Consider the following 52,420-nt stretch of genomic DNA (forward strand, 5'->3'; position numbering starts at 1 on the left):
CATTTTTCCCCATCCCCCCAATAACCCCCCCTGGCCCCCGTCCCCCGCGGGGCCCCCGCGCCCCCCCCCCCGGGGGGGGGGGGGGGTGTTGGGTGGGGGGGGGGGGGGGGGGGGGGGGCCCCCACGGCCCCGCCCCGGCGCTCCCATAGCACCGTCACCCCCACGACCGTCCCCCCACGGAGGTGCACCACCGTGTCCGGAACGAACACCCCACCCGCGACCACCGCCACCCGCAGACGGCGCCCGCGCCGCGCACTGACCACCGTGCTGACCGCCGCCGGCGCGGCCGCCGCGCTCTGCGCGGCGCTGCTCGGCACCGCCACGGCCGCCGTCCCGCCCGCGCCCGCCGGCTGGACCACCGTCTGGAGCGACGACTTCGGCGGCGCCGCCGACACCCTGCCGGCGGCCGCCGACTGGATCGTCGACACCGGCACCAGCTACCCCGGCGGCGCCGCCAACTGGGGCACCGGCGAGGTCCAGAGCTACACCGCGAACACCGCCAACCTCCGCCAGGACGGCGCCGGGAACCTGCGCATCACCCCGATCCGGGACGCCGCCGGCAACTGGACCTCCGGCCGGATCGAGACCAGGCGCAGCGACTTCGAACCGCCCGCCGGCGGGAAGCTGCGGATCGAGTCCCGGATCCAGATGCCGAACGTGACCGGCCCGGCCGCCGACGGCTACTGGCCGGCCTTCTGGACGCTGGGCGCGCCGTACCGCGGCAACTACTGGAACTGGCCGACCATCGGCGAGTTCGACCTGATGGAGAACGTCAACGGCGTCAACCAGGTCTGGGGAACCCTGCACTGCGGCGGCAACCCGGGTGGCCCGTGCAACGAGACCACCGGCCTCGGCGCCGTGCACGCCTGCCCGGGCTCGGCCTGCCAGGGCAACTTCCACACCTACGCGCTGGAGTGGGACCGCAGCGTCAGCCCGCAGCAGCTGCGCTGGTACGTCGACGGCGTGCAGTTCCACTCCGTCACCTCGGCCCAGATGGACGCCGCCACCTGGGACGCGGCCACCGCGCACGGGCACTTCATCCTGCTGAACGTCGCGATGGGCGGGGCCTTCCCCGACCCGGTGGCGGGTCACCGGACGCCCACCGCCGCGACCGCCTCCGGCGTGCCGATGCTGGTCGACTACGTCGCGGTCTACCGCTCGGGCGGCGGCACCACGCCGCCGACCACGCCCCCGCCGACCACCGCGCCGCCGACCACCACACCGCCGACCCAACCGCCGACCACGCCGCCCCCCGGCGGCACCGGGAGCGCGTACGGCACCATCCAGGCCGAGGCCTACGGCGGGCAGTCGGGGACGGCCCGGGAGGCCACCACCGACAGCGGCGGCGGCCAGAACCTCGCCGCGCTCGCCAACGGCGACTGGGCGCTATACCCGGGCGTCGACTTCGGGACGGCCCAGGCCCGGCAGTTCAAGGCGCGGGTGGCCTCGGGTGCGGCGGGCGGCGTCAGCGGACTGGTCGAGGTCCGCCTCGACAGCCGGACCGCCGCGCCGATCGGCTCCTTCGCCGTGGCCAACACGGGTGGCTGGCAGAGCTGGACGACCGTCCCGGCGAACATCGCCGCGACCACCGGCAGGCACGACGTCTACCTGACCTTCACCAGCGGGCAGCCGGCCGACTTCGTCAACGTCAACTGGTTCACGTTCAGCACCACCTGACCCGGGGCGCCGGGCGGTGGCGGACGGCAGTCGCCCGCCACCGCTCCGGCGTGCCCGCCCGGGTGTTCTGGGAGCGCTCTCAGCGACGGCCGGCCGACCCGCTAGGCTCTGGGGACGAAGCGTTCACGCGCGAGAGGAGCCCACGGTGCCGGAGCAGTCGCCGCGTCCGACGCTGGAGTCGGTCGCCGAACGGGCCGGGGTCTCCCGGGCCACGGCGTCGCGGGTGGTGAACGGTGGGGAGGGCGTCCGCGAGGCCCTGCGGGAGAAGGTCCGACGGGCCGTCGACGAGCTCGGCTACGTCCCGAACCCGGCCGCCCGGACGCTGGTCACCCGGCACAACCGGGCGGTCGCCGTGGTGGTGGCCGAGCCCGGCAGCCGGCTCTTCTCCGACCCGTTCTTCGCCCAGCAGCTGCGCGGCATCGGCCGCGAGCTGTCGGCCGCCGACCACCAGATGGTCCTGATGATGGTCGAGGACCAGCACGACTACGAGCGGGTCGGCCGCTACCTGGCCGGCGGGCACGTGGACGGCGCGCTGCTGTTCTCGCTGCACCAGCCGGACCCGCTGCCCGACATGGCGCGCAAGGTCGGGCTGCCCTTCGTGGTGGGCGGCCGGCCGGGCTGGCCGGGCGCCGAGTCCGACCACGACCTGGTCTACGTGGACAGCGACAACCGGGGCGGCGCCCGACTGGCGGTGGGCCACCTGCGGGCCCTCGGGCGCACGGCCATCGCCACCGTCACCGGCCCGCTCGACCAGACCTCCTCCATGGACCGGCTGGACGGCTACCGGGACGTGCTGCCCGACGGCGACCCGGCGCTGATCGCCGAGGGGGACTTCACCCCCGACGGCGGCGGCCGGGCGATGGCCGAACTGCTGGCCCGCCGGCCCGACCTGGACGCGGTGTTCGCGGCCTCCGACGCGATGGCCTCGGGTGCGCTGCGGGTGCTGCGCGAGGCCGGCCGCCGGGTGCCGGAGGACGTCGCCATGGTGGGCTTCGACGACGTCGAGTCGATCGCGGCCTGGACGGAGCCGCCGCTGACGACGGTGCGCCAGGACATCGAGGAGATGGGCCGCTTGATGGCCGGGCTGCTGCTGCGCCGGCTCGCCGGCGCCGGTGCCGGTGCGCGGCCCGGGGCGGCCGGGGGAGCGGCGGGCGGCCTCCCGTCGAGTCTGCGCCCCGGGGGCCCCACCTCCGTGATCACCCCCACCCGGCTGGTCCTGCGCGCCTCGGCCTGACCGGTCTCGGCCTGACGGGCTGGACCTGACCGGTGGGCACCTGACCGGCCGGGGCTTGGGCGGTCGGGCGCTTCGCCGTCCCGTCGGAGTAGCCCTTTCCGCCCCCGCGTTCAAGGCCTGAACGCCGGTCGACGGTATCCCGGAGATTACGTTCGGGTTTCGGCCTCTTGACCACCGCGCCGCCCGCACGGCACTCTCCTCTCAACGCACTGAGAGCGCTCTCAAGAGCGCTCTCAGGTCCCGTTCGACGCACCGCCCAGCGCCCCTCGTCCGCGCATCCCCACACCCCCCGCTCGCCCCGCGCCGCCCGAACCGCACCCCACCCGCCCCGCCAGGGAGTCCTCATGCGCCGCTCCGCCGCCGTGCTCGGCAGCACCGCCCTCGCCGCCACCCTCCTGCTCACCGCCTGCGGCAGCTCCGCCGGATCGGCCGACGCCGCCGACGGCAAGGTGACCATCACCGTCGACCTCTTCGGCACCTTCGGCTTCAAGGAGAGCGGCCTCTACGAGGAGTACATGAAGCTGCACCCCGACGTCACGGTCAAGCAGACCGACACCCAGGACGAGGGCCAGTACTGGCAGGCCCTGCAGACCAAGCTCGCGGGCGGCGGCGGCCTGGCCGACATCCAGGGGCTGGAGGTCGGCCGGGTGGCGAGCGTGCTGCAGAAGCAGGCCGACAAGTTCACCGACCTGAAGACCCTCGGGCTCGGCTCGGTCAACGACGAACTGGTGCCCTGGAAGGGCGCCGCGGTGAAGACCGCCGACGGCCGGGTCCTCGGGGCCGGTACCGACATCGGCCCGGAGGCGATCTGCTACCGCACCGACCTGTTCAAGGCGGCCGGCCTGCCCACCGACCGCACCGAGCTGGCCCAGCGCTGGTCGACCTGGCAGGGCTACCTGGACCTCGGCAAGCAGTACGTGGCCACGGCCGGCGCCGGCAACACCTGGACGGACAGTGCGGCCGGGCTCTTCACCGCCGAGGTCGGCCAGCAGAAGGTGCGCTACGCCGACGAGAGCGGCAAGCCGGTCTTCGACAGCAGCCAGGCCGTGCGGACCGCCTGGGCCGACGCCGGCCGGCTGGTCGCGGACGGGCTGAGCGCGAAGCTCCCGCAGTGGACCCCGGAGTGGAACAAGGCCTTCAGCACCGGGAAGTTCGCCACCCTGAGCTGCCCCGCCTGGATGCTCGGCTACATCAAGGGCCAGGCGGGCGAGGCCGGTTCGGGCAGCTGGGACGTCGCCCCCGGCCCCGGCCGGACGGGCAACTGGGGCGGCTCCTACCTCACCGTGCCCAGGACGGCCAAGCACCCCAAGGAGGCCGCCGCGCTGATCGCCTGGCTGACCGCCAAGGAGCAGCAGACCACCCTCTTCACGAAGCAGGGCTCCTTCCCGTCGTCCACCGGCGCGCAGGCCGCCATCAAGGACGTGACCGACCCGTACTTCAACAACGCGCCGATCGGCCGGATCTTCAGCGAGTCGGCGGCCGCCATGCCGGCCCAGGTGCTCGGCGTGGACGACGGCGTGATCGGCAAGGCCTTCACCGACGCCCTGGGCGAGGTCGAGCGGACCGGCACCGCCCCGGACGCGGCCTGGAAGCACGCGATGGACAACATCGCCAAGGCCAACGGAAACTGACGCGGCATCGGCAGAACACCCACGATGGCCATCACCTCCGCCGCCCGCCTGCCCGCGGCCGACCCGGCGAAGCCCCGGGCCCGCCGGGCCGGCCGGCTCGCGCCCTACGGCTTCCTCGCCCCGTTCTTCGTCCTGTTCGCCGCCTTCGGGCTCTTCCCGCTGCTCTACACCGCCTATGTCTCGCTCCACCGGGTCGAGTTGCAGACCACCGACCGGATGGACTGGGTCGGCGCGCAGAACTACACCCGCCTGCTGGCGGACCCGTTCTTCTGGAACGCGCTGCGCAACACCTTCACCATCGGGGTGCTCTCCACCGTGCCCCAGCTGCTGATGGCGCTGGGCCTGGCCCACCTGCTCAACTACCGGCTGCGCGGCCGGTCCTTCTACCGGGTCGCGATGCTGATGCCGTACGCGACCTCGGTGGCGGCCGCCACGCTGGTCTTCGCCCAGCTCTTCGGGCGGGACTACGGCCTGATCAACTGGGTGCTGGGCCAGGCCGGCCTGAGCCCGGTGGACTGGCAGGCGGGCACCTGGGCCTCGCAGTTCGGCGTCTCCGCGATCGTCACCTGGCGGTGGACGGGGTACAACGCGCTGATCTACCTGGCCGGCATGCAGGCGATCCCCGGCGAGCTCTACGAGTCGGCGGCGGTCGACGGGGCCTCCCGGTGGCAGCAGTTCCGCCACGTCACCGTCCCCGGCCTGCGCCCCACCATCGTCTTCACCGTGGTCGTGTCGACCATCGGCGCCACCCAGCTGTTCGGCGAACCGCTGCTCTACGAGGGGAACGCCGGCGGCGGGATCTCCCACCAGTACCAGACCCTCGGCCTCTACCTCTACGAGCAGGGCTGGAGCTTCTTCCACCTCGGGCGCGCGGCCGCGGTGGCCTGGGTGATGTTCCTGCTGATCGTCGTCCTCGCCCTGCTGAACGCGGCGATCGCCGCCCGGCGCAACCGTACGGACCGGTGACCCGCATGCGACCGAACCCGCGCTCCCCGCTGCACGGCGGCCCGCTCGTCCACGTGGTGCTGATCACCGCCACCCTCATGTTCGCCTTCCCCTTCTACTGGACGCTGGTGGCCGCCAGCCGCTCCAACGCCGAACTCAGCTCGGCCTCACCGGCGCTGACCCCCGGACCGAACCTGCTGCACAACATCGGCGCGGCACTGGAGCAGGCGGCGATCGGCGACGCGCTGCTGAACTCGCTGATCGTCGCGGCCACCGTCACGGCCGGGGTGGTGCTCTCCTCGACGCTGGCCGGCTTCGCCTTCGCCAAACTGCGCTTCCGCGGCCGCGGCCTGCTGCTGGCGGTCACCGTCGCCACCATGATGATCCCGCCGCAGCTCGGCGTGATCCCGCTGTTCATGGTGATCGTCCGGCTCGACCTGCAGAACACCCTGCCGTCGGTGATCCTGCCCTCGCTGGTCTCGGCCTTCGGGGTGTTCTTCATGCGGCAGTACCTGGTCCAGGCGCTGCCGGACGAACTGGTCGAGGCCGGCCGCGTCGACGGCGCCTCGCTGCTGCGGATCTTCCGTTCGATCGTGCTCCCGGCCGCCCGCCCGGGCATGGCGGTGCTGGGCATGCTGACCTTCATGGCCACCTGGAACGACTTCTTCTGGCCGGTCGTCGCCCTCAGCTCGCAGAACCCCACCGTGCAGGTCGCGTTGAAGTCCCTGGGGCAGGGGTACGTTCCCGACCAGTCGATCGTCATGGCCGGCACCCTGATCGGCACGCTCCCCGTCCTGCTGGTCTTCGGCGTCCTCGGCCGGCAGATCGTCGGCGGCATCATGCAGGGCGCCGTCAAGGGCTGACCCCGACCCACACCACCGGAAGGTGACATGACCGACCACGACCGACCCCTCGTGTTCCCCGCCGACTTCCTCTGGGGCGCGGCCACCGCCGCCTACCAGATCGAGGGCGCCGCCGGGGAGGACGGCCGCACCCCGTCCATCTGGGACACCTTCAGCCGGACGCCGGGCAAGGTCCGCAACGGCGACACCGGTGACATCGCGACCGACCACTACCACCGGTTCCGCGAGGACATCGCGCTGATGGCCGAACTCGGCCTGCCCGCCTACCGCTTCTCGATCGCCTGGCCGCGCGTCCAGCCCGGCGGCAGCGGCCCGGTCAACAAGGCCGGGCTCGACTTCTACGACCGGCTGGTCGACGGGCTGCTGGAGCACGGCATCACCCCGGTGGCCACGCTCTACCACTGGGACCTTCCGCAGGAGCTGGAGACCCCGGCCGGTGGCGGCCCCGCCGCGGGCGGCGGCTGGACCGACCGGTCGACCGCCCGGCGCTTCGCCGAGTACGCGGCCCTGGCCGCCGCCCGGCTGGGCGACCGCGTCGACTCCTGGACCACCCTGAACGAGCCGTGGTGCAGCGCCTTCCTCGGCTACGGCAGCGGCGTCCACGCCCCCGGCCGCACTGACCCGGCCGCCGCCCTCACCGCCCACCACCACCTGCTGCTCGCCCACGGCCTCGCCGTCGGCGCGCTGCGCGCCGAACTCCCGGCCACGGCCCGGGTCTCGCTCACCCTCAACCTGGCGGCCGTGCGCCCGCACCGCGACGACCCGGCCGACCGCGAGGCCGCCCGGCGGATCGACGGACTGGCCAACCGGATCTTCCTCGACCCGGTGTTCCACGGCCGCTACCCGGCCGACGTGCTCGCCGACACCGCCGGCGTCACCGACTGGTCCTTCGTCCGCGACGGCGACCTCGCCGAGATCTCCCGCCCCCTCGACGCGCTCGGCATCAACTACTACACCCCGACGGTGGTCGCCGCCGACGACCCGGCCGACCCGGCCCCGCGCCAGGACGGCCACGGTGGCGAGCGCTCCCCCTGGCCCGCCGACCACGGCATCCGCTTCCTGCCGGCCGAGGGCGAGCGCACCGCGATGGGGTGGCCGGTCGACGCCGAGGGCCTGTACGAGCTGCTCACCCGGCTCCGCGACGAGCTGCCCGGCCTGCCCCTGCTGATCACCGAGAACGGCGCCGCCTACGACGACTACGGCGACCCCTCGGGCGCGGTCCGCGACCCCGAGCGGATCGCCTACCTGCGGTCCCACCTGGCCGCCGTCCACCGCGCGATCGCCGCCGGCGCGCCCGTGCGCGGCTACTTCCTCTGGTCCCTGCTGGACAACTTCGAGTGGGCGTACGGCTACGGCAAGCGGTTCGGCATCGTCCACGTGGACTTCCCCTCCCAGCGCCGCACGCCCAAGGACAGCGCCCGCTGGTACGCGGAGGTGGTCCGCACCGGCGAGCTCCGCGCGGCCGACCCGCCGGCCTGAGCCCCGGCTGCCGTCCTGAGCCCGCCGCCGTGACCCCGCGCCGGTGACCCGGCCGCCGTGACCCCGGCGCCGACGCGCCGGGAATGCGGTCCCGGACGGTGGTGGTTGCCGCTGAGGTGACTACTGCCGCGCCTGCGATCCGCCTCTCGGTGCTCGACCGTTCCCGGACGAGACGGGGGGAGGAGCCCGCGCGGGCGCTGCGGGACACGGTGGCGTTCGCCCGGCACGCCGAGCGGCTCGGCTACCACCGGTTCTGGGTGTCGGAGCACCACGGCGTCCCCGGCGTGGCCGGGTCGGCTCCCACCGTGCTCGCCGCGGCGGTGGCCTCGGCCACCGACCGGATCCGGGTCGGCACGGGCGGCGTGATGCTCCCCAACCACCAGCCGCTGGTCGTGGCCGAGCAGTTCGGGGTGCTCGCCGCGCTCTTCCCCGGCCGGATCGACATGGGGCTGGGCCGCTCGGTGGCCTTCACCGACGGCGTCCGGCGGGCACTCGGCCGGGACAAGGACGCCGCGGACCGCTTCGGCGAGCAACTGGCCGAGCTGCTCGGCTACTTCGACGGGTCGGGGCGCACCCACCGGGACGTCCACGCCCGCCCCGCCGAGGGCCTGGACGTCCCGGCCTTCGTCCTGGCCACCGGCGCGGGCGCGGACATCGCCGCCGAGGCCGGGCTGCCGCTGGTCATCGGGGCCGTCCGCGGCGAGGACCGGATGCTGGCCGCGATCGACCGCTACCGCGCCCGGTTCCGCCCCTCCGCACGGGCGGCCCGGCCGTACGTGGTGGTCTCCGGCACGGTGGCGGTCGCCGGAACGGCCGAAGAGGCCGAGCGGCTGCTGGTCGCCGAGGCCTGGGCGAGCGCCCACGCCCGGACCCACGGCGAGTTCCCGCCGCTGGCCCCCGCCGAGGAGGTGCTCGGCCGGGAGATGGGCCCGCGCGAGCGCGCGGCCTACCAGCAGTCGCTGCGCGGCCACATCGCCGGGACCCCGCCGCAGGCCGCCGCCGAGCTCGCCGCGCTGGTGGCCCGCACCGGAGCCGACGAGTTCCTCGTCACCACCAGCACGTACGACCGCGCGGCGCTGTTCGACTCCTACCGCCTGCTCGCCGAGGCGGTCCGCCCGCGCTGACCGGCCCTCCGCCGGGGAGGCGGCCTCACCCCGGACCGGTCAGTGCTGGACGGTGACGGCCTCGACACGGCCGAAGTCGGCGGCGGCCAGGTCCTCGTCGCGGATGACGTAGTAGAGCGGGCACCCGGTGAACTCCGGGCGGCCCGCCGCGAGCAGGATGCGCTCCGGACCACGGCCGCGCGGCGGCACCACGTACTGGTCCGTCTCCGGATCGGGGCCGAGCAGCACCATCCAGGCACCGTGCCGCGGCGCGACGTCCAGGGCGGCGGACGGCAGCGCGGACAGCCGGTCGACCGCCTCCTCCGGGAGGTCGACCGGGGGATCGTCGTGGAACCGCACGGCCTGCGCCAGCATGGCCTTGCCGGCGGCGTACAGCGGCGCGGGCGGCCCGGTGAACTCCCACGGCGGGGCGCCCCAGCCGGCCTCGGGATCGGCGAACGCCGGATCGGAGGCCACGTCGTAGGGCGCGGTGCCGTCGGCGGTGGCGTCCGGGAAGTGCAGCACGGTGACGGCGTCCCGGCCGCCGAAGCCGTCGTGGCCGGGGAAGAAGAAGTAGAGCAGGCCGCGGGGCGGCAGCAGGTGGTTGGCGTCCGCCGGCGCGACCTCCGCCAGGTCGATCTGGGCGACGAAGCAGTCCGGCAGCGCGTCCGGCCCCGGCTCCGCCCCCGGCCAGACGAAGCCGGGCGGCACGGCCGGTACGCCGCCGCACCGGGAGAACGGCTCCGGCCCCCGGTGGCCGGCGGGGCGCGGCCCCAGGGCGATGCCGTGCTCGGCCAGCCCCATCAGCTCACCCTCCCAGGGGCCGAGGCCGGCGTCGCCGATCAGCCGTCGAAGCGTCCGGCCGTCGTCGGCGGTCACAGGATTGGGGCGCGTCATGGCGCCACTCTAGAAGCAGCCGCCGACACCCGGGATCGGGGCCCGCCACCGACCCCGGGGGCCGGGTCGGCCCAGGCCGGCGGGGTGGCCGACAATGGCAGCGTGAACGACATGGACTACCAGCTGCTCCTCCAGGAGGCGATGGAGGCGGCCCGGCGGGCTCCCGCCCGGGGGCGGGTCGCCGACTACATCCCGGCCCTCGCCCAGGCCGACCCGACGGCCTTCGGGATGGCCATCGCCACCGTGGACGGCGCGGTGTTCGGCGCCGGGGACTGGGAGCACCCGTTCTCGATCCAGTCGGTGTCGAAGCTGTTCACCCTGGCCCTGGCCCTGGCGGACGGCGGCGACGAGCTGTGGCGCGGGGTCGGCCGCGAGCCGTCCGGCAACCCGTTCAACTCGCTGGTCCAGCTGGAGTCCGAGAACGGCATCCCGCGCAACCCCTTCATCAACGCCGGCGCGCTGGTCGTCACCGACCGGCTGCTGAAGCTGACCGGCGACGCCGTCGGCGCGGTCCGGGACTTCCTGCGCGCGGAGTCCGGCAATCCGGCCGTCGCGGTGGACGACTCGGTGGCGTCCTCCGAGGCCCAGCACGGCCACCGCAACGCCGCGATGGCGCACTTCATGGCGAGCTACGGCAATCTGCGCAACCCGGTCGACAGCGTGCTCGCGCACTACTACGCGCACTGCGCGATCGAGGCGAGCTGCCGGGACCTCGCGCTGGCCGGGCTCTTCCTCGCCCGGCACGGGACCCGCGCCGACGGCTCGCGGCTGCTGTCGCGCAGCGAGGCCAAGCGGATCAACGCGGTGCTGCTCACCTGCGGCACCTACGACGCGGCAGGTGAGTTCGCCTACCGGGTGGGGCTGCCGGGCAAGAGCGGGGTCGGCGGCGGCGTGCTGGCGGTGCTGCCGGGCCGGGGTACGGTCTGCGTCTGGGGCCCGGGCCTGGACGCGGCCGGGAACTCGGTGCTGGGGGTCGCGGCCCTGGACGCGCTGACGACGGCCACGGGCTGGTCCGTCTTCTGACGCCGGGCACGCCGGGCACGCCGGGCGCGCCGGCTCCGGTCGCACCGCCGGCTCCCGCCGCGTCGCCGGATCCGTTCGCGCCGGCGGCCGGAGTGAACGATCGGCCCCCGGGAGCGCCCGGTCCTGTGGTACTGATCGATGGGTACCGGTCACCGGGGGAGCGGCCGCCCGCTCGCCCGCCCAGCAGGGAGGAACCCCAGCATGGCGCCGCGCACCACCTCGCCCTCCCCGCCGCCCGCCCACGGCGCGCCTGACGGCCCGCCAGCGAACGCCCCGACCGGCCCCGGCGGTTCGTCGCCGCGGCCGTGGGACGAGGTGGTCGCCCTGGCGAGCGACCTGATCAGGTTCGACACCACCAACACCGCGGACGCGGGCGGGGTGGGCACCGAACGCCCGGCGGCCGAGTACGTGGCGGCCAAGCTGGCCGAGGTCGGCTACGACGTCACCTACGTCGAGGCCGGCGCCCCGGGCCGGGGCAACGTCGTCGTCCGGCTGCCCGGGGCGGACCGGGAGCGCGGCGCCCTGCTGATCCACGGCCACCTGGACGTCGTCCCGGCGGACCCGGCCGAATGGCGCGTGCACCCGTTCTCGGGGGAGGTCGCCGACGGCTACCTGTGGGGCCGGGGCGCGGTCGACATGAAGGGCATGGTGGCCATGATGCTGGCCGTGGCCCGCGGTCACCGGCGCGACGGCGTCCTGCCGCCGCGCGACCTGGTCTTCGCCTTCGTCTCCGACGAGGAGGCGGGCGGCTTCCAGGGCGCCCGGTGGCTGGTCGACCACCGGCCGGAACTCTTCGAGGGCGTGACCGAGGCGGTCGGCGAGGTCGGCGGATTCTCCGTCAGCTTCGGTGACGCCACCCGGGCCTACCTGATCGGGACGGCGGAGAAGGGGGCGGTCTGGCTGCGCCTCAAGGCGCGGGGCACGGCCGGCCACGCCTCGCTGCTGCACGACGACAACCCGATCGCCAGGCTCGCCGCCGCCGTCACCCGGCTGGAGTCGCACCGGTTCCCCGTCGTCCTCACCCCCGCGGTGCGCGAACTGCTCGAAGGGGCCGCGGAGATCACCGGGGTGCCGTTCGACGAGAACGACCCCGAGGCGGCGCTGGCCCGGTTCGGGCACGCGGCCCGGCTGATCGGGGCCAGCCTGCGCGACACCGCCAACACCACCCGCTTCGATGCCGGCCACAAGGCCAACGTGGTGCCCTCCACCGCCCGCGCGGAGATCGACGCGCGGGTGATCCCGGGCCGGGAGGAGGCCTTCCGGGCCGAGGTCGCCGCGCTCCTGGGGCCCGGCATCGAGCAGGAGTGGAACAGCCTGCCGGCCGTCGAGACGGCCTTCGAGGGCCGGCTGGTCGACGCCATGGCGCTGTCGCTGGCGGCCGAGGACCCGGGCTCCCGGGTGCTGCCCTACATGCTGTCCGCCGCCACCGACGCCAAGTCGTTCCAGCGCCTGGGCATCCGCACCTTCGGCTTCGCCCCGCTCCGGCTGCCCCCGGGACTGGACTTCGCCGCCCTGTTCCACGGGGTCGACGAGCGGGTCCCGGTGGAGGCCCTGGAGTTCGGCACGCGCGTCCTGGACCGCTTCCTGCGCCACTGCTGACGCCGGGCGCCCGGGCGGTCCCTCAGGCCGGCGGCGCGGCGGCGAGCCGCTCGGTCAGCGCCGTCAGGGCCGGTCCGAGCGGGAGGTCGACCAGGACGTCGGCGCGGTCGTCGCCGCGCGTCGGGCCCTGGTTCACGATCGCGACGGGCTTCCCGGCCCGTGCGGCGTGCCGCACGAAGCGCAGCCCGGACATGACCGCCAGCGACGAGCCGAGGACGAGCAGCCCGCGCGCCCCGTCGACCAGGTCGAAACAGTGCCGGACGCGTGGCGCGGGCACGCTCTCGCCGAAGAAGACCACATCGGGCTTGAGGATCCCGCCGCACGCCCCGCAGGCCACCACCCGGAAGGACGCCACCAGGGCGTCGGGCAGCTCGACGTCCCCGTCGGCGTTGCGCAGGGCGCCGTCCTCCGGGAAGGCGCCGTTCAGCGCGCGCAGGCGCCGGTCGAGGTCCTCGCGCGCGCTGCCCCGCCCGCAGCCGAGGCAGACCACCCGGTCGAGCCCGCCGTGCAGTTCCACCGCGTCCACGGTGCCGGCCGCCCGGTGCAGGCCGTCCACGTTCTGGGTGATCACCGCCGACACCAGGCCGCGGCGGCGCAGCTCCTCGACGGCCAGGTGCCCGGCGTTGGGGCGGGCCCCGGCGATCGAGCGCCACCCGGCGTGGCTGCGCGCCCAGTAGCGGCGCCGGGCCTCGGGGCTCCCGACGAACTCCTGGTAGGTCATCGGCGTCCGGCGGCGCAGGCTCCCGGTCGGGCCCCGGTAGTCGGGGATGCCCGACTCGGTGGACAGCCCCGCGCCGGTCAGCACCGCCACGCCCCGGCCGGCCAGCAGCCGGGCGACCTCGCCCAGGGCGTCGTCCGTCGGGTCGGCCGCGCCGACCGCCGGCGGCTCGGGCAGCGGATCCAGGGGCATGCCCACAGCCTAGCGACGCGGCCGGGGCGGCGCGGGGGGACACCCCCGCACCGCCCCGGCCGGCCGGGTCAGTGCCCGGGGGCGGGGACGGCCGCCACGTCGGCGCGCAGCGCCGGCAGGTCGGCGTACATCGTGCCGCCGGGGCAGTCGGTGGCCAGCCAGTCGCGGTGGCCGCTGATCATCTCGACCGGCTTGGTCACGCCGTTGACCGGGTTCACGAAGGTGACGTGCGCCTGGGGGTCCAGGTTGTGCGCGCGGGTCAGCACGGCGAGCAGCGCGGTCAGCGACGTGCGGGCCGGGGCGGTCGGCGCCTGGCTGCTGAGGGTGCCCAGCAGGGCGATGCCGATGTTGCCCGAGTTGAAGCCGGCGGTGTGGAAGGCCGTCACGGCGTTCCCGGCCGCGTCGTGCGCCGGGATGCCGTCGTCGCCCGACCAGCGGCCCTCGTAGATCCGTCCGGCCTCGTCGATCAGGAAGTGGTAGCCGATGTCGCCCCAGTCGTTGGTGATCGCGTGGTACTCGTAGATCGCCCGCACGGTGGCCGCCGGGTCCGGGTCGGCGTTGGCGGTGTCGGTGTGGTGCACCGTCAGGGTCTGCAACGGGTAGTACTTCGCGGGGGAGTTCTCCACGCCGTTCTTGAAGCGCTTGGACTCGTCGGCGCCCCAGGCCGCGCGGGAGAGGTACTCGACCCCGCAGAAGGTGACGGGCGTCGTCGGGGCGAGCGAGACCGTGCGGGCCGGGCCGTGCACGGTGTCGATGGCGGCGGAGCGGACGTTGGCGGCCCCGTCGGGCAGGCGCAGGTCGTAGCCGGGCGCGCCGTCGGCGGCGATCAGCGCGGTGGCGGTCCCGACCGTGCGGTCGGCGCCGTCCGGGCCGCCCGCGCAGCCGGCGGGCAGCGGCTGCCACGCCCCGCGGGTCGCGTCGTCGCGGTGCAGCCGGATGGCGGCGCCGCGGGCGGGGCCGTCCCAGCTGACGCCGACGTAGCGGATCGGGAAGTCCGCCCGCACGGTGGTGGCCTCGCGGCCCACCGCGGACAGCGCCCGGGTCTCGGGGACGCGGGCCGTCCGGGCGGCGAGCGGCTGGGCCCCGCCCGCGCCGGTGCCCGCGGCGTTGCCGGCGCCGGTGCCACTGCCGGCGGCGGCGGCGGCCGACGCGGCGGGGGTGACGGCGAGCGCGGCGGCGGTGGCACCGATCGCCGTGACGAGGGTGCGCCGGGTGACGGCGGGCTTCGGGTGGGGCATGGGCGGTCCTGTCTCGGGCGTGTGCGGGAACGGAGGGCCCGAGGATCGGCCCCGGATGCAGCGCCCCCCGCTGACAGAAGTTCAGTCAATGCCGAATGTACACAATTGACCGTGTCCATCCTGACGATCCAGGGTGATCTTTGCCCGAAAGTGCAGGTCGGACCGGGGATCGGCGGCCGGGGGCAGCCGCGCCGACCGCCGATCCCCGGCCCGTTGACCTTTGACAGGTGACCTTGAGCGTTTGCCAGGCGATCTTGACCACCCGTAGGTTCCTGCCACCTGATCTTGAGTGATGGTGGGGGAAGCGGCGGGGGTTGCTGCGCGGGCGTACGGCGATGCCGCGCGGGCGGAGTTCGAGCTCGGCTTCGTGGACGCCGACGGGGTCTGCTGGCTCTCGCCGGGGAATGCAGTTGAGCAGTTCGGGCCGGCCGGAGATGCTCCCTGCATGGCCCACACCGGAACCGAAATAGCTGACCAGGGATGGGACGGCCCCTGGTACCGCGTCCGCACAGACCGCTTCGAGGCGTCGTTCCTGCCCGGCGCAGGCGAGGCTCTGGACAGCGTCTGCAACATCGACGTGGAGGTCCGGCTGACAGCGGACGGCTCACGCTGGAGCGCGACCGTGTTCACCCTTGCCGAGGTCGAACGCCTCATGGAGAGGTGGTCCCGGACTGGCGAGGCGCTGGACGGCCGCTACTTCTGGTGCTCCGACGGCCTCATTGTCCGGGAGCCCGGCATCGACAACATGACGCAGGTGCTGGTCGGCCTATTCGACGACGGCGACTTCACCCAGGTCCTCCAGCGGCTCCACGACGAATGACGGCCCACGCTCAGTCAGCCAGGCGGTCAAACTCACCTGTCAATCGGTCGAGGTCGCCTGTCAGAGGTCACCCGTTCCCTGTGCGGTCGACGCGGTCCCGGCCCCTCGACCGCGGCGTCGAACCGGCCTGTCATGAGGTCCCCTCCGACGGGCCGCACGGGTGACGTCCCGTCACCGTCGCGGGCGGGAAGGGGCGATGACGCCGGGCGCGGCCTTGCATAGACTCGGTCGCCATTCGTCCGGGCGAGTCCAGGAGAGTCAGCGCATGACCAACCCGTCCCCCAGTTCCGCCGTCGGCACCTCGGCCACGCCCCTGCTGGACGACACCATCGGCGCGAGCCTCGACCGCGCGGTCCGCGCCTTTCCCGGCCGCGAGGCCCTGGTCGACCTGCCGTCCGGCCGTCGGTGGACGTACCGGGAGCTGGCCGAGGAGGTGGACCGGGTCGCGCTGGGGCTGCTGGCGCTCGGCGTCGGCCGGGGCGACCGGGTCGGGATCTGGGCGCCGAACTGCGCGGAGTGGGTGTTCACCCAGTACGCCACCGCGCGGATCGGCGCCGTCCTGGTGACCGTCAACCCCGGCTACCGGGCGCACGAACTGGACTACGTCCTACGGCAGTCGGGCATCCGCACGATCGTGGCCGCGGCCGCCTTCAAGACCTCCGACTACGCGGCCATGCTGGCCGAGACCGCCCCGCGCTGCCCCGCGCTGAAGGACGTCCTGCTGATCGGCTCGCCGGCCTGGACCGACCTGCTCGCCCGGGCCGAGCACGCCGACCGCGGCCCGCTGCACGCCGCCGCCGCGGCGCTGGGCCCGGACGACCCGATCAACATCCAGTACACCTCGGGCACCACGGGCTTCCCGAAGGGCGCGACCCTGTCGCACCGCAACATCCTCAACAACGGCTTCTTCGTGGGCGAGTTGTGCGGTTACTCGGAACACGACCGGATCTGCGTACCGGTGCCGTTCTACCACTGCTTCGGGATGGTGATGGGAAACCTCGCCGCGCTCTCGCACGGCGCCTGCGTGGTGATCCCGGCCGCCGGGTTCGAGCCCGCGACCACCCTGCGCGCGGTGGCCGCCGAGCGCTGCACCTCGCTCTACGGCGTCCCGACCATGTTCATCGCCGAACTCAACGACCCGTCCTTCGCCGAGCACGACCTCTCCAGCCTGCGCACCGGGATCATGGCCGGATCGCCGTGCCCCACCGAGGTGATGAAGCAGGTCGTCGAGCGGATGGGCATGCGCGACGTGTCGATCTGCTACGGCATGACCGAGACCTCCCCGGTGTCCGTCCAGACCCGGACGGAGGACCCGCTGGAGCGCCGGGTCTCCACCGTCGGACGGGTCGGCCCGCACCTCGAAGTGAAGGTCGTCGACCCGCGGACCGGCCGCACCGTGCCCCGTGGCACCCCCGGCGAACTGTGCACCCGCGGCTACTCGGTGATGATCGGCTACTGGGAGCAGCCCGACCGGACCGCCGAAGTCCTGGACGCCGACGGCTGGATGCACAGCGGCGACCTGGCGGTGATGGACGAGGAGGGCTACCTCACCATCACCGGGCGGATCAAGGACATGGTCATCCGCGGCGGCGAGAACATCTACCCGCGGGAGGTCGAGGAGTTCCTGCACACCCACCCGGACGTCCTGGACGCCCAGGTCATCGGCGTTCCCGACGCCACGTACGGGGAGGAGCTGATGGCCTGGATCCGGCTGCGCCCCGGCGCCCCCGAGCTGACCGCCGAGGGGCTGCGCGCCTTCTGCGCCGGCCGGATCGCGCACTACAAGATCCCGCGCTACGTGCACCTCGTCGACGAGTTCCCGATGACCGTCACCGGAAAGATCCGGAAGGTCGAGATGCGCGAGCAGGCCGTCGTCCTGCTGGACCTCGCCGCGGCGGCCGCCGAGGGGCACGCCTGACGGACCATCGGCCCGGATCGGGCGGATGTCCGCCACAGGGGTGTGGAGCGGCGCGTCCGGGGCAGCCGGGGTGCGAGGACGCGCCGCCCGGGACGGTCCGGGCGGCACCGAGCGGAAGGAATCCGGCATGAGCGACACGAGCGACATCGACATCTGGGCGTTCCGGTCGACCTCCGGCCACGTCGCCGACGGCGATCTGGTCGGCTTTCACGTGGAGGCGACCGACGGGCCGATCGGCAAGGTCGACCGGCACTCGCCGGAGGCCGGCTCGCAGTACCTCGTCGTCGACACCGGCCCGTGGATCTTCGGCCGCCAGGTCCTGCTGCCGGCGGGCACGGTGCTGCGCGTCGAGCAGGACGAGAAGAAGGTCTACGTCGACCGGACGAAGGACGAGATCAAGAACGGCCCGACGTTCGAGCCGATCGGGTACGACGAGGACATCGCCTACCTGGAGACCTTCGGCGCCTACTACGGCCCGTACTACGGCGGGCGGTACTGAGCGCTCCACCGCGCCGCACGCCCACCCGTCGCCATCCCGAACGAACGGCACGACACGTCTCGGTACCACCCGACACCACCCGACAACACTCCGAAGGGACGGAGTCAGCGCCATGACGAACATCGCACATCTGCCCGGGGCCCTCGACCACCGGTGGGACTGGCAGCGGCACGGTGCCTGCCGGTCCGCCGACAGCGGTCTCTTCTTCCACCCGGTCGGCGAACGCGGCGAGGCCCACGACTCGCGTGAGAGCGCCGCGAAGGAGGTCTGCGCCGGCTGCCCCGTACGGCGCGAGTGCCTGCGCTACGCCCTGGAGGCGCACGAGCGGTACGGGGTCTGGGGCGGCCTCGGCGAGGGCGATCGCCTGCGCCTGCGGCGTCAGGCCCGGAAGGTGCGCCGGTAGGCGCCCGGCGGCACGCCGATCGCGGAGTGCAGGTGCTGGCGCAGGGACGCGCCGGTACCGAAGCCCACCCGCTCGGCGATCCGGTTGACCGGCAGGTCGCTGCTCTCCAGCAGGTGCCTGGCCAGGTCGACGCGCTGCTGGGTGAGCCACTGGCCCGGGCTCAGCCCGACCTCGGCCCGGAAGCGCCGGGTGAAGGTGCGCCGGCTCATGCCCGCGTGGCCGGCGAGGTCGGTCAGCTGGAGGGGCTCGTGCAGCCGGTCGAGGGCCCATGCCCGGGTGGCGGACGTCCCGGCGTCCGTGCTCTCCGGGACGGGCCGTTGCACGTACTGGGCCTGGCCCCCCTCGCGCTGCGGCGGGACGACGCAGCACCGGGCGACCAGATTGGCGACGGCGCTGCCGTGGTCGGAGCGGATCAGGTGCAGGATCAGGTCGATGCCGGCCGCTGCGCCGGCCGAGGTGAGGATCCGCCCGGTGTCGACGAACAGGACGTCGGGGGCGAGGTCGACCTCCGGGTAGAACCGCCGGAACCGGTCGGCGTGCCGCCAGTGGGTGGCGGCGGCCCGGCCGTCGAGCAGACCGGCCGCGGCGAGCACGAAGGTGGCGATGCAGATCCCGGCGATCCGTGCGTCGGGGCGCAGCAGCGCCAGTGCCTCGGCGACGCGCGGCGGCAGGGAGTCCCGGTCGACGATGCCGGCGAACTCCTCGGAGGCCGGGATCACCAGCGTGTCGGCGCCGGCGAGCGCGCCGCGGTCGTGTTCGACGCTGATGGAGAAGTCGGCGGAGGTACGGACGGGCCGGCCGTCGAGCGAGCAGGTGACCACCTCGTAGAGGGGCCGGCCCTCGGTGTCCGTGGCGGCTCCGAAGAGTCGGGAGGCGAGGCTCAGCTCGAACGGGATGACTCCGTCCAGGGCCAGGACGACGATGCGGTGCATGGCCCAATTCTTGCACAGCATGACCTTCGGGCCGCTATCCGCGCTGGTCGGGGCCGGAGCATCCTGGATGCATGAGCACCATGAAAGCCATCACCCAGTACACCTACGGCGGCAGCGACGTCCTGCGCGAGGTCGAGACCGAGCGCCCGGAGCCCGGTCCGTCGGAGGTCCTCGTCCGCGTCCGGGCCGCGGGCATGAACCCCACCGACTGGAAGCACCGCCAGAACCCCGGTTTCCTCGACCGCCTCCCGCTGGTCCTCGGCTGGGACGTCTCCGGCGTCGTCGAGGCGGTCGGCCCGGGCGTGACGATCCACCGCCCCGGCGACGAGGTCTTCGGGATGCTGCCCTACCCCTACGGCGTCGGCTCGTTCGCCGAGTACGCGGTGGCCCCGGCCCGCGCGCTGGTCCGCAAGCCGGCCGGGGTCGACCACGTGCAGGCGGGCGCGATCCCGCTGGCGGCGCTGACCGCCTGGCAGGTGCTGGTCGACGCGGCGGGCGTCCGGCCCGGCGAGCGCGTCCTGATCCACGCGGCGGCGGGCGGTGTCGGCCACCTCGCCGTGCAGATCGCCAAGACCCGCGGCGCGTACGTGATCGGCACGGCCAGCGCCCCCAAGCACGCGCTGCTGCGCGAACTGGGCGCCGACGAGCTGATCGACTACCGCACGGAGGACTTCACCCGGATCGCCCCGGTCGACCTCGTCCTGGACACCATCGGCGGCGACACCGCGATCCGCTCGCTGGACACCCTGAAGCCGGGCGGCCGGCTGATCAGCATCGCGCTCGGAGCGCTGCCCGCCGACCTCGCCGAGCAGGCCGCGGCCCGGGGCGTCGAGGCCGTCCCGCTGCTGGTCGAGGCCGATCAGGCCGGTATGCGGGCGATCGCCGGGCTGGTCGAGGCGGGCGAGCTGCGGGCCGTCGTGGAGGCGGTCTTCCCGCTCGCCGACGCGGCCAAGGGGCACGACCTGGGTGACACCGGCCGGGTCACCGGGAAGGTCGTGCTGACCGTCGGCGAGTAGCGCCCGAACGCACCGCCCGCCGAACCCACCGCCGCCCGTACGCACCGCCGCCCGGCCCGCCCCGACACGTCGGGGCGGACCGGGCCGGGCGGCCATCGCGCCGCCTCGCCGCCGGTGAGGTGCCCCTGTGAGAGGCTCGCCCCATGGAACAGCGTGTACTCGGCCGCACCGGCCGACCCGTCTCCGTCGTGGGGCTCGGTACCTGGCAGCTCGGCGCGGACTGGGGTGACGTCCGCGAGGAGGACGCGCTCGACGTCCTGGACACCTCCGTCGAGGCCGGCGTCACCCTCTTCGACACCGCCGACGTCTACGGCGACGGCCGCAGCGAGCAGCTGATCGGCCGCTACCTGAAGGGCCGCCCGGACGCCGGGGTCTTCGTCGCCACCAAGTTCGGCCGCCGGGCCGAGCAGCGCCCGGAGCACTACAACCTCGCCAACTTCCGTGCCTGGTCCGACCGTTCCCGCTCCAACCTGGGCGTGGGCCGGCTCGACCTGGTGCAGCTGCACTGCCCGCCGACGCCGGTCTACTCCGACGACGAGGTGTACGACGCCCTGGACACCCTGGTCGCCGAGGAACGGATCGCCGCCTACGGCGTCAGCGTGGAGACCTGCGCGCAGGCCCTGACCGCGATCGCCCGGCCCGGTGTCGCGAGCGTCCAGATCATCCTGAACGCCTTCCGGCTGAAGCCGCTGGAGCTGGTCCTGCCCGCCGCCGCGGCCGCCGGGGTGGGCATCCTGGCCCGCGTGCCGCTCGCCTCGGGGCTGCTCTCCGGCCGCTACACCGCGCGGACCGCGTTCGCCGCGGACGACCACCGCAGCTACAACCGGCACGGCGAGGCCTTCGACCAGGGAGAGACCTTCTCCGGCGTCGACTTCGCGACCGGCGTCGAGGCGGCGGCGGAGTTCGCCGCACTCGCGTCCGGGGAGGCGACCCCGGCGCAGACCGCACTGCGCTGGATCATCCAGCAGCCGGGCGTCACGACGGTGATCCCCGGTGCGCGCAACCCCGAGCAGGCCCGGGCGAACGCCGCCGCGGCCGACCTCCCGCCGCTGCCCGGGGCGACCCTCGCCGCCGTCCGGGACCTCTACGACCGCCGGATCCGCGCCCAGGTCCACGGGCGCTGGTGACCTCCCGCCGGTGAGGCGTGTGCCACCCGACCGGGCGGCACACGCCTGCGCGGGAGCCGCGCCTCAGCGGGCCTCCAGGCCCTCCAGCATCGCCGGCAGCTCCCGGCTGTGCACGACCCCGAGGCTCTTCGTCGCGCGGGTGAGGGCGACATAGAGGTCGTTCCCGCCGCGGGAGTGCGCCGCGAGGATCTCGTCGGGCTCCACGACGAGGACGGCGTCGAACTCCAGCCCCTTGGACTGCGCCGCCGTCATCAGGACGACCGGCGAGTCCAGCGACGCCGGGCCGTCGGCACGCGCCACACCGGCCAGCCCGGCCAGCTCGTCGACCAGCTCGACCGGGAAGCCGGGGGCGTGCAGGATCGCCATCCGGCGGCCGTCCAGCTCCGCGATCTCCCGCTCGACGACGGCGCGCAGGGCCGCGCCCCGGTTCTCCTCGGGGATCCGCAGGCTCCACGGAACGGTCCCGCCGCCGCGCACCGCGGTCGGGGCGGTGAGCGCCGGGTCGACCGCCCGCAGGACGCCCTCGGTGACCCGCATGATCTCGGCCGGGGTCCGGTAGTTGATGGTGAGTTCCACCGTGCGCCAGCGCCCGGCGGTGTACTCGTCGAGCGCCTCGCCCCAGGAGTTCAGCCCGGCCGGGGCGCCGGTCTGGGCCAGGTCGCCCACGATCGTCATGGACCGGCCGGGGCAGCGGCGGGTCAGCAGCCGCCAGGCCATCGGGGAGAGCTCCTGCGCCTCGTCCACGATGATGTGCCCGAAGCCCCAGGTCCGGTCCTCGGCCGCGCGCTCGGAGAGCGGCCGGAACTCGCCCTCGCCCTGGTACTGGCGCGTCAGCAGCTCCGCGTCGATCTCGGCCAGCCCCGCGCCGAAGTCCTCCAGGACGACCTTGGCGAACTCCAGCCGCTCGGCCTCGGCGGCGGCGTCGGCCCGGCGGGTGACGGCGCTGCCCGGCAGCGGGCCGAGGAGTTCGGCGGCCTCGTCGAGCAGCGGCACGTCGTCGGTGGTCCAGGGAGCGGCCGGCTCGTCCGGACCGGGCCGCTCGCGCAGCAGGGCGGCGCGCTCGGCCTCGGAGAAGTCCGGCATGGCGTCCGCGAGCAGCTCCGGGGAGGCGAACAGCGCGGTGAGCAGCTGCTCCGGACCGAGCAGCGGCCACAGCTTCTCGGCCAGGGCCTGGAAGTCGCGCTCGACGACGAGCGCGTCGGCGAGGTCGACCACGTCGTCCAGCGCCATCTCCCCGCCCCGGTCCCTGGCGATCCGCAGGGCCAGCTCGGAGGAGAGCCGCTCCACCAGGGCGGCCCGGGCCGCGTTGTGGGGCTCGCCGGTCCGGTGCGCGGCGGCGTGCGCCCGCTCGCAGAGCGCCCGTCCGATCACGAGCTCCTCCTGGTGCGGCGAGCTGCGGCCGACGGTGATGGTCCAGGGCTCCTCTTGCTCCGGGAGCTGCCGCAGGCCCTCCAGCGCGGTGGCGAGCACCCGCGCCATCCGGGCGTCGCCCTTCACGGCGGCGGCCTCCGGCGTCTCGGTGTCCGCCCCGGTCACGCCCGGGTAGAGGGCGCCGATGCTGCTCAGCACGACCTCGCTCTCGCCGAGCGCGGGGAGCACCTGGTCGATGTAGCGCAGGAACGTCCTGTTCGGCCCGATGACCAGCACACCGCGCTTGGCCAGGCGGTCGCGGTGGGTGTAGAGGAGGTACGCGGCGCGGTGCAGGGCGACCACGGTCTTGCCGGTGCCCGGGCCGCCCTGGACGACCAGCACGCCGCTCAGCTCGGAGCGGATCACCCGGTCCTGCTCGGCCTGGATGGTCGAGACGATGTCCCCCATCCGGCCGGTCCGGGCCGCGGTCAGCGAGGCGAGCAGGGCGCTCTCCCCGCTGAGGCCGGAGCCGTCCCGGCCCTCCAGGGCACCCATGGCGAAGGCGTCGTCGTCGAAGTCGACGACGGTCCGCCCCTTGGTCCGCAGGTGCCGTCGCCCCGTCACCCCGCCGGGCGCGGCGGGCGTCGCGCGGTAGAACGGCTCCGCGGCCGACGCCCGCCAGTCGGTGAGCAGCGGCTCGTGGTCGTCGTCCGCGAGGGCGATCCGGCCGATGTACTGCCGCTCGCCGTCGGCGGTGTCGAGCCGGCCGAAGCAGAGCCCGTACTCCGCGGCGTACAGCTCCGCCAGCCGGCGGGTGTGGTGGAGCTCCATGGTGTCGCGCTCCAGGCGGGACTGGAGCGTGCCGCCCTGCTCCTGGCGGTGGACCGCGCGCAGCCGGGCCGTCGCCAGTTCGCGCCGGCTCTCCAGCCGGTCGTAGAGCCGGCCGACGTAGGCGTTCTCCGCCCGCAGCTCCCGGGCCCGCCAGTCGTCGGAGGGCAGGGCGGCGCCCGAGCCCGCCCCGGTCCCGGCTCCGGCATCGACACCGGCGGGACGTTCGGACGAGGACGACGACGTGGGGACCATGGCCAGCTCCATTGACTCAGGGGTCCTCGACCGACCGGGCGACCGAGGGTGGCGGTGCGAGGACCGCCGTGTGCGACACGGGAAGGCCCGGGGCCGGCGCCTGCGCTCGGCCGGCGGCCCGGGACGGGGACACTCAGGATAATGATCTTGGGAAAACGGCGGACCCGGAAGCCGGTGCCGCCGTGCGCCGCGGGGGCGCGAATCCGGGCCGCTGCGCCTCCATATCCGCAGGTCCCGGCCTCGGCGGACAATTCTGCGGTACGACGGGGGCCTTGCCGCAAGACCCCCGGTGCGCTATAAGTTGGGAGTGGAAAGGAGTGGGTCGACCTCCTTCCCGTTCATCGTCCGCAGTGGTCGGACACCCCCGTACGAAGCGCGGTGAGCCCGCGTCCCGCCGTGCCCTCCGCTGCCGCCGCGCCGGTGCCGCGCCCGTTCGGACGGGTCGGTCGGGGGCATGCCGGAGTCCCCGGAGCCTCTCACACTCCGCGGCGCGGATGGGTGGCCCCGGGCGGCGGCCGGATCCCGTACCAGAGGCCTCCGCGCCCCGCCCATAGGTTGGCTCTATGAGGTCATAGCTCCGGGCCCCCTACAGCAGTGCAGACTGCGGAGGTTTGCTACGAACGTCCGTCTGCCGCTCGCCCGTCCGGAGGAACGCCCGCCATGTCCCGCCCGATCCGCATCGCGATCGTCGGAGCCGGCCCCGCCGGCATCTACGCCGCAGACGCCCTGCTCAAGTCCGACGCCGCCCAGGCCCCGGGCGTCTCCATCGACCTGTTCGAGCGGATGCCCGCGCCGTTCGGCCTGATCCGCTACGGCGTCGCCCCCGACCACCCCCGGATCAAGGGCATCGTCACCGCGCTGCACCAGGTCCTGGAGAAGCCCGGCATACGCCTGTTCGGCAACGTCGACTACCCGAACGACCTCACCCTGGACGACCTGCACCGCTTCTACGACGCGGCGGTCTTCGCCACCGGTGCGACCGCCGACCGGGCACTCGACATCCCCGGCGTCGGCCTGGACGGCTCCCACGGCGCCGCCGACTTCGTCTCCTGGTACGACGGGCACCCCGACGTCCCCCGGACGTGGCCGCTGGAGGCCCGCAAGGTCGCCGTGCTCGGCGCGGGCAACGTGGCGCTCGACGTGGCCCGCATCCTCGCCAAGACCGCCGACGAACTGCTCTCCACCGAGATCCCGCCGAACGTCCACGCCGGCCTGACGGCCAACCAGGCGCTGGAGGTGCACGTCTTCGGCCGCCGCGGCCCGGCCCAGGCCAAGTTCAGCCCCATGGAGCTGCGGGAGCTCGACCACTCCCCGACCATCGAGGTCGTCGTGGACCCCGAGGACATCGAGTACGACGACGGCTCGATCGCCGAGCGCCGCGCCAGCAAGCACGCCGACATGGTCGCCTCCACCATCGAGAACTGGGCCATCCGCGACGTCGGCGACCGCCCGCACCGCGTCCACCTGCACTTCTTCGAGTCGCCCGTCGAGGTGACCGGCGAGGACGGCCGGGTGAGCGGCCTGCGCACCGAGCGCACCGAACTCGACGGCACCGGCAACGTCCGGGGCACCGGCCGGTTCACCGACTGGGACGTCCAGGCCGTCTACCGCGCCATCGGCTACTACTCCGACGAGCTGCCGAAGGTGCCCTTCGACCCGATCAGCGGCACCGTCCCCAACGAGGCCGGCCGCGTCCTGACCGCCGACGGCTCCCACCTCGCCGCCACCTACGTGACCGGCTGGATCAAGCGCGGCCCCGTCGGTCTGATCGGCCACACCAAGGGCGACGCCAACGAGACCGTCGCCTGCCTGCTGGCCGACCACGCCGCCGGCCGCCTCCCCGGCGCCGTCGCGCCCGAGCCCGACGCGGTGGTGGCCCACCTGCGCGGCCAGGGCGTCCGCTTCACCACCTGGGACGGCTGGAAGGAACTCGACGCGCACGAGCGCGCCCTCGGCGCGGCCGAGGGCCGCGACCGCGTCAAGGTCGTCGACCGCGAGGAGATGCTCCGCCACAGCGGCGCCTGACGCCCCGCCCGGGGCCGGCATGCCCGGGGGTGCCGGCCCCGGCGCACGCTCCTGGCCCCGGCGGACCGCCGGACCGCTGGACTCGACGGCGGCGGGTCCGCGGGCCGCTGCGGCGCCGCGCAAGCGTCGGCCTTCAGGCCGGACGGCGGGACGGCACCCGGGTCAGCCGGTCGGGGTGGAGAGCGCGGCCGTGAAATGGGCGGGCAGGCTGCCGGCGGTGAGGGCGGCGGCCAGGTCCTTGGCCTCGTCCTCGGTGAAGGTGCCGCTGATCACGGCCGATCCGCCGGTGATCGCCTCGGCGACGTAGGGGGCCGAGAGGACCGTGCCGTCCACCGTGACGGCCATCTGGTTGGTGGGCTGCGGCTGCGGGGCGATCCTGCCGGTGAGGGCGGCGAAGGCGGTGCCGCCCTGCGGGGTGAAGTCCACCTGGACCTGCCAGCGGCCCACGGTCTGGCTGTCGAGCACTGCCGAGGCCTTCGCGACGTCGGTGCCCTGGAGGGCGGCCGGGGCCAGCGCGTACTTCATCACCACCGGGGCCGCCTTGGTGGCGGTGCCGCAGATCGCCACGGCGGTGCCCGGATCGACGGCGGCGGGGAGGGCGGCGGCCGGTGCGCCGCAGCTCAGCGCGGCGAACCCGGCGGCGAGTTCGGGCGGCACCGTGCCGGTCGGGGCGACCTCCGCCGCGCCGGGGGACGGGGTACCGGCTACCGCCACGGCCAGGACCGGGCGGAAGTCCAGCGCGGCCCGGCGGCCGAGCGCCGCGAGGCGGTCCCCGGCGACCTGTCCGGCGACCGAGAGCCGCAGCGCGGCGGCCGCCGGCTCGACCCGGGCGTCCGGCAGGCCGCGCGCCTCGGCGCGCTTGCGCAGCAGTTCGGCCGCCTGCTTCAGCTGCCCCTCGTCCAACGGGTGGTCGGGGGTGTAGACGGCGACGGTCCGGCCGGTGGGTGTGGCGGTCGACGGGGCGGGCGGCGGCCCGGGCCGGGAGTCGCCGCCGGAGGAGCACGCGGTGACGGCCGCCCCGGCGAGCAGGAGCGCGGCCGCCGAGAGGAACGCGCGGGGGCGGTGCCGGACCGTCGCGGAGGTGGTTGCCATGGCGTCAGTCTGCCAGCACGGCCGGCGCGCCGGGGGCGAACGGCCAGGCGGGCAATGGGCGTTCCGCTCCGCCGCGCCCGACCGCCGGTCGCGCCGGACCTCCGGGACCCCTGTCGGCCCCGGTCAGCCCGTGCGGTAGGAGAGCACGAAGTCGTCGAAGGCGTGCCGGCCGGGGCGGGCGGCCGCCTCGTCCAGGGCGCGCCGGATGTCGTGGAGCTGGGCGACCGTCATCTGCAGGGGCGGCTCGTCGGGTTGGTAGGTGTACCGGATCGGGTAGTCCACCCCCGGCCGGTCGGTCATCTCGATGTGGCAGCCGAGCACGTGGCTGACCGGGTGGTCGGCGGCGAAGGCGATCAGCCGGTCGATCGTCGCGACGTAGGCGTCCCAGTCGGCGATGTAGAGCCGCCCCGGGTAGACGGTGTCGCCGGTGAGCAGGAAGCCGGTGAACGGGTCGTAGTAGGTGATGGCGGCCTCGTGGTGGCCGGGACTGGTCAGACAGGTCAGCGTCCGCCCGCCGAGGTCGAGCCGGGCCGGGAGGTCGGGATCGTCGCCCAGCCCGAGGAACGCCCGGACGGTGTCGGCGGCCGCGTCCACCACGACGGTGTCGGGCCGGTCGGCGAACTGCGCGTCCCCCGCGACGTGGTCGCCGTGGCCGTGACTGTGCAGGACGAGCAGCCGGTAGCCGGTGCGGGGGTGGCGGGCGAGCCACCGCGCGACCAGCTCGTCGACCACGCGGCGGAGCGGGAAGAGCTCGGGGGACGCGGTGGCGCCGGTGTCGATCAGTACCGCCCGCTCGCTGCCGAAGAGCAGGAAGAGGAACGGCGCCTCGTAGTTCACGGCCATGTTCTGCCGGAGGATCACGGTGTGCTCGTCGTAGTGGTGGACCTGGAGTTCCGGGTCGGTGTTGTGCTTCGCCGACTCCGAGCCGTGGATCCAGCGCACGTCCAGGGAGCGCCCGGCGGCGTGCTCGGCCAGGTTCGAGAAGTCGATCGGGGCCGGAGAGCCCATCGGGGCCGGGGGGCCGGCCGGGTCCGTGCAGGCGGTCGGGTGCGGGCCGGAGGTCATGCGGTCTCCCGTCGGTGTCGTTCGCACCGGCCGGGTGCGCCACCCGCCCCGTCCGGCGTCGGCTCGACCGGGAGCCGCCCTCGCGAACCTAGCAGCCGCCCCCGGCCCCGGGAGCCGGGCGGGCCCGGTCAGAAATCGTCGGCGCCGTTGCGCAGCTCGTACGTCCAGTAGCCGGTGGCCCAGGCCGCCGGGTCGACGGCGATGCCGCCGTTGCCGGGGGCCTTGACGGTGGCCGGGCCGCTGCCGCCGTCGAGGGCGACGGAGAAGGCGGTCACCGGCTCGTTGTTCTCGTGCACGCCGCCGTCGGACAGCTTCACGAGGGCGTAGGCCGGGGCGCCGGCGGTGAGGACGACGGGTGCGGCGGGCCTGCTCTTGGCCACGGCGGGCACGTTCTCGCGGTGGCTCTCCAGGAACCGGATCCGGGGGTACTCGCTCAGCCGGCAGCTGTGGCCGGAGGTGTTCTTCGCGGTCAGGACGAGGTGCGTGTAGGGCGGGCCGTCCTGGAGGGCGGCGCTGATGGCGACATCCTTGACGGCGCAGAGCGGCGCGGACGCCGCCGCCGGATCGGCGGGTGCCTGCGTGGCACCGGTCGGCCGCGCGGAGGGGGTGCTCGTCCCGGCGCCGGCGCCGGCGCCGGTCTTGGCGCCGGAGGGGGCGGCGGTGTTCGGCGCGGTGCCGGCGGCGGTACCGGCGGAGGTGGTGGTGGCCCCGGTGGCGGTGGGCGTGGACTGCGCGGCCGTCGTGGGCGCCGGTGCGGTCCCGCTGTCCGCGGGGTTCCCGCCGCAGGCGGTGAGGACGAGGGCGAGCGCGGCGGCGCCCGTCGCGGCCAGGGCGGTGGTGCGTCGGCGGTGAGTGGTGCGCATGGGAGGCCCCCGGTGTCTGTGGTGCGGTGCGGAACCCGGTCTGCCGGGTCTGGGCACGACCTTGGCCCGGGGGCCGTTCCGGCCGCCAGGGCCGGCCGCGGATTCGGGACGCTGGAATGTTCTTCGGCCTCTGACCTGCGCGAACGTGGCGGCCTGGAACGGCCGCGCGGAACGGCCGGGTCGGGCGGAGCGGCTCGGGCGGGGTGGCGGGAGGATCGGCGCCGGCCGGGAGAAATACCCCCTTGGGTATATTCGAGAGGGCGGCCGGTCGGGCCGCCCCGAAGAAGAAGGAGGGCGTCATGTGTCGACGCGTCGTCTGTCGGTCCTGCGGAAAGCCGGGCTACGCCGGGTGCGGCATGCACGTGGACCAGGTGCTGGCCGGGGTACCCCGGGCCGACCGCTGCGCATGCGGGAAGGACGGCGGCCGGGCCGCCGGAGGCTGGCTGGGCAAGCTGTTCGGCCGCCGCTGACCGGCCCGGCGGGGCGCGGCCGAAGGGACGAGGCTCGGCCGCGACCGGTGGAGCCGTGGGGTGCGGTGGGGAGTCGCGGTCAGGGGGTGCGGAGCGGGAGGGTGCGGAGGTGGCCGCCGAGGTTCCCGTCGTCGGTGCCGAGCACGGTGTCGGGGGTGTCGGGCAGGCACTCCACGCCCTCGACCTTGCGCCCCGGGAAGGCCGCCAGGACGGTCGGCGGGGTGCACCGGCGCGGCGGGCGTCGCATCGCCGCGCTCCTCGCCGGGTAGGGGAGCAGCCGGGGGTGAGTCCATGCGGGGTGCGGCGGGGGCGTCGTTCGTGGTGGTGTCGGGGGTCTGCTGGCTGGTGCCCGCGGTGCTGAGCGCCTGGGGGATCCTCGAACTGCGGGACCACGGCCCGGCGCTGGTGGCCGCGGGCTGCTTCGCGGCGGTCGTGCTGGGCTGCGTGGCCGCCGTGGTCCGGTTGGCCACGGGGAACGCGGAGCGGACGGCGGCCGCCCTGTCCGGCCTGCTGGCCTCCTGGATCGGCCTCCTGGTCTGCGGGTTCGGCATGCAGGAGCAGCAGCTGCTGCACGACCGGGGGGTCACCTCCGAGGCCGAAGTGGTCCGGACGGTCGTCGGCTCGGACCCGATGGCCGGTCAGGGGCCCTCCGTGACCGGGGCCGACGTGCGGCTGGCCGACGGGACCGAGGTCGCCGGCATCGGGACCGGGGGCAGGCGCGTCGCGCTCGGTGACCGGCTCCAGGTGACCGTGGACCCGCGAGGCACCGTCGATCCCCGCCTCGGCCCGCGCCCCGGTCCGGCGGACCGCACGGTGGCCGTCGTCCTGCTGGTCGTGATGGCCGGGCTCGCCCTGTTCGGGGGTGCCGCGATGGCCGACGAGCTCTGAGGCGGCGAGCTCCGGGCCGGCGAGCTCCGGGCCGACCGGGTCGGCCCGGGGGGGGCGGGATCAGCGGGGGGCCGGCCCGATCTCGGTCGACCCGCCGGCGCACGGGGGAGCGGCGCGCCGGCACTCCCGGGGCGGGCAGTCCGCGACGGGTGCGGCGGACGGCTCGTGGCGGGTGAGCAGGGACCAGAGCACCCAGCCGGTGACCCCGGTGCGGGTGACCGCGACCTTGCCCCAGCGGGTGCCGAGCGGGGAGGTCCAGGTGTCCAGGACCTCGACCCGGTCGCCGCAGTGCGTCAGGCCGAGCACCGTGTCGTTGACCGAGTGGTCGCGGCGGACGTTGGCGGCGCCCGCCGCGACCTCCCAGCCGGTGCGGCCGTTCTCGGGCGGCCGGGGCGCGGGGTCCGCGCCGGCCGGCCGGTCGCCGCTGGCGGCCACCGCCGGCAGGACCAGGATCGTCAGGGACAGGACCGCCGAAGCGGTCCGTCCGATCAGGCGCACCGGGAACTCGGTCGAACGGTCTGTGTGGGCATGTACGGCAGAACGAGCGGGCGATGCGTGTGCGGACCGTTTCCGCCGCGCGCCACCCGGACGGCGGCTGCCGACTCGGTCGATCGGGTGGCGTCCCGTGTCCCGGCCCGGCGGGGGCCGGTGGGGCGCCGCACCGCCGCCGGGCAGACCCGGTGGGCCCGGGTGCCGGGGGCCGGTCAGCCCCGCGGCCGCCGGCCGACCCGCAGGGCCCACAGGATCAGCGGCACCTGGAGCGGCAGCCGGGCCACGGCGAGGGCCGGCAGCGGGGCCGGCCGGTGCCGCCAGTCGTAGGCCATCTTCACGTTGGCCGGGAACACGGCGGCGAAGAGGCCCGCCGCGGCCAGGGCGCCGACCCGCCGGGTGCGCGGTACGGCGACCACCGCGCCGATGGCGAGTTCGGCGACGCCGCTCGCGTACGTCCAGCCCCGCCGGCTGCCCGGGAGCCGCTTGGGCACGGTCGCCTCGAACGGGCGGGGCGCGGCGAAGTGCAGCACCCCGGCGCCGAGCAGCAGACCGCTCAGGAGCCGGGTGGAGAGTCTCGATCGCTTCACGGTCACTCCTCGGACGATGTGGTGCCCCGGATGCGGTCGGCGGGGCGTGCCGGGGGCCGCGCCCGGCGATGGTTACCGAACAGTAGCGTCCCGTCGTCCGGGCGGGAAGGCGTCCCCGGGACCGCCGGTGTGCCACGCGCTGTCCGGGAGGAGGGTCATTGACAGGCGGTGCCGCGGCTCGGTGTAATCCGGAGCGCAGGATGACGGGCGGTGCTGGTTCGGCCACCTGCCGGGCCCTCGGGGAAGGCGGGACGTCGTGGACGCGGACACCGGAGCGGCCCCGGCCGGGGAGTCGGCGATCGACGCGCTGTACGCCCGGGACCGGGCCTGCCACGCGCTGGGCATCACCCTCGACGAGGTGTCCGCCGGACGGGCGCTGATGCGCATGCGGGTCGGCCCGGACATGGTGAACGGCCACGGGACGGCGCACGGCGGCTTCCTGTTCCTGTTCGCCGACGCGGCGTTCTCCTACGCGTGCAACAGCCACGGACCGGTGACCGTGGCCCAGGCCGCGCAGGTGACCTTCCTGGCCCCGGCCGAGGCCGGCGACGAGCTGGTCGCGGAGGCGGTGGAGCGGGCCAGCGCCGGGCGGCAGGGGATCTACGACGTGACCGTCCGGCAGGCGACGGGCAAGGTCGTCGCGGAGTTCCGCGGGCAGAGCGTCGTCATCGCCGGCCGGCCACCGGTGGGCTGACCGGCCCACCCGGCGGCCCACCAGCGACAGACCGGCGGCCCCGCCCGCGGCGCTCAGTCCCGGGGCCGCCCGTGCTGCTCAGTCCCGGGGCCGCTCGTCCACCACCTGACGGAGCTTGCCCGTCCGGGGGTTGGTCGCCAGCTCGGCGCGGGGCACCCACTCGACGGCGAGGTGGTGGATCGCGCCGGACGCCACCTCGGCCGGGTAGAGCGGCACGGCCGCGTACACGGCCGCGACCAGCCGTTCGCCGAGCCCGCCCGGCGCCGCCGGCGGCGGCCCGGTGTACCCGAGGCGCAGCACGAGGCCGTCCCGGCCGTCCCAGCGGCGCTGCACCAGCTGCAGGCCCGAGATGACCCGGTCGGGGTCGGCGGCGAGCAGTACCGCGCGGATCTCCTCGGTCGGCAGGGCCACCGTGCCCACCCGGGCGCCCTCGTTCGACCGGCCGACCAGCCGGAACGTCCCGCGCTCCGGGTCGACCCACTCGGCGCGGTCCCCGGTCGGGTACCGGAGGATCGGCATCAGGGTGCGGAACAGATTGGTGACCACGACCCGGCCGGGCACGCCCGCGGCCGTGACCGGCTCGCCGGTCACCTCGTCGACCAGCTCCACCACCGTGCGGTCCGGGAAGGCCTCGTGGACGCGGACGTCGTCGCCCGGCACCGGCGCGCCGACCAGGCCGGCGTCGTTCGAGGCGTAGCCGACCGAGGAGACGGCCGCCTTCGGGAAGGCCTGCGACAGGATCGGCCGCAGGTCGGCGAAGAGCAGGTCGCCGCCGAAGAGCAGCAGTTCCACGGAGTCGGCGCTGCGCCCGCGCCGGACCAGGCACTCGGCCACCGCGCTGAGCTTCATCGGCTCGCCCGCGAGGACGTGCACGCCGAAGCCGGTGATCAGGTCGACCACGTAGTCGTCCGGCGCGGCGCAGCCGACCGGCAGGCGGACGTTCTCCACCGGCGCGTGGTGCAGCGCGTTCTCGATGTAGAGGAAGCCGCCGTAGAGTTCGCCCGCGCAGAACAGGTTGGCCACCCGGTGGCCGGGTTTCAGACCGGCCCGGACCATGCCCGCGCCGAAGGCGGTGACGGAGTCGGCGTGCTCGGTGCGCGACCAGGGGGAGAACTTCGGGACGCCGGTGGTGCCCCCGGTCTTGTAGACGCCGGCGTCGGTGAGCGGGCCGGTCAGCAGCCGGTTGTCCGGCCAGGTGTTGGCGGCCCAGAACGCGGTCTGGTCGATGAGGGGAAGTTCGGTGAGGTGCGAGATCGTCCGGGGGACGTCGCGGTACGCCTCCGCGTAGAACGGCGAGTGGCCGCGGGCGAAGTCGACCAGCTCCTGAAGCGGTTTCGCGGGCACTGCTCCTCCTGTCGATCGGTGGGCGGGGAAGGCGCTGATGGTCCGTCGGTTCGGTGTTAGGCCGGGAGGTGCGGGTGCCCGATCCAGCTGTGGGCGAGGCGCTGGACGGTCGAGCCGTCCCGGTCGGCGAGTTTGTAGTCCAGGTGGGCGGCGGACCACGCGTTGGTGGGGACGCGGAAGGCCGGACGCTCGGCGAGCAGGGTCCGGACGACCACCTCGGCCACCTCCCGCGCGGGCTGGCCGGCGGCCTCCCAGCCCTGGGCGCCGAGCCGGTCGAGGTAGTCGGCGAAGGTGCCCGCGTACGGGCCGGAGGCGGCCAGCAGGGTCGAGCGGTCGATGTCCGGGAACACGCCGAACGCGGTGTCCGGGACGAAGCCCGGTACGACCACCGACACCTGCACACCGTGCGCCGCGGCGACCGGGGCGAGGCTCTCCATGAACCCCTCGACGGCGAACTTCGCCGCGCAGTAGGCCTCGTTGAACGGCTGGCCGACGACGCCGTGCACGCTGCCGATCGTGACCAGGCGGCCGCGGGCGGCCCGCAGCAGCGGCATCGCGGCCCGGCTGACCGCGACGACGCCGAAGAAGTTCACCTCCAGGTTGGCCCGCAGCGCGGCCGCGGTCGACATCTCCAGGGTGGGATCGGAGTTGGAGACACCGGCGTTGTTGACCACCGCGTCCAGCCGGCCGTACGCCCCCCGCACCTCGTCGAGGCAGGTGGTCACCGAGTCGGCGTCGGTCACGTCGAGGCGGCGGACGTCCACCGCGGCGCCGGCGCGGTCGGCGGCCGCGCGCAGGGCGTCGGCCCGGCCGGGCTCGCGTACGGCCGCGACCGTGCGGAACCCGGCCCCGGCCGCGGTGACGGCGGTGGCCAGCCCGATGCCCGAGGACGCCCCGGTGACCAGCAGGACACCCCGGTCCGGCGTCATGAGGTCTGCTCCGCCGGGGCGGGCGGGGTGGCGGTGGCCGGTCCGGCGTCGGCGGGCGGCTCCTGCGCCCCTTCCCGCTCGGTCGCGTCGAGCAGCGGCTGGATGCCGAGTGCCGGCAGGAAGGAGAGCGCCGCCAGCAGGGTGCCGCCGGCCATCACCGTCCGGGCCGCGTCCAGGATTCCCAGCGGACCGGTCAGCAGCGAGACGGCCAGCCCGCCGGCCAGGGCGGCGAGCGGGATCACCCCCCAGGTGACGGTCCGGAAGGCGGCGTGCATCACCCCCTGGTGCCGCGCCGACATCCGGGACTGCCGGGTGGGGGCGCTGCAGACGTTGATGCAGGACATGAAGAAGCCGTAGCAGCCCATCGTCACGGCGATCACCGGTCCGGCCGACAGCGCGGGCGCGGCGAGCACCCCGAGGCCGACCAGGCAGTGCAGCAGCAGCGACCAGGCCAGCGTGCGCCCCAGGCCGAGGCGTTCACTGATCCTCGGGGCGACCACCGCGCCGGCCAGGGCGCCGACCGCGGCGACCGACATGGCCGCGCCGAAGACGCCGACCGAGACGTCGAGGCCCCGGTAGGCGAGCACGGGCAGCACCGTGACGAAGATCGGCCCGCCGCAGTTGAGGGTCACCGCGGCCGCCACCACCCGGCGCAGCACCGGGTCGGCCCGGTTGAGCCGGAAGCCCGCCGTCAGCCGTTCCCGCACGGAGCCGGTGGCGACCGTCCGTTCGCCCCAGGCCGGCATCCGGCGGAAGCAGGCGGCGGAGACCAGGTAGCTGGCCGCGTCGACGAGCAGGGCGGCGACGCCCAGCGCGCTGTAGAGGCCGGCCGCGATCGACGGCCCGGCCACCTCCGACACCGAGCCGCTGCCCTCCAGTCTGGAGTAGGCGAGGACGAGTTGGTCCTTCGGCGCGACGGCGGGGACGGCGACGAGGTAGCCGACGTTGAAGAAGATCGTCGCGCCGCTGATCACCGCTACGCAGCCCACCAGCAGTGGCGTGGAGAGCGCGTCCAGCCAGTACGCCAGCGGGACGGCCGCGACGGCGACCAGTCGGACGAGGTCGCAGACCAGCATCGTCCGGCGTTTGTCCCAGCGGTCGACCAGCACGCCGGCGACCGGGCCGAGCAGCGGGATGCCCAGGTACTGGGCCATCGCCACGACGCCGACCTGGAGGGCGCTCGCGTGCAGCACGAAGATCATCAGGGTCGGGACGACGAACACGGTGACCCGGTCGCCGACCGTGCTGACCGTCTGGCCGGCCCAGAACAGGTTGAACCCGCGCCCGAGCGAGACGGGCCTGCGCGGCTTCACGGACCCTTCCGGTTTCACGAGCCCTTCCGGTTTCACGAGCCCTTCCGGCTTCACGGGCTTCCGCGGCTTCACGAGCCCTCCCGGACGACGAGGCCGGCCGTCTTGCCCGTCCGGCCGTTGCTGACCAGCTCGTCCACCCGGCGCACCCGGAAGGACTCCGGATCGTGCTGGAAGGCGGTGCTGAGCGTGAAGGTCGCGGACAGCACGGCCCTGCGCAGCCGCTCGGTGTCGGGCGGTCCGCCCGGGCCGGCGAGCAGCAGCAGCTCGACCGTGGCGGCCCGGCCGTGCTCCTCGGTGATCACCACCTGGGCCCGGGACACCCCCGGCTCCCGCTCCGCCCGTGCGATGACCTCGTCCACGTGCAGTCCCAGCCCGCGGACCTGCACCACGCTGTCCCGGCGGCCCAGGACCCGCATCGCGGAGCCCGGCCGGCCGCACGGACAGGCCAGCAGCGTCCCCGCGTCGCCGGTGCGGTAGCGCAGCACCGGGTTGAGCACCGCCGGGTCGAGCGTGGTGAAGTCCAGCAGCTCCGCCGCGCCGACGTGCACCAGCTGTTCGGGCAGCGGGTGGAAGGTGTCGGCCGGACAGTCCGGGGTGTTGGTCCCGACCACCCAGGTCTCCGTACTGCCGAACATGCCCCACCGGCGCGCCCGCGGGGCGACCGCGGCCAGGTCCGCCTCCAGCTGCGGCTGCCACGCCTCGCCGAGCCAGAGCACCTTGCGCAGCGCCGGCAACTCCAGCCCGGCGTCCCGCGCCCGGGCGAACCAGAGCCGGAGCACGCTAGGTGTCCCGCCGATCGCGGTGACCCGGGCGGTCGCGAAGAACCGCAGCCAGTCGGCGTACTCGTCGGTGGCGACCGAGCCCACCGCGAGGATCCGGCACCCGGCGAGGTCGGCCAGCGCGGCGGCGAGGAAGTGCGCGCCCCACATCCGGCCGGCGCCCCAGGCGTTGACGAAGACGTCGTCGCGCTCCAGTGGCCGCCACCGCGCGTGCACCCCGGCCATGTAGAAGCCGGTGGGGGCGTGGCCGACCTTGGGCGCTCCGGTGCTGCCGCCGCTCTGGAAGAGCCAGGTCGCCCCGGCGCCCGGGGCGGCGCGGGGTTCGAGGTGCGCGAGGGCGGCGTTCAGGCCGTCCTTGTCCAGCGGCGGCAGCGCGGCGAGCCCGTCGAGCGTGCGCGGGGCCGCGCAGTCCGCGTAGCGCAGCGCCAACTCCGGTACACCGCAGAGACGTTCGAGGGTGCGCCGGGCGACGTGCAGCCGCGGCTCGGCCGCGTCCGGGGGGAGTGAGAACAGCTCGGTCATCGCGTCCGGGTCTCCGTTTCCGAGGTGGGCGTGGCCGGTTCGCCGCCGCGGCCGGCCAGCCAGGCGGCGTGGGCGTCCCGGTAGGCGGTGAACCGGGCGCGGGTGATGTCCCGTTGCAGGGTGCGCTGCGGGTCGTCCAGGTCCGGTGCGATCACCCCGTCCGGTTCGAGTTCGGAGAACCAGTACCGTTCCCCGTCGAAGAGGAAGTCGACGCAGAAGAACGGCATCGGCAGCCGCTCGGCGAAGTAGGCGGTGGCGGCGGCGAGTTCGGCCGGGACGGGCGGGAACTCCATGGCGCCGCCCCGGCTGGCGTTGGCCACCGGCGAGCCCGGCTCCGGGATCCGCTTCATCACGGCGTACGGCTCGCCGTCGACCACGTACACCCGGTAGTCGACCGTCCCGTCGCCGAGGTAGGGCTGGACCACGAGCGTGGTGTCCCCGCCCTGCGCCAGGCTGGCCAGGCCCCGGAGGTCCTCGGCGCTGCGGGCCAGGTTGATCCCGCCACCGCCGCACCAGCCGGCCGGCTTCACGATGGCCGGGTAGGTCATACCGCCCAGCGCCACCTCGTACTGGTGCTTGGCGATGTCGCGGCCGGTGCCGATCCGCACGGTCGGCACCGGGGGGACGGGGGAATCGGCGAGGTGCAGCAGGGTGGCCAGCTTGTCGTTGCCGATGAGCGACATCAGCGGGGGGAACGGCAGGTAGAACCCGGCCTGTTCGAGCACGGCGTAGAGCGCGTACTGGTTGAAGACGTCCATCGACTGGTACGGCAGCGAGTAGAGGGCGGTCACGAAGAGGGTGTCCTGCGGTGAGACCGCCTCGTCGTCCACGTAGACCACCGGCCGCCCGCGTACGGTGCCGTCGACGGTGACCGCGTCGGGGGCGTGCCTGGTCCAGCTCATCCCCAGGCCCTCGGCGACCTCCGCGTAGAGGTCCCAGAAGAAGGGGTGCCAGGTCGCCGCCATCCTGGTCGACTCCCGGTCGGGGAAGATCCAGCACATCCGGCGCAGCGGCCCGGCGCCGGGCGCGGTGGGGGGTGGGGTCACGGCGTGTCCTTCCGAGGGGGTGCGGACGAGGGGGCGCCGGGCTGCTCGGACCACCAGCGGCGGCCCGGCTCCGGGAGGGTGTCCACCGGGTCGTAGTACAGGTGGCGCCGGTCGAGCACGGCGTCGAGGTCGGTGCTCTCGCGGGCCTCCGGTGCGGTGCGGTAGTCCTTCGTCCAGGAGGAGATGCCGCGTTCGCGGTCGTAGGCGACCGCCTGGTGCACCCAGCGCTTGCCGAGCTGGGGGACGTCGCAGACGATCCGCGGGGTGGCGTAGCCGGGCAGGTAGCCCATGATCGCCTCCTGGAGCCGCTGGGCCCGGTGCACCGGAGTGCGCCAGTGCTCGGCGCCCGGGATCATGTCGCAGAGGTAGAAGTAGTAGGGGAGGATGCTCGCCTCGCCCTGGAGGGCGAAGCAGAGGTCCAGCAGGTCCTCGGGGGTGGCGTTGACCCCGCGCATCAGCACGCCCTGGTTGCGCACGTCCCGCACGCCCGCGTCCAGCAGCGCCCGGGCCGCCTCGGCGACCAGCGGCGTCACCGACTGCACGTGGTTGGCGTGGGTGTGCACGGCGAGGCTGACCGACCGGCGGGCCGCGACGGCGGCCACCCGGCCCAGCCCCTCGACGATCCGCGGCTGGAGCCAGTGCTGCGGCAGGCCGATCACCGCCTTGCTGGCCAGCCGGATGTCGCGCACCGACTCCAGCTCCAGCAGCCGCAGCAGGAACGTCTCCAGCTGCGGCCAGGGCACGTTGGCGAGGTCCCCGCCGGAGACCACCACGTCGCGCACCGACGGGGTGCGCTTGAGGTGGTCGAGGATCTGCTCCTGCCGGTCCACCGGCCGCAGCGCCAGCCTGGTCTTGGTGACCTGGGGGGTGGAGTTGCCGACCAGGTCCATCCGGGTGCAGTGCCCGCAGTACTGCGGGCAGGTGGCGGTCAGTTCGGCCAGCACCTTGGTGGGGTAGCGGTGGGTGAGCCCCTCCACCACCCACATCTCGGCCTCGTGCAGGGAGTCGCGTTCGGCCTTGGGGTGGCTCGGCCAGCGCGGGTGGCGGTCCGCGCGGACGGGCAGCATGTAGCGGCGGACCGGATCGGCCAGGAAGGCCTCGGTGAACGCCTGCGGCACGGTCGGTGCGTGCGGCGCCATGGTGTTCAGCATCTGCGGCGGCAGCAGCATCGACATGGTGGCGAACCCGGCCTGGTCGGCGGCGAGTTCGTCGTAGAAGCGGTCGGTGAGCAGCGATCCGACGACGCCCCGCAGCTGCCGGGCGCTGCGCACGCAGTGCGCCCGCTGCCACTGGGCGTCCCGCCACTGCGCCGCGGTGACGTGGCGCCAGCCCGGCAGCCGGCGCCAGTCCGGCTCGGCCAGCGCGGTCCGGACGTACTGGTAGGGCTGCCGGGTGGGTTGGCGGTCCATCGGGCGCTACTGGCCGGTGAAGCGGGTGGCGAAGCGGGTCCGCAGTTCGCGCTTGAGCACCTTGCCGGTCGGCCCGAGCGGGAAGTCCTCCGGTGTCCGGGCGATGCTCACCGCGGCGAGCGTGGCCAGTCCGGCGCCGGCGAGCGCCTTGTTGGCGGCCTCCTGGACCTCCTCGGCGGTCGCCGCCGCGGCCTCGGCCTGCAACCGGACGACGGCGAGCGGCCGTTGGCCCTCACCCGGCGCCCCGGGCACGCCGATCACCGAGCAGTCCTGGACGAGCTCGCCGCAGTCGGCCAGCAGCACCTCCTCGATCGGCAGGCTGTAGACCGGGCCGGCCGCGGTGTCGATGACGTCCACCGTCCGGTCGAGGTGGTAGAAGTTGCCCTCGGCGTCGCGGCGCGCCACGTCGCCGGTGAGCCAGTGGCCGGCCAGTTCGAAGCTCGCGGTGAGCCGCGGGTCGTTCCAGTACCCCGGGGTCCGCGAGGGGGAGACGACCCCGAGCAACCCGACCGTGCCGTCCGGGAGTTCCTCGCCGTCCTCGCTGAGGATCGAGGCCCGCCGGACGACCTCCAGCGGCTTGCCGACGCAGCGGTCGTCGCGGGCACTCTCCGGTGTGGTCACCTGGCCGAACAGCGCCATGCCCATCTCGGACGAGCCCAGGCCGTCGATGAACTGCGAACCGGGCAGGTCGGGTTGTTCGGCCCGCTGCCGGGGCAGCAGCCACGGCCGGATCAGCCCGGCCGGCCGCCGCCCGAGCCGCACCAGCCGCCGGATGTGCCCGTAGTGCGCGCTGTCCCCGGTGTTGAACCAGGAGTGCACCTCGGCCGCGCCCCTGGTGGGCGGTTCGCCGGTGGCCAGCTCGACGAAGGTGCGCGGGAAGGAGGCGACCATGGTGGGCCTGAAGGCCTCCATCACCGGCTCCACGACCGCCCGCCGCCAGTCGGACATCACCACGGTCGGCAGACCGAGCAGGGTGGCGGTGAGGAAGTAGCTGAGGCCGCCCGCGTGGGTGTGCGGCATCATCGACATCAGCCGGTCGTACGGCTCCGCGGGGAAGCGCACCATCCGCGGCTGCTTGCCGTCCCAGAACTGACGATGCGCCAGCATCGTGGACTTCGGCGTGCCGGTGGTGCCCGAGGAGTGGATCAGGGCGACCACGTTGGCGTCGGCGTGCCGGTACGGGTAGACCTCGGGGAGCCGGGCCGCGCCGGCGTCGAAGGCCCGGATCTCGGCGGCCGGCACGATGAACCGGGGGCGGCGGCTCGGGGTCTCGCGGTAGGCCGCGGCGAGGCGGGTGGGATCGTCCGCCACGATGCCGACCACGCCCACGTGGTCGAGGTAGCGGACCATGACGTCGTGCCGCATGGCGTCGTTGACCAGGGCGGGGACGGCGCCGAGGGCGGTCAGCGCGAGGAAGTGCAGCAGTGGTTCCAGGCCCTCGCCGACGACGATGCCGACCGGCTCGCCGGGGCGCACGCCGTTGGCCCAGTACCAGCTGGCGTAGCAGTCGCGCAGGGCGGCGAGGTCGAGCAGGCTGTGGCCGCGCAGGACGACCGCGCCGCGGTGGTCGGTGTGGTGGCTGTAGGCGAACGGGACGGCGCGGTTCGGGTTGACCGCGAGGGCGTGGTCCAGGAAGTTGCCCGCGCCGAGGGCGGGTTCGGTCATCAGCCGTTCCCGGGCGGCGAGGGGCGCGAGGGGACTCCGGTCGCTCATGGCGGTCTCCTGGGGGAGTGGCCCGGCGGGGTCCTTGTGGAACCGGGCCGGGCGACGGTGGGGGCCGGCCCGCGCTGCGGCGCGGACCGGGTGGTGCGGGCGTGCGGGCGTGCGGGCGTGCGGGTACGACGGGGCGCCGGGTGGCGGTGCCCCGGGGCGGGGACGGCTGCCGGTGCGCCTTCGTGAACGGCCCGGCCGGGGCGGGGCCGCGGTGGGTGCCGGGCTGGGCACCCGGCTGGGTGCCGGGGTCAGTCCCGGGCGAGGATCTCGGCGACGACCCGGTGGCCGGAGCGGACGGCGCCCTCCATCAGCCCGAAGTACTCGGTGCTGGTCTCGGTGCCGGCCCAGTGCACCCGCCCGTGCGGTGCGGTCAGCGTCGGTCCGTACCGGAGCCAGTCGCCGGGCCCCCGCAGCGCCGCGTAGCAGCCCTGGCTGTACCGCTCGTCGACCCAGTCGGTGATGTGCAGGCCGGTCGGCGGCGGGAGCATCGGGAAGATCCGGGCGGCCTGCTCCACCACGGCCGCGCGCTGCCGCCGCGGGCTCAGCGCGCCGAACCGCCGGGCCTCGGCCCCGGTGACGAAGCCGGTCAGGACGCCGACCCCGCCGTCGGCCGGTGAGTCGTCCACCGTCGACAGCAGCGGGCCCTCGGCGTTGACCGACCAGCCGGAGAGGCCGTGCGCGCGCCAGAGCGGCGCGGGGTAGACCAGGGTCGCCTTCACGGCGCAGCCCCGCGCCGTCCGGTCGCCCGCCCGGGGCACCGCCGGCGGCGGCCGGTGCTCGACGGCGTCGGCGAGCAGCGGCGGCAGCGCCAGCACCGCGACGTCCGCCCGGTGGGCGCTGGCCGTCGCGTGGACGGTGACCCCGGCGTCGTCCTGGTGGACCGCCCGGACGGCCTCGCCGAGCCGCACCCGGCTGCCCAGCCGGCCGGCCAGCCGCTCGCACACCTGGTGGGCGCCGCCGGTGATCCGGTCCTGCTGGGCGCCGCCCTCGAAGGCGTTGAGGTAGCGGACGCCACCGCCTGAGCGGAGGTAGAACGCCATGTGCAGGACGGAGACGTCGGCCGGGTCGGCGGCCATCATCTCGCCGAGGAACAGCGGGAAGAAGAGCCGGGCGTCCGGGTGGGTCAGCCGCCGGTCGGCCCATTCGGCGGCGGTGAGGGTGTCCAGCCGCTCGGCGTCCGGAGTGAGCCACGGCGCGTCGGGGCGGACGGCCGCGGTGAGTTCGTCCAGCAGGTCGAAGAGGTCGCCGAGTGCCACGGCGTTGAGCGGCGGGAACCGGCCGTCCCGGGTGGTGCCCTCGGGGCCGAGGACGAACCGGCTGGCGCCCCGCATCGTGGTCGACGTGGTGTCCAGGCCCAGTTCCTTGACCAGGGCGAGGAGTTCGGTGTGCCGCTCGCCCAGGTAGGCGGCTCCGGCGTCGACCTGGCAGCCGGGCGCGACCGGCAGGCCGCGGGTGCGCCCGCCGACCCGGGTGCGGGCCTCCAGTACGGTGACGTCGATGCCCCGGGCCGCCAGCCCGGTGGCGGCGGTGAGGCCGGCGAGCCCGGCGCCGACCACGACGGCGGTCCTGACCCGGCCGGGCTCCCGAGGTGGGGGTGCCGCCGCGGCGTCGTCGGGGTCGGTCATCTGCCGGCCGCGATCTTCTCGGCGAGCGCCCGGGGCGTCGGCGCGAGCAGGAAGTCGTCGAAGGTCAGCTCCACGCCGTGGTCGCGGGCGATCGCGCTGAGCACCCGGGTGGCGATCAGCGAGTCGCCGCCGAGCTGGAAGAAGTCGGAGTCGGGCGCGACCCCGGGTGTCTCCAGTACCCGGCGGAAGACGGCCACCAGGCCGTCGACCCCGGCGGCGGAACGCTCCGCGGCGGCCGCCGCCGGTGTGCCGTGGACGGCGGTGGAGAGGGTGGTGTCAACGTTCATCGAAGGTCTCCTTTGACCTGTTCGGGGGCCGCGTACCGGCGGTGCGAGCCGGCCCGGTCGACCTTTCCGCTCGCGGTGCGCACCAGTTCGGGCACCACGGTGATCCGGCTGGGCACGAGATGGCCGGGGACCTCCGCGCGCAGGTACGCCAGGACATCGGCGTCCAGCGTTCCTCCCTTCGCGTCCGCCCGCGCCACCACATAGGCGACCAGGGCGGACCGGCCGGCGAGCGCCGCCGCGGCCACCGCCACCGCGTGCACCCCGGGGTGGCCCGCGATGTGCGCCTCCACCTCCGCCGGGTCCACCCGGATGCCCCGGACCTTGACCTCGCCGTCCAGCCGGCCGCGGTGGGTGAGGAGGCCGTCCGGGGACCCGCTCACGAGGTCGCCGGTGCGGAAGCAGCGGACGCCGTCGACGACGGTGAACCTGGCGCCGGTGGCCTCGGGCAGGCCGTGGTAGCCCAGCGCCACGGACGGCCCGCCGATCAGCAACTCACCCTGTTCGCTGATCAGTTGAACGACATGGCGGAGCGGGCGGCCGATCGGCGCCCGGGCGCCGCCGGGCCAGTCCCAGCCGGTCGGGGGCGCCTGCGGGCCGTGCAGGTCGACGGCGTGGGTGATCAGCGCCGTCTCGGTGCAGCCGTAGGTGTTGACCAGGCGGATCCGCCTGGTGTCCAGCGCGGTCCAGTCGGCCAGTCGGGCGGGGCTCGCCGGCTCGCCCCCGATCACCAGCACCCGTACGCAGTCGGGCAGGGGTGCGCCCTCCTCGGCCAGGTGGAGCACCAGCTCGTGCCAGAAGGCGGTCGGCAGGTCGAGGACGGTGATCCGCTCGCGCTCGACCATCCGCAGGAACCGCGGGAAGGACCCGCGGTGCGCCTCGTCGTCGAACACCAGGGTGGCGCCCGCGGTGAGCGTCGGCAGGATCTCCTCGAAGCAGGTGTCCCAGTTGAGGGAGGCGAACTGCAGCACGCGGTCGTCGGGGGTGAGGCCGAAGAGCTCGCGCAGCGAGGGCACCACGGCGGCGAGGGCCCGGCGGGGGGTGAGGACGGGTTTCGGCTGTCCGGTGGAGCCGGAGGTGAAGAGGAGGTAGGCCGGTTCCCCGCCGGCGGTCCCGCTCCGGCTCCCGGCGCCGTCGCGGGCGTCGCTGTGGCCGGTGTCCGCGTTCCGGCCGGTGTCCGCGTTCCGGCCGGTGTCCGCGTTCCGGCCCGGCTCCGCCGGAGGCGGGCGAAGGCTGTCCGGCGCGGCGCCGGGAACGGCATCCGGCGCGGTGCCGGGCGAATTCGGAACGCCCGCCCGGGCCGTTCTCCCCAGGTTTGCGGAGAATTCCGGCAGGGGGGCCGGGGCGATCCAATCGAGGCCGAGTCGGTGTGCCGATCCGGGATCGGCCGCGACCATTGTGCGGCAGCCGACCGCCGAGAGCATCGTCTGCGACCGGTGGGCCGGGAATGCCGGATCGATGGGGCAGTAGACCCCGCCCGCGGCGAGGATGCCGAGCAGCCCGACAACCGTTTCCGGAATGTGGTGCGCCTGCACGGCGACCACCCCCGGATCGGGCCCGAGGCGCCTGGCCAGGTCGCTCACCGCCGCGTGCAGTCGGGCGTAACCTATGGCCCGGCCGTGTCGGACGATCGCCGGGCGCTCCGGAAAGCGGCCAACGGTTTCCGTGAACGCGTCAAGTAAGTCGGAAGGAACTCTAGTGGTGCTGTTGTCATGTGACATGCCCGCCCCAAAGAATTGCTCGCAAGCGCTCATTCGCGCTCGGCGGACCGGGACTCTACCTTCGAACATGCGGTGTCACAATGGCTGTTGAGGATATTGCGGCGCCGTGGTGTGGTCGAATGGTGAACGAAGCCGTGCTGGCGAAGAATGTCCGCCGTCGCCGGATTGACGTCGGTGGCGATGGGAAAGAATGGCGCCGAGCCATGCCCCGGTGAACGTCCGCCGGCCGTTCGCGCCGGGTCCGACGGAGCCTCATGGGTGGGGTCCGCCCGCCGGCGCGGCCGGGCGCGGGCGCACCGCCCGTCCGTTCGGCGCCGCCGTCCGGGAGGTCGCGGTGAGGCGCGGGTGAGACCGCTGCGGTGTTCGGAGCCACGTCGCCGGTCGCGGGGCCTCTCCCAGGCCCTGACGACGCGGTCGCGGCCGGCGCCGCCGCCCGGACCGGTCCCGGTCGGCCGCCGCCACCGTGCGTCGGCCGGGCTCCTCCAGGGTCGGCCCGTTCCGGCCGTGGCGCGGGGTGTCGCCGCCTGGCCGGCGGTCGCGCCGCGCCCTGCCGGCCGGTGGTGACCGGTTCCTGCCACGGTCGGCCGGCGCAGGCCTGGCTGCGCGCCGACGGGGCAGACGGACCCGGAGAGAAGCCCCGGGCACCCGGGTCGGGCCCGGCTGCCGATCACCAAGGAGGAGTCGCCGTGAGTGATGCCGTACCGCCCTCGCCCTCGCTGTCCGTTGCCGAACTGTCCTCGGAGGCGGCCGAGTTGCTCAGCGCCGCAGTGCGCAGCGGCGCACCAGGGGGAGCGCCCGGCCTGGTGCTCCCGGGGGACGCGGTCGAGGCCGTCGCCGCGCTGGCCGGGGTGACCGCCCGGCTGCCCGAACTCCTCGACCAGCTCGCCTCGTTCCTCAGTAGTGAGCAGGCGGCCGGGCGCGTCGGCCCGGCCCGCGGCGAGGGGCTCGACGGGGAGCGGGCCCACGAGGCCCTGCGGGCCGCGCGCGACGCCCGCGAGCACCTCTACGAGGCGGCCCGCACCGCGGCGCTGGTCGCCGAGGCGGTGACGGCGGCCGCGACCGTGCTGGCCCCGCTCGGCATGGCCCACCCGGCGGGTCGACCGGCCGAGCCGCACGCCTGAGGGTCACGGCCGGGCCGACGCCCCCGGCCGTGACCCTCACCTGGCGGCTCGCCGGCTCGGCCGGCGGAGTCCGGAGACCGGCCCTACGGGAGGATCGGACCGATCGAGACCTGGGTGGTGTAGACCCGGCTGTTGCCGCAGTTGGCGGTCGCGGTGCCGTCGCCGAGCCGCAGGCCGCTGGTGACGGTGAGGCCGGACATGCACTTGGCCGAGACGGACCAGGCCCGGCGGGGTTCGAGGCCGGAACAGACGCCGACGCCGAACGGGCCCGACGGGTAGGCGACGCACGAGCCGGTGGTCGGGTTGTCGGCGCCGGCCCGCGCCTCGGCGGCGGTCGGGGCGGCCAGCACGGCGGCGGAGGCGAGCAGGGAGGTCAGCAGCAGGGCGGTGGTGCGGCGCATGGGGAGTCCTTCCGAGGGTGGTGGCGGCGCGCGAGGGCTGCACGGGCCAGATGGGGTCCGACGGTTTCCGCTGGGCTCCGACGGGTCGGTGAGGTGCCGTCAGTTGTGTGGGGCGGGTGAGATCCTGAGGGGGATGTGTGATGACTGTCAACGGTGTGTGACATGAGCAGGCGACTTCGCGCCACCGGGTGAGCTGCTCGGTGGTCCGCCACGGGGCGCCCCCGACTCTCGCGGGCCACCTATCGGTCAAGCGGCCGAACTGCTGGAAATGACGGGTGACAGACACCCGGGGCTGGTCCGGGCTCCGCCGCGCGCTCGCGGACCCGACCGGGCGCCAGACCCTGGAGGACCTCCGCGCCGACGGCCGCGCGATCCGCTGGGCCCGGAGCGCCGCCCGGCCCGGGGGTCCCCTTCGGGGCCGCCCCGGCCGAGGGGCGCGTGGCGGATTCTCGCGCCCCTTCGCGCCACCGCGCGCCGCAGGGCGGTCGGTCCCGGCTCTGGGCGGCGGCGGACGGCTCTGGGACCGTGGCGGGACACACCGCACACGAGGTCAGGGGGGCCGTCATGGCACGACGTTGGCTGGTCACGGGTTGTTCGTCCGGGCTCGGACTGGCACTGGCGAGAGCGGTGGCAGCCGCCGGGGACACCGTGGTGGCGACCGCCCGCAAGCCGGTGGCGCTGGACGGCCTGGTCGGCGAGCACCGGGGCCGGGTCGTCCCGGTCGCCCTGGACGTCCGCGACCCCGGGCAGTGCGCGGAGGCCGTCGCGGTGGCGGTCGACCGCCTCGGCGGCCTGGACGTCCTGGTCAACAACGCGGGCTGCGGGCTCTTCGGAGCGGTCGAGGAGGTGGGCGACGACGAGCTCCGGGACCAGCTGGAGATCCTGGTGGTGGGCCCGTGGCGGCTGGCCCGCCTGGCGCTGCCCGTGATGCGCGCGCAGCGCGGCGGACACATCCTCAACGTCTCCTCGCTGGCCGGCCGGACGGCCTTCCCCGGCCTGGCCGCGTACGTCACCGGCAAGCACGCCCTGGAGGGCATGACCCAGGCGCTGGCGGCCGAGGCGGCCCCGTTCGGCATCCGGGTCGCCGCGCTGGAGCCCGGCGGCTACGCCACCCGGTACGGCTCCTCGCTCGCCGACGCGGCCGGCCGCTCGCCGGACTACGCGGAGTTCACCGGCCCGATGCGCAGTGCGCTCGGTGCGCTGGCCGAGGTGCCCGGGGTCGGCCGGCCCGAGGACTTCGCCCGGCAGGTGCTCCGGATCGTCGAGGCCTCCGGACCGCTCCCGGTGCGGATACCGGTCGGGCCCGGCAGCGCCGAGCACCTGACGGCGGTCGAGGAGGCGGCCCGCGCCGAGATCGCCGCCGCCCGGGCCCTGTTGGCGCCGCCGCGGACCTGAGTCGGCGACCGGCCCGGCCGCGCCGGTCGCCGCAACCGCCCTCCCGGTCGGCCCCCTCCGTCGTAGCCTGGCCCGCGGGGACCCCGCTACGGCGACCGGCCGGCGGGGTGGCGGGCAACGGTGCGAGCCGGGGGGCGGCATGCGGAACACGGTCAACGGCGGGACGTTCTTCCACGCGGTGGTGCAGGGCCGGAACGTCACCATCCAGCTGCCGGCGCCCCAGGACCCGGCCCTGGCCGGACTGCCGGAGCCGAACGCGTCGTTCCCTGGGAGGGCTGGGCACTGCACAACCTCGGCGTCGCCCAGCTCGGCAGCGCCCGGTACGAGGAGGCGGCGGGGACCTTCACCCGGGCCCTGGAGTGGTTCCGGGACGCCGCCAACGCCCAGGACGCGCTGGGCGAGGTGATGGTCCTGGACCACCTCGCCGAGGCGCTGGAGCGGGCCGGGCACCCGGCGGAGGCCGTCCGGGCGCGGCGGGCCGCACTCGACGCCGCCCGCCGTACGGGCCGGCCGGTCCGCTGGCCCTTCCTGCGGCTCGCCGTGACGCTCAGGGCGGCGGGCCGCGCCGGCGAGGCGGTCGACGTCCTCGACGAGGCCGCCGCGGTCTTCGCGGACTCGGGGGACCCGAAGGGCCAGGCCGCGGAGCTGACCGCGCGCCGCGGTGCTCGGTGAGCTCGGGCGGCTCGACGAGGCCGTCGCGGCCGGCACCCGGGCCGCCGAGTTGCAGCGGGCCTGCGGCGAGGGCGACGGCGAGGCCTCGGCGCTCTACAACCTGGGCACCATGCTGGTGCGGGCGGAGCGGCTCCGGCCGGCCGAGGTGGCGCTCGGCCGGGCCGCCGAGGTCTTCCGGGCCATCGACGACGACCACGGGCGCGGGGAGTCGCTGAACAACCTGGCCTACGTGCTGATGCTGCTGGGCCGCTTCGGCCGGGCCGCCGCCGCGCAGGCCGAGGCGGCGGAGCTGTTCCACCGCAGCGACGACCACGCCGCGGAGGCGATCGCGGTCGAGGGCCTGGCCGCCCTGCGGTCCGCCCGGCCGGGCCTGCGCGCCCGGGCGGTGCCGGACTGCGGCATCGCCCGGGCGCTGGCCTCGACCCGCCGGTTCACCGCACCGCCGTGCGCGCGCTGGCGCCGCGTGCTGCTGCCTGCCTGCCTGCCTGCCTGCCGCCGCCTGCGTGCCGACCGACGGGCTGTCGCGTCGCGCCGGGCGCTGGGCCGTTCGCCGGGGCGGCTCACCCGACCGGGGCATGTCTGTCACCCGTTCGTACCGCTCGGGTGGCGAAAAGGGCGACTTGCCCGCGTTCGTGTGCAAACGTTTCGCGGGTGCCCCTCACCGGGCGCCTCTGGGGCCCGTTCCGGGCCCGGCCCGTTCGTGAGGGCGGGTGGCAGAGCAGTGATGACCTTGGAAGGCGTGAGATGTCCGTGCGTGGAAACCTTGGCAAGTTCGTCGTCACCGCGGTTCTGGCGGCCGCGGCCGTAGTGGCCGTGCCGACCGCGGCGCTGGCGCACAGCGAGCCCCAGCCGTCGTCGTCGTCGGGTCTGGCGACGGGCGCGGCCTCGGTCGGCCTCTTCGGCCCGAAGCTCAGCTGGCTGGAGGCGTTCAGCAAGAGCAACGGCTGACCGACGGCTTCCCGACACCCGGGCGCCCCGGCCGCCTCCTGCGGCCGGGGCGCCCGGCGTCGTGTCGCCCGGCGTCGTGCCGGTGCCTACGGGTGCGCGCCGTCCGGCTGGGCGGGGGCGGTCTGCTCGCCGGGGTCGAGCTCCTCGGCGGGGGGCTCACCGGGCTCACCGGCGCTCCCGGCCGGCAGGACGAGGGAGGCGACGGCGCCGCCGTCCGGGTGGTTGGCGAAGGTCAGTTCCGCGCCGATCACCCGGGCGTGGCCCTGGGCGATGGTCAGGCCGAGACCGTGTCCGCGCCCGCGCTCGCGCACGCTGGTGCGGAAGCGCTGCGGTCCGTGCCGCAGCAGGTCGTCGGGGTAGCCGGGGCCGTGGTCGCGGACGGTGATCCGCAGCCCGTCGACGCTCAGCAGCACCGGGCCCCGGCCGTGCCGGTCCGCGTTCACCAGCAGGTTGGCCAGGATCCGGTCCAGCCGGCGCAGGTCGGTGCGCACCACCGGTCCGTCGGCACCGGGTGCCGGGTCGGTCGGGGCGTCGCCCTCCGCCCGCACGGACAGGCCGACGGTCAGGCCGGTGATCGTGACCGTCCGCCGGACGGCCCGGCCGAGCGGCACGGGGGACAGGTACGGCGTCTCCGCGTCCGCGTCCAGCCGGGAGACCTCCAGCAGGTCCTCCACCAGGGAGCGCAGCGCCTGGACCCGGTTGCGGACCAGCTGGGTGGGCCGCCCCGGCGGGAGCAGTTCGGCGGCGGTGACCAGACCGGTGAGCGGGGTGCGCAGCTCGTGCGCGACGTCCGCGGTGAACCGCTGCTCGTCCTCCAACCGGCGGTGCAGCGCCTGGGACATCGAGTCGACGGCGGCGGCGAGGTCGGCGACCTCGTCCCGGCCGTCGCCCAGTTCGCCCATCCGGGTGTCCGTCCGCCCGGCGGCGATCTCGCGGGCGGCCGTCGCGGCGGTGCGCAGCCGGCGGCTGATCCGGTCGGCGACGAGCACGCCCGCCAGGACGGTGGTGAACACCGAGGCGGTGACGGTGATCAGGATGATCCGGTCGAGGTCGCCGATGGCACCGCGGTCCGCGGTGAAGTCCACCCGGACGGACAGCACCGCGCCGTCCACGGGCGCGGCCGCCCACATCGCCTCGCCCTGCGGACCGGTGGCCAGGACGGATCCCTGGTGGCCGTCCGCCGCGAGCGCGCGCAGCCGGGGCGGCAGCGCCGGATCGTCCAGGGCGACGCCCGGGCGGGCGGGTTCGCCGTTGCGGCCGTAGGAGGTGAGGGCGGAGTCCAGCGCGCCGAGTGCGGACCGGCGGGCCTGGTCGACGTGCTGACGCACCATCGCCTGGTGGACCAGCAGACCGACGCTCAGCGCGACCAGGACGGAGATCGCGGCGACGGCGGTGGCGATCTGACGGCGCAGGGTCATGCCGGGCGCCGCAGCTTGTAGCCGAAGCCGCGGACGGTCTCGATCCGACCCGAGCCGATCTTGGCGCGCAGCCGCTGGACATGGACGTCGACCACCCTGGTGTCGGCCCCCCAGTCGTAGTCCCAGACCCGTTCGAGCAGACCGGAGCGTTCCAGCACGGTGCCCGGCGCGGCGGTGAACTCCAGCAGCAGCCGCAGTTCGGTGGGGGTGAGCGGGACGAGGCGGCCGTCCACCCGCACCTCCATGCTGTCGGTGTCCACCTCCAGTCCGTCGATGGCGCGCACCGTGCGGGCCGCCGGCGCCGGTTCGGCGTCGGCGGGTGCGGAGGCGGGTGCGGAGGCGGGTGTCGCGGTGGGCGTGGCGGGTCCGGCGGGTGTCGCGGCCGGCGCTCCGGTGCCGGCCGCCGGTTCGGGCGCGGGTGCCGCTCCGGCCGGCGCCACCGGGACCCGGCGCAGCACCGTGCGGATCCGGGCCACCAGCACCGCGCTCTCGAACGGCTTGACGACGTAGTCGTCCGCCCCGGCCTCCAGGCCCGAGACCACGTCGACGGGGTCGGTGCGCGCCGACATCATCAGGATCGGCAGCTGGCTCTCCTCGCGGATGCGCCGGCAGAGGCCGACCCCGTCGAGGAGCGGCAGCATCACGTCGAGCAGGATCAGGTCGGGGCGGGCGGTGTGGAACGCCTCCAGCCCCTCCAGCCCGTCGGCGGCCGTGCTGACGGGGAATCCGTAGCGTTCCAGGGCCATCCGGGTGGCCTCGCGGATCACCTCGTCGTCCTCGACGATCAGGATGTGCGGGTGGACGGGGGCGGGAGTCATCGCTTCGCTTCCGGGGCGGCCGGGGTCGGGAGGGCCGTGGTCGGCACCGCCGTGCCCGGGCGGGGGGCGGGGACCGGGACCGCCTGGTCGGGGCGGCGGGGCTGGCCCACCCCGCTGGAGGGCGAGACCGCGGGCTTGGCGGAGAACGGCGCGGCACTCGGCTGGGCGGCTCCGGCCGGCTCGGAGGGCCGGTCGGCGGGGGTGGGGCCGCGGCCGGGCGCCGTGACCGGACCGATCGCCTCGACCCGCTGCTCCAGCAGGACGAGCCGGGTGCCGTTCCAGCCGTAGTGGCTGATGGTGCGGGAGGAGGGGGTGGTCGCCTCGTTCAGCCAGAGGTCGGCGGCGAGGGTCTCGGCGCTGAACGCCCGGAGCACCGCCACCCGGAGGACGGGCACGACCCCGCCGCTGCCCAGGGTGTAGACGTGCAGGACGACCGAGCCGCCGGTGGCGACCGCGGCGATCAGCTCGGGGCGGCCGTCACCGGTGAGATCGCGGAACTCGGGGTCGCGGACCCCGCAGTCCGGACAGCCGGTCAGGGCGCGCCGCTCCTCCGCGGACACGGCCGGGTCCTTGGCCAGCAGGGCGCCCAGGTCCACCGAGGTGAGGTCCGGGCCGGGCACGGCGACACCCGGCACCGGTACCGGTGGCGGCTCGGCGGGGCCCGTCTCGGACGCGGCGGGGGAGGTCGGCGACGGCGCCGCGGCCAGCGCCGGCCAGAGCGGCTGCGGCTTGGGGGACGGCGTCACGGGCCGGGCGGCCCCCGCGTCCCGCAGTTCCCCGGGGGTCGCGCACCCGGCCAGCGCCACGAGCAGGCCGAGGACGGCGACGGCGGATCCGCGCGCCGCCGCCCGGGGCCCTCGGCGGGGTGGGTGTGCTGCTGCCACGGTGGCCGTCCTCTTCCTGGTCTGCGGCGAGGCGTCGGTTCGCCCACGGTGATAGGTCGCCCGAACGCTACCGGGTGGTTCCGCCCGCCCGGGCACCGCCCACCTGCGGGGAGACCCCGGCGGCCGGGTGCCGCGGCCGTCACGCGGGCGCGACG

At 75.1% G+C, this 52,420-nt stretch carries 49 protein-coding genes and 1 pseudogene; 25 read left to right on the forward strand and 25 right to left on the reverse strand.

All coding sequences use genetic code 11. From position 1 onward, the window contains the following. Window positions 1-192: 192 nt before the first annotated feature. The 7 genes from ACFWA9_RS15010 (at window position 193) to ACFWA9_RS15040 (ending at window position 8,953) form a co-directional block, all read left to right on the forward strand. Entirely contained in the window at window positions 193-1,677 is a 1,485-nt protein-coding gene (locus ACFWA9_RS15010) for a glycoside hydrolase family 16 protein (protein ID WP_380387198.1), read from the forward strand. Between the two features lie 145 nt (window positions 1,678-1,822). After that, window positions 1,823-2,911, forward strand: a complete 1,089-nt coding sequence (locus ACFWA9_RS15015; protein WP_380387200.1) for a LacI family DNA-binding transcriptional regulator — start codon at window positions 1,823-1,825, stop codon at window positions 2,909-2,911. 344 nt (window positions 2,912-3,255) lie between these two features. Next, a complete protein-coding gene (locus ACFWA9_RS15020) occupies window positions 3,256-4,542 on the forward strand; it encodes an extracellular solute-binding protein (RefSeq protein WP_380387203.1) in 1,287 nt (428 codons plus the stop codon). Window positions 4,543-4,566: 24 nt separating this feature from the next. Beyond that, the gene (locus ACFWA9_RS15025) at window positions 4,567-5,508 is read left to right on the forward strand and encodes a sugar ABC transporter permease (RefSeq protein ID WP_352290682.1); all 942 of its coding nucleotides are present in this window, start codon (window positions 4,567-4,569) and stop codon (window positions 5,506-5,508) included. A gap of 5 nt (window positions 5,509-5,513) precedes the next feature. Beyond that, window positions 5,514-6,350 (forward strand): carbohydrate ABC transporter permease, encoded by an 837-nt coding sequence (locus ACFWA9_RS15030; RefSeq protein WP_380387207.1) that lies wholly within the window; start codon window positions 5,514-5,516, stop codon window positions 6,348-6,350. A 27-nt stretch (window positions 6,351-6,377) separates the two neighbouring features. Beyond that, entirely contained in the window at window positions 6,378-7,829 is a 1,452-nt protein-coding gene (locus ACFWA9_RS15035) for a GH1 family beta-glucosidase (RefSeq protein WP_352290681.1), read from the forward strand. A 116-nt stretch (window positions 7,830-7,945) separates the two neighbouring features. Further along, the gene (locus tag ACFWA9_RS15040) at window positions 7,946-8,953 is read left to right on the forward strand and encodes an LLM class flavin-dependent oxidoreductase (RefSeq protein WP_380387210.1); all 1,008 of its coding nucleotides are present in this window, start codon (window positions 7,946-7,948) and stop codon (window positions 8,951-8,953) included. Between the two features lie 39 nt (window positions 8,954-8,992). Here ACFWA9_RS15040 and ACFWA9_RS15045 read toward each other — a convergent pair whose 3' ends face one another. Next, complete coding sequence (locus ACFWA9_RS15045) at window positions 8,993-9,829, reverse strand: DUF1963 domain-containing protein (protein ID WP_380387213.1); 837 nt, start codon at window positions 9,827-9,829, stop codon at window positions 8,993-8,995. Between the two features lie 111 nt (window positions 9,830-9,940). Between ACFWA9_RS15045 and ACFWA9_RS15050 the strand changes: the two genes are divergently transcribed. Both ACFWA9_RS15050 and ACFWA9_RS15055 read left to right on the forward strand, forming a co-directional pair. Beyond that, on the forward strand, window positions 9,941-10,852 hold the full coding sequence (locus ACFWA9_RS15050; RefSeq protein WP_352290766.1) for a glutaminase: 912 nt from the start codon (window positions 9,941-9,943) through the stop codon (window positions 10,850-10,852). A gap of 201 nt (window positions 10,853-11,053) precedes the next feature. Continuing rightward, window positions 11,054-12,451 carry a M20/M25/M40 family metallo-hydrolase gene (locus ACFWA9_RS15055; protein WP_380387216.1) on the forward strand — a complete coding sequence of 466 codons (1,398 nt, stop codon included), beginning with the start codon at window positions 11,054-11,056 and terminating at the stop codon, window positions 12,449-12,451. A 22-nt stretch (window positions 12,452-12,473) separates the two neighbouring features. Here the strand turns inward: ACFWA9_RS15055 and ACFWA9_RS15060 are convergent, their stop codons facing one another. Both ACFWA9_RS15060 and ACFWA9_RS15065 read right to left on the reverse strand, forming a co-directional pair. After that, window positions 12,474-13,361: an NAD-dependent protein deacetylase gene (locus tag ACFWA9_RS15060; RefSeq protein ID WP_380387219.1), complete on the reverse strand. Its 888-nt coding sequence runs from the start codon at window positions 13,359-13,361 to the stop codon at window positions 12,474-12,476. A 68-nt stretch (window positions 13,362-13,429) separates the two neighbouring features. Then, window positions 13,430-14,599 carry a peptidoglycan recognition family protein gene (locus ACFWA9_RS15065; protein WP_380387222.1) on the reverse strand — a complete coding sequence of 390 codons (1,170 nt, stop codon included), beginning with the start codon at window positions 14,597-14,599 and terminating at the stop codon, window positions 13,430-13,432. A gap of 445 nt (window positions 14,600-15,044) precedes the next feature. Here ACFWA9_RS15065 and ACFWA9_RS15070 point away from each other — a divergent pair, with 445 nt between their 5' ends. The 4 genes from ACFWA9_RS15070 (at window position 15,045) to ACFWA9_RS15085 (ending at window position 18,239) form a co-directional block, all read left to right on the forward strand. Next, complete coding sequence (locus ACFWA9_RS15070; protein WP_380387304.1) at window positions 15,045-15,419, forward strand: hypothetical protein; 375 nt, start codon at window positions 15,045-15,047, stop codon at window positions 15,417-15,419. A 265-nt stretch (window positions 15,420-15,684) separates the two neighbouring features. Further along, window positions 15,685-17,337, forward strand: coding sequence for an AMP-binding protein (locus ACFWA9_RS15075; RefSeq protein WP_380387225.1), 1,653 nt, complete (start codon window positions 15,685-15,687; stop codon window positions 17,335-17,337). A gap of 127 nt (window positions 17,338-17,464) precedes the next feature. Further along, entirely contained in the window at window positions 17,465-17,836 is a 372-nt protein-coding gene (locus tag ACFWA9_RS15080) for a PRC-barrel domain containing protein (RefSeq protein WP_329491474.1), read from the forward strand. A 112-nt stretch (window positions 17,837-17,948) separates the two neighbouring features. After that, window positions 17,949-18,239 carry a WhiB family transcriptional regulator gene (locus ACFWA9_RS15085; RefSeq protein WP_329491475.1) on the forward strand — a complete coding sequence of 97 codons (291 nt, stop codon included), beginning with the start codon at window positions 17,949-17,951 and terminating at the stop codon, window positions 18,237-18,239. On the opposite strand, the gene ACFWA9_RS15090 is transcribed toward ACFWA9_RS15085, so the two are convergent. Further along, complete coding sequence (locus ACFWA9_RS15090; protein ID WP_380387228.1) at window positions 18,215-19,171, reverse strand: GlxA family transcriptional regulator; 957 nt, start codon at window positions 19,169-19,171, stop codon at window positions 18,215-18,217. The genes ACFWA9_RS15085 and ACFWA9_RS15090 overlap by 25 nt on opposite strands. A gap of 80 nt (window positions 19,172-19,251) precedes the next feature. Here ACFWA9_RS15090 and ACFWA9_RS15095 point away from each other — a divergent pair, with 80 nt between their 5' ends. Both ACFWA9_RS15095 and ACFWA9_RS15100 read left to right on the forward strand, forming a co-directional pair. Further along, a complete protein-coding gene (locus ACFWA9_RS15095) occupies window positions 19,252-20,187 on the forward strand; it encodes an NADP-dependent oxidoreductase (protein ID WP_380387307.1) in 936 nt (311 codons plus the stop codon). A gap of 143 nt (window positions 20,188-20,330) precedes the next feature. Further along, a complete protein-coding gene (locus ACFWA9_RS15100) occupies window positions 20,331-21,314 on the forward strand; it encodes an aldo/keto reductase (RefSeq protein WP_380387231.1) in 984 nt (327 codons plus the stop codon). Between the two features lie 63 nt (window positions 21,315-21,377). Here ACFWA9_RS15100 and ACFWA9_RS15105 read toward each other — a convergent pair whose 3' ends face one another. After that, a complete protein-coding gene (locus ACFWA9_RS15105) occupies window positions 21,378-23,747 on the reverse strand; it encodes a HelD family protein (RefSeq protein WP_380387234.1) in 2,370 nt (789 codons plus the stop codon). Window positions 23,748-24,407: 660 nt separating this feature from the next. On the opposite strand from ACFWA9_RS15105, the gene ACFWA9_RS15110 reads away from it, so the two are divergent. Continuing rightward, complete coding sequence (locus ACFWA9_RS15110) at window positions 24,408-25,772, forward strand: FAD-dependent oxidoreductase (protein WP_380387237.1); 1,365 nt, start codon at window positions 24,408-24,410, stop codon at window positions 25,770-25,772. Window positions 25,773-25,934: 162 nt separating this feature from the next. Here the strand turns inward: ACFWA9_RS15110 and ACFWA9_RS15115 are convergent, their stop codons facing one another. From ACFWA9_RS15115 to ACFWA9_RS15125, 3 genes are all read right to left on the reverse strand, one after another. Next, complete coding sequence (locus tag ACFWA9_RS15115; RefSeq protein WP_380387240.1) at window positions 25,935-26,864, reverse strand: hypothetical protein; 930 nt, start codon at window positions 26,862-26,864, stop codon at window positions 25,935-25,937. Window positions 26,865-26,987: 123 nt separating this feature from the next. Continuing rightward, the gene (locus tag ACFWA9_RS15120; RefSeq protein ID WP_380387243.1) at window positions 26,988-27,929 is read right to left on the reverse strand and encodes an MBL fold metallo-hydrolase; all 942 of its coding nucleotides are present in this window, start codon (window positions 27,927-27,929) and stop codon (window positions 26,988-26,990) included. Between the two features lie 128 nt (window positions 27,930-28,057). Continuing rightward, a complete protein-coding gene (locus ACFWA9_RS15125) occupies window positions 28,058-28,792 on the reverse strand; it encodes a DUF4232 domain-containing protein (RefSeq protein ID WP_380387246.1) in 735 nt (244 codons plus the stop codon). 299 nt (window positions 28,793-29,091) lie between these two features. Here ACFWA9_RS15125 and ACFWA9_RS15130 point away from each other — a divergent pair, with 299 nt between their 5' ends. Then, the gene (locus ACFWA9_RS15130; protein ID WP_352295687.1) at window positions 29,092-29,262 is read left to right on the forward strand and encodes a hypothetical protein; all 171 of its coding nucleotides are present in this window, start codon (window positions 29,092-29,094) and stop codon (window positions 29,260-29,262) included. A 79-nt stretch (window positions 29,263-29,341) separates the two neighbouring features. Here ACFWA9_RS15130 and ACFWA9_RS15135 read toward each other — a convergent pair whose 3' ends face one another. After that, window positions 29,342-29,509 (reverse strand): hypothetical protein, encoded by a 168-nt coding sequence (locus tag ACFWA9_RS15135; protein WP_380387249.1) that lies wholly within the window; start codon window positions 29,507-29,509, stop codon window positions 29,342-29,344. A 44-nt stretch (window positions 29,510-29,553) separates the two neighbouring features. Here ACFWA9_RS15135 and ACFWA9_RS15140 point away from each other — a divergent pair, with 44 nt between their 5' ends. Beyond that, window positions 29,554-30,150 carry a hypothetical protein gene (locus ACFWA9_RS15140; protein ID WP_380387252.1) on the forward strand — a complete coding sequence of 199 codons (597 nt, stop codon included), beginning with the start codon at window positions 29,554-29,556 and terminating at the stop codon, window positions 30,148-30,150. A gap of 60 nt (window positions 30,151-30,210) precedes the next feature. Here ACFWA9_RS15140 and ACFWA9_RS15145 read toward each other — a convergent pair whose 3' ends face one another. Together ACFWA9_RS15145 and ACFWA9_RS15150 are read right to left on the reverse strand one after the other, a co-directional pair. Further along, window positions 30,211-30,648 carry a hypothetical protein gene (locus tag ACFWA9_RS15145; RefSeq protein ID WP_380387253.1) on the reverse strand — a complete coding sequence of 146 codons (438 nt, stop codon included), beginning with the start codon at window positions 30,646-30,648 and terminating at the stop codon, window positions 30,211-30,213. 206 nt (window positions 30,649-30,854) lie between these two features. Further along, complete coding sequence (locus ACFWA9_RS15150; protein ID WP_380387256.1) at window positions 30,855-31,229, reverse strand: MauE/DoxX family redox-associated membrane protein; 375 nt, start codon at window positions 31,227-31,229, stop codon at window positions 30,855-30,857. Between the two features lie 256 nt (window positions 31,230-31,485). Here ACFWA9_RS15150 and paaI point away from each other — a divergent pair, with 256 nt between their 5' ends. Beyond that, a complete protein-coding gene (paaI, locus tag ACFWA9_RS15155) occupies window positions 31,486-31,923 on the forward strand; it encodes a hydroxyphenylacetyl-CoA thioesterase PaaI (RefSeq protein WP_380387259.1) in 438 nt (145 codons plus the stop codon). A gap of 78 nt (window positions 31,924-32,001) precedes the next feature. Here paaI and ACFWA9_RS15160 read toward each other — a convergent pair whose 3' ends face one another. The 10 genes from ACFWA9_RS15160 to ACFWA9_RS15205 all read right to left on the reverse strand — a co-directional run bounded on the left by ACFWA9_RS15160 (window position 32,002) and on the right by ACFWA9_RS15205 (window position 44,677). Then, the gene (locus tag ACFWA9_RS15160; protein ID WP_352295700.1) at window positions 32,002-33,267 is read right to left on the reverse strand and encodes a phenylacetate--CoA ligase family protein; all 1,266 of its coding nucleotides are present in this window, start codon (window positions 33,265-33,267) and stop codon (window positions 32,002-32,004) included. A 56-nt stretch (window positions 33,268-33,323) separates the two neighbouring features. Next, window positions 33,324-34,196 (reverse strand): SDR family NAD(P)-dependent oxidoreductase, encoded by an 873-nt coding sequence (locus tag ACFWA9_RS15165; RefSeq protein WP_380387262.1) that lies wholly within the window; start codon window positions 34,194-34,196, stop codon window positions 33,324-33,326. Next, window positions 34,193-35,509: an MFS transporter gene (locus ACFWA9_RS15170; RefSeq protein ID WP_380387265.1), complete on the reverse strand. Its 1,317-nt coding sequence runs from the start codon at window positions 35,507-35,509 to the stop codon at window positions 34,193-34,195. Before ACFWA9_RS15170 ends, ACFWA9_RS15165 begins: the two co-directional genes overlap by 4 nt. Before the next feature lie 68 nt (window positions 35,510-35,577). Continuing rightward, complete coding sequence (locus ACFWA9_RS15175; protein ID WP_380387268.1) at window positions 35,578-36,810, reverse strand: AMP-binding protein; 1,233 nt, start codon at window positions 36,808-36,810, stop codon at window positions 35,578-35,580. Further along, the gene (locus ACFWA9_RS15180; protein WP_352295710.1) at window positions 36,807-37,856 is read right to left on the reverse strand and encodes a hypothetical protein; all 1,050 of its coding nucleotides are present in this window, start codon (window positions 37,854-37,856) and stop codon (window positions 36,807-36,809) included. Before ACFWA9_RS15180 ends, ACFWA9_RS15175 begins: the two co-directional genes overlap by 4 nt. Then, window positions 37,853-39,265: a KamA family radical SAM protein gene (locus tag ACFWA9_RS15185; RefSeq protein WP_380387271.1), complete on the reverse strand. Its 1,413-nt coding sequence runs from the start codon at window positions 39,263-39,265 to the stop codon at window positions 37,853-37,855. Before ACFWA9_RS15185 ends, ACFWA9_RS15180 begins: the two co-directional genes overlap by 4 nt. Before the next feature lie 6 nt (window positions 39,266-39,271). Further along, window positions 39,272-40,978, reverse strand: a complete 1,707-nt coding sequence (locus tag ACFWA9_RS15190; RefSeq protein WP_380387274.1) for a class I adenylate-forming enzyme family protein — start codon at window positions 40,976-40,978, stop codon at window positions 39,272-39,274. A 248-nt stretch (window positions 40,979-41,226) separates the two neighbouring features. After that, window positions 41,227-42,603, reverse strand: a complete 1,377-nt coding sequence (locus ACFWA9_RS15195; RefSeq protein WP_380387277.1) for a flavin monoamine oxidase family protein — start codon at window positions 42,601-42,603, stop codon at window positions 41,227-41,229. Continuing rightward, a complete protein-coding gene (locus ACFWA9_RS15200; protein WP_352295722.1) occupies window positions 42,600-42,890 on the reverse strand; it encodes an acyl carrier protein in 291 nt (96 codons plus the stop codon). Before ACFWA9_RS15200 ends, ACFWA9_RS15195 begins: the two co-directional genes overlap by 4 nt. Further along, window positions 42,887-44,677, reverse strand: a complete 1,791-nt coding sequence (locus tag ACFWA9_RS15205; RefSeq protein WP_380387280.1) for an AMP-binding protein — start codon at window positions 44,675-44,677, stop codon at window positions 42,887-42,889. The genes ACFWA9_RS15200 and ACFWA9_RS15205 overlap by 4 nt, the downstream gene beginning before the upstream one ends. 617 nt (window positions 44,678-45,294) lie before the next feature. Between ACFWA9_RS15205 and ACFWA9_RS15210 the strand changes: the two genes are divergently transcribed. Beyond that, complete coding sequence (locus ACFWA9_RS15210; RefSeq protein WP_380387283.1) at window positions 45,295-45,729, forward strand: hypothetical protein; 435 nt, start codon at window positions 45,295-45,297, stop codon at window positions 45,727-45,729. Between the two features lie 83 nt (window positions 45,730-45,812). Here the strand turns inward: ACFWA9_RS15210 and ACFWA9_RS15215 are convergent, their stop codons facing one another. Continuing rightward, the gene (locus ACFWA9_RS15215) at window positions 45,813-46,130 is read right to left on the reverse strand and encodes a hypothetical protein (RefSeq protein WP_380387286.1); all 318 of its coding nucleotides are present in this window, start codon (window positions 46,128-46,130) and stop codon (window positions 45,813-45,815) included. A gap of 564 nt (window positions 46,131-46,694) precedes the next feature. On the opposite strand from ACFWA9_RS15215, the gene ACFWA9_RS15220 reads away from it, so the two are divergent. From ACFWA9_RS15220 to ACFWA9_RS15240, 5 genes and pseudogenes are all read left to right on the forward strand, one after another. Continuing rightward, window positions 46,695-47,525 (forward strand): SDR family oxidoreductase, encoded by an 831-nt coding sequence (locus tag ACFWA9_RS15220; protein ID WP_329491499.1) that lies wholly within the window; start codon window positions 46,695-46,697, stop codon window positions 47,523-47,525. A gap of 120 nt (window positions 47,526-47,645) precedes the next feature. Further along, window positions 47,646-47,873 (forward strand): annotated as a pseudogene (locus tag ACFWA9_RS15225) (hypothetical protein); the annotation flags it as partial. A 54-nt stretch (window positions 47,874-47,927) separates the two neighbouring features. After that, complete coding sequence (locus ACFWA9_RS15230; protein ID WP_380387310.1) at window positions 47,928-48,197, forward strand: hypothetical protein; 270 nt, start codon at window positions 47,928-47,930, stop codon at window positions 48,195-48,197. Further along, on the forward strand, window positions 48,187-49,005 hold the full coding sequence (locus ACFWA9_RS15235) for a tetratricopeptide repeat protein (RefSeq protein ID WP_380387289.1): 819 nt from the start codon (window positions 48,187-48,189) through the stop codon (window positions 49,003-49,005). Before ACFWA9_RS15230 ends, ACFWA9_RS15235 begins: the two co-directional genes overlap by 11 nt. A 5-nt stretch (window positions 49,006-49,010) precedes the next feature. Beyond that, window positions 49,011-49,145, forward strand: a complete 135-nt coding sequence (locus tag ACFWA9_RS15240; RefSeq protein WP_380387292.1) for a hypothetical protein — start codon at window positions 49,011-49,013, stop codon at window positions 49,143-49,145. Between the two features lie 86 nt (window positions 49,146-49,231). On the opposite strand, the gene ACFWA9_RS15245 is transcribed toward ACFWA9_RS15240, so the two are convergent. The 3 genes from ACFWA9_RS15245 to ACFWA9_RS15255 are packed head-to-tail and all read right to left on the reverse strand — an operon-like array spanning window position 49,232 to window position 52,265. Next, window positions 49,232-50,563, reverse strand: a complete 1,332-nt coding sequence (locus tag ACFWA9_RS15245; protein WP_380387295.1) for a sensor histidine kinase — start codon at window positions 50,561-50,563, stop codon at window positions 49,232-49,234. Next, complete coding sequence (locus ACFWA9_RS15250) at window positions 50,560-51,381, reverse strand: response regulator (RefSeq protein WP_380387298.1); 822 nt, start codon at window positions 51,379-51,381, stop codon at window positions 50,560-50,562. The genes ACFWA9_RS15245 and ACFWA9_RS15250 overlap by 4 nt, the downstream gene beginning before the upstream one ends. Continuing rightward, window positions 51,378-52,265: a hypothetical protein gene (locus tag ACFWA9_RS15255; protein ID WP_380387301.1), complete on the reverse strand. Its 888-nt coding sequence runs from the start codon at window positions 52,263-52,265 to the stop codon at window positions 51,378-51,380. Before ACFWA9_RS15255 ends, ACFWA9_RS15250 begins: the two co-directional genes overlap by 4 nt. Window positions 52,266-52,420: the final 155 nt, after the last annotated feature.

It is taken from the genome of Kitasatospora sp. NPDC059973 (assembly GCF_042737525.1).
GTDB lineage: Bacteria > Actinomycetota > Actinomycetes > Streptomycetales > Streptomycetaceae > Kitasatospora.

Bases quoted from the DNA above. Each gene is read 5' to 3' on its own strand.
- ACFWA9_RS15020 (WP_380387203.1), top strand. From the start codon at position 3,256: ATGCGCCGCTCCGCCGCCGTGCTCGGCAGCACCGCCCTCGCCGCCACC.
- ACFWA9_RS15025 (WP_352290682.1), top strand. From the start codon at position 4,567: ATGGCCATCACCTCCGCCGCCCGCCTGCCCGCGGCCGACCCGGCGAAG.
- ACFWA9_RS15030 (WP_380387207.1), top strand. From the start codon at position 5,514: ATGCGACCGAACCCGCGCTCCCCGCTGCACGGCGGCCCGCTCGTCCAC.
- ACFWA9_RS15035 (WP_352290681.1), top strand. From the start codon at position 6,378: ATGACCGACCACGACCGACCCCTCGTGTTCCCCGCCGACTTCCTCTGG.
- ACFWA9_RS15045 (WP_380387213.1), bottom strand. From the start codon at position 9,829: ATGACGCGCCCCAATCCTGTGACCGCCGACGACGGCCGGACGCTTCGA.
- ACFWA9_RS15050 (WP_352290766.1), top strand. From the start codon at position 9,941: ATGGACTACCAGCTGCTCCTCCAGGAGGCGATGGAGGCGGCCCGGCGG.
- ACFWA9_RS15055 (WP_380387216.1), top strand. From the start codon at position 11,054: ATGGCGCCGCGCACCACCTCGCCCTCCCCGCCGCCCGCCCACGGCGCG.
- ACFWA9_RS15060 (WP_380387219.1), bottom strand. From the start codon at position 13,361: ATGCCCCTGGATCCGCTGCCCGAGCCGCCGGCGGTCGGCGCGGCCGAC.
- ACFWA9_RS15065 (WP_380387222.1), bottom strand. From the start codon at position 14,599: ATGCCCCACCCGAAGCCCGCCGTCACCCGGCGCACCCTCGTCACGGCG.
- ACFWA9_RS15070 (WP_380387304.1), top strand. From the start codon at position 15,045: ATGGCCCACACCGGAACCGAAATAGCTGACCAGGGATGGGACGGCCCC.
- ACFWA9_RS15075 (WP_380387225.1), top strand. From the start codon at position 15,685: ATGACCAACCCGTCCCCCAGTTCCGCCGTCGGCACCTCGGCCACGCCC.
- ACFWA9_RS15080 (WP_329491474.1), top strand. From the start codon at position 17,465: ATGAGCGACACGAGCGACATCGACATCTGGGCGTTCCGGTCGACCTCC.
- ACFWA9_RS15085 (WP_329491475.1), top strand. From the start codon at position 17,949: ATGACGAACATCGCACATCTGCCCGGGGCCCTCGACCACCGGTGGGAC.
- ACFWA9_RS15090 (WP_380387228.1), bottom strand. From the start codon at position 19,171: ATGCACCGCATCGTCGTCCTGGCCCTGGACGGAGTCATCCCGTTCGAG.
- ACFWA9_RS15095 (WP_380387307.1), top strand. From the start codon at position 19,252: ATGAAAGCCATCACCCAGTACACCTACGGCGGCAGCGACGTCCTGCGC.
- ACFWA9_RS15100 (WP_380387231.1), top strand. From the start codon at position 20,331: ATGGAACAGCGTGTACTCGGCCGCACCGGCCGACCCGTCTCCGTCGTG.
- ACFWA9_RS15105 (WP_380387234.1), bottom strand. From the start codon at position 23,747: ATGGTCCCCACGTCGTCGTCCTCGTCCGAACGTCCCGCCGGTGTCGAT.
- ACFWA9_RS15110 (WP_380387237.1), top strand. From the start codon at position 24,408: ATGTCCCGCCCGATCCGCATCGCGATCGTCGGAGCCGGCCCCGCCGGC.
- ACFWA9_RS15115 (WP_380387240.1), bottom strand. From the start codon at position 26,864: ATGGCAACCACCTCCGCGACGGTCCGGCACCGCCCCCGCGCGTTCCTC.
- ACFWA9_RS15120 (WP_380387243.1), bottom strand. From the start codon at position 27,929: ATGACCTCCGGCCCGCACCCGACCGCCTGCACGGACCCGGCCGGCCCC.
- ACFWA9_RS15125 (WP_380387246.1), bottom strand. From the start codon at position 28,792: ATGCGCACCACTCACCGCCGACGCACCACCGCCCTGGCCGCGACGGGC.
- ACFWA9_RS15130 (WP_352295687.1), top strand. From the start codon at position 29,092: ATGTGTCGACGCGTCGTCTGTCGGTCCTGCGGAAAGCCGGGCTACGCC.
- ACFWA9_RS15135 (WP_380387249.1), bottom strand. From the start codon at position 29,509: ATGCGACGCCCGCCGCGCCGGTGCACCCCGCCGACCGTCCTGGCGGCC.
- ACFWA9_RS15140 (WP_380387252.1), top strand. From the start codon at position 29,554: ATGCGGGGTGCGGCGGGGGCGTCGTTCGTGGTGGTGTCGGGGGTCTGC.
- ACFWA9_RS15165 (WP_380387262.1), bottom strand. From the start codon at position 34,196: ATGACGCCGGACCGGGGTGTCCTGCTGGTCACCGGGGCGTCCTCGGGC.
- ACFWA9_RS15175 (WP_380387268.1), bottom strand. From the start codon at position 36,810: ATGACCGAGCTGTTCTCACTCCCCCCGGACGCGGCCGAGCCGCGGCTG.
- ACFWA9_RS15185 (WP_380387271.1), bottom strand. From the start codon at position 39,265: ATGGACCGCCAACCCACCCGGCAGCCCTACCAGTACGTCCGGACCGCG.
- ACFWA9_RS15190 (WP_380387274.1), bottom strand. From the start codon at position 40,978: ATGAGCGACCGGAGTCCCCTCGCGCCCCTCGCCGCCCGGGAACGGCTG.
- ACFWA9_RS15195 (WP_380387277.1), bottom strand. From the start codon at position 42,603: ATGACCGACCCCGACGACGCCGCGGCGGCACCCCCACCTCGGGAGCCC.
- ACFWA9_RS15200 (WP_352295722.1), bottom strand. From the start codon at position 42,890: ATGAACGTTGACACCACCCTCTCCACCGCCGTCCACGGCACACCGGCG.
- ACFWA9_RS15205 (WP_380387280.1), bottom strand. From the start codon at position 44,677: ATGTTCGAAGGTAGAGTCCCGGTCCGCCGAGCGCGAATGAGCGCTTGC.
- ACFWA9_RS15215 (WP_380387286.1), bottom strand. From the start codon at position 46,130: ATGCGCCGCACCACCGCCCTGCTGCTGACCTCCCTGCTCGCCTCCGCC.
- ACFWA9_RS15220 (WP_329491499.1), top strand. From the start codon at position 46,695: ATGGCACGACGTTGGCTGGTCACGGGTTGTTCGTCCGGGCTCGGACTG.
- ACFWA9_RS15245 (WP_380387295.1), bottom strand. From the start codon at position 50,563: ATGACCCTGCGCCGTCAGATCGCCACCGCCGTCGCCGCGATCTCCGTC.
- ACFWA9_RS15250 (WP_380387298.1), bottom strand. From the start codon at position 51,381: ATGACTCCCGCCCCCGTCCACCCGCACATCCTGATCGTCGAGGACGAC.